Origin of the sequence: Dyadobacter flavalbus, from assembly GCF_006149045.1 — a bacterium.
GTDB lineage: Bacteria > Bacteroidota > Bacteroidia > Cytophagales > Spirosomataceae > Dyadobacter > Dyadobacter flavalbus.
In genome coordinates this window covers 173,015-230,685 of sequence record NZ_VBSN01000071.1, presented here as the reverse complement: position 1 = coordinate 230,685, position 57,671 = coordinate 173,015, and the positions used below count along the sequence as shown (strand labels likewise).

The 57,671-nt window shown below is 44.4% G+C and carries 52 protein-coding genes and 6 tRNA genes (2 of these 58 running past the window's edge); 32 read left to right on the top strand and 26 right to left on the bottom strand.

All coding sequences use genetic code 11. The annotated features are described in order from the left end of the window. Positions 1-575, bottom strand: partial view of a PAS domain-containing sensor histidine kinase gene (locus tag FEM33_RS24035; protein WP_139014513.1) — the 5' end (the start) only. 1,534 nt of this gene lie to the left of the window's left edge; only the first 575 of its 2,109 coding nucleotides appear in the window; its start codon is at positions 573-575; its stop codon lies off the left edge, out of view. A gap of 239 nt (positions 576-814) precedes the next feature. On the opposite strand from FEM33_RS24035, the gene FEM33_RS24030 reads away from it, so the two are divergent. After that, positions 815-3,502, top strand: coding sequence for a PAS domain-containing hybrid sensor histidine kinase/response regulator (locus FEM33_RS24030; protein WP_139014512.1), 2,688 nt, complete (start codon positions 815-817; stop codon positions 3,500-3,502). 58 nt (positions 3,503-3,560) lie between these two features. Here the strand turns inward: FEM33_RS24030 and FEM33_RS24025 are convergent, their stop codons facing one another. Together FEM33_RS24025 and FEM33_RS24020 are read right to left on the bottom strand one after the other, a co-directional pair. Next, on the bottom strand, positions 3,561-3,926 hold the full coding sequence (locus FEM33_RS24025) for a hypothetical protein (protein ID WP_201747833.1): 366 nt from the start codon (positions 3,924-3,926) through the stop codon (positions 3,561-3,563). Positions 3,927-4,226: 300 nt separating this feature from the next. Next, complete coding sequence (locus tag FEM33_RS24020; protein WP_139014511.1) at positions 4,227-4,697, bottom strand: response regulator; 471 nt, start codon at positions 4,695-4,697, stop codon at positions 4,227-4,229. A 165-nt stretch (positions 4,698-4,862) separates the two neighbouring features. On the opposite strand from FEM33_RS24020, the gene FEM33_RS24015 reads away from it, so the two are divergent. Both FEM33_RS24015 and FEM33_RS24010 read left to right on the top strand, forming a co-directional pair. Further along, positions 4,863-5,387, top strand: coding sequence for a DUF4142 domain-containing protein (locus FEM33_RS24015; protein WP_161597221.1), 525 nt, complete (start codon positions 4,863-4,865; stop codon positions 5,385-5,387). Positions 5,388-5,417: 30 nt separating this feature from the next. Further along, positions 5,418-5,810 (top strand): cupin domain-containing protein, encoded by a 393-nt coding sequence (locus FEM33_RS24010; RefSeq protein ID WP_139014509.1) that lies wholly within the window; start codon positions 5,418-5,420, stop codon positions 5,808-5,810. A gap of 78 nt (positions 5,811-5,888) precedes the next feature. Here the strand turns inward: FEM33_RS24010 and FEM33_RS24005 are convergent, their stop codons facing one another. From FEM33_RS24005 to FEM33_RS23995, 3 genes are all read right to left on the bottom strand, one after another. Continuing rightward, the gene (locus FEM33_RS24005; protein ID WP_139014508.1) at positions 5,889-6,848 is read right to left on the bottom strand and encodes an MBL fold metallo-hydrolase; all 960 of its coding nucleotides are present in this window, start codon (positions 6,846-6,848) and stop codon (positions 5,889-5,891) included. 123 nt (positions 6,849-6,971) lie between these two features. Then, a complete protein-coding gene (locus FEM33_RS24000; protein ID WP_139014507.1) occupies positions 6,972-7,406 on the bottom strand; it encodes a hypothetical protein in 435 nt (144 codons plus the stop codon). 312 nt (positions 7,407-7,718) lie between these two features. Then, on the bottom strand, positions 7,719-9,434 hold the full coding sequence (locus FEM33_RS23995) for an alpha-amylase family protein (RefSeq protein WP_139014506.1): 1,716 nt from the start codon (positions 9,432-9,434) through the stop codon (positions 7,719-7,721). A 511-nt stretch (positions 9,435-9,945) separates the two neighbouring features. On the opposite strand from FEM33_RS23995, the gene FEM33_RS23990 reads away from it, so the two are divergent. Then, the gene (locus FEM33_RS23990) at positions 9,946-11,577 is read left to right on the top strand and encodes an alpha-amylase family glycosyl hydrolase (RefSeq protein ID WP_139014505.1); all 1,632 of its coding nucleotides are present in this window, start codon (positions 9,946-9,948) and stop codon (positions 11,575-11,577) included. Positions 11,578-11,794: 217 nt separating this feature from the next. On the opposite strand, the gene FEM33_RS23985 is transcribed toward FEM33_RS23990, so the two are convergent. Continuing rightward, entirely contained in the window at positions 11,795-13,402 is a 1,608-nt protein-coding gene (locus tag FEM33_RS23985; RefSeq protein ID WP_139014504.1) for an FAD-dependent oxidoreductase, read from the bottom strand. Between the two features lie 256 nt (positions 13,403-13,658). On the opposite strand from FEM33_RS23985, the gene FEM33_RS23980 reads away from it, so the two are divergent. The 3 genes from FEM33_RS23980 (at position 13,659) to FEM33_RS23970 (ending at position 14,852) form a co-directional block, all read left to right on the top strand. Continuing rightward, the gene (locus tag FEM33_RS23980; protein WP_139014503.1) at positions 13,659-14,165 is read left to right on the top strand and encodes a CinA family protein; all 507 of its coding nucleotides are present in this window, start codon (positions 13,659-13,661) and stop codon (positions 14,163-14,165) included. Between the two features lie 30 nt (positions 14,166-14,195). Continuing rightward, positions 14,196-14,444: a hypothetical protein gene (locus tag FEM33_RS23975; protein WP_139014502.1), complete on the top strand. Its 249-nt coding sequence runs from the start codon at positions 14,196-14,198 to the stop codon at positions 14,442-14,444. Between the two features lie 105 nt (positions 14,445-14,549). After that, a complete protein-coding gene (locus FEM33_RS23970) occupies positions 14,550-14,852 on the top strand; it encodes a hypothetical protein (protein ID WP_139014501.1) in 303 nt (100 codons plus the stop codon). Positions 14,853-15,021: 169 nt separating this feature from the next. On the opposite strand, the gene FEM33_RS23965 is transcribed toward FEM33_RS23970, so the two are convergent. The 7 genes from FEM33_RS23965 to FEM33_RS23935 all read right to left on the bottom strand — a co-directional run bounded on the left by FEM33_RS23965 (position 15,022) and on the right by FEM33_RS23935 (position 20,319). Further along, positions 15,022-16,257, bottom strand: coding sequence for a PQQ-dependent sugar dehydrogenase (locus FEM33_RS23965; protein WP_139014500.1), 1,236 nt, complete (start codon positions 16,255-16,257; stop codon positions 15,022-15,024). A gap of 137 nt (positions 16,258-16,394) precedes the next feature. Next, entirely contained in the window at positions 16,395-16,859 is a 465-nt protein-coding gene (locus FEM33_RS23960) for a ferritin-like domain-containing protein (RefSeq protein WP_139014499.1), read from the bottom strand. Between the two features lie 142 nt (positions 16,860-17,001). Beyond that, positions 17,002-17,580, bottom strand: a complete 579-nt coding sequence (locus FEM33_RS23955) for a Crp/Fnr family transcriptional regulator (protein ID WP_139014498.1) — start codon at positions 17,578-17,580, stop codon at positions 17,002-17,004. Positions 17,581-17,598: 18 nt separating this feature from the next. Then, a complete protein-coding gene (locus tag FEM33_RS23950) occupies positions 17,599-17,904 on the bottom strand; it encodes a response regulator (protein WP_139014497.1) in 306 nt (101 codons plus the stop codon). A 52-nt stretch (positions 17,905-17,956) separates the two neighbouring features. After that, complete coding sequence (locus FEM33_RS23945; RefSeq protein ID WP_139014496.1) at positions 17,957-18,673, bottom strand: pirin family protein; 717 nt, start codon at positions 18,671-18,673, stop codon at positions 17,957-17,959. After that, positions 18,670-19,314, bottom strand: coding sequence for an alpha/beta hydrolase (locus tag FEM33_RS23940; protein WP_229214388.1), 645 nt, complete (start codon positions 19,312-19,314; stop codon positions 18,670-18,672). Before FEM33_RS23940 ends, FEM33_RS23945 begins: the two co-directional genes overlap by 4 nt. Before the next feature lie 66 nt (positions 19,315-19,380). Continuing rightward, complete coding sequence (locus FEM33_RS23935; protein ID WP_139014494.1) at positions 19,381-20,319, bottom strand: ring-cleaving dioxygenase; 939 nt, start codon at positions 20,317-20,319, stop codon at positions 19,381-19,383. A 270-nt stretch (positions 20,320-20,589) separates the two neighbouring features. Between FEM33_RS23935 and FEM33_RS23930 the strand changes: the two genes are divergently transcribed. Together FEM33_RS23930 and FEM33_RS23925 are read left to right on the top strand one after the other, a co-directional pair. Next, a complete protein-coding gene (locus tag FEM33_RS23930) occupies positions 20,590-21,255 on the top strand; it encodes an SMI1/KNR4 family protein (protein ID WP_139014493.1) in 666 nt (221 codons plus the stop codon). A gap of 25 nt (positions 21,256-21,280) precedes the next feature. After that, on the top strand, positions 21,281-22,324 hold the full coding sequence (locus tag FEM33_RS23925) for an SIMPL domain-containing protein (RefSeq protein ID WP_139014492.1): 1,044 nt from the start codon (positions 21,281-21,283) through the stop codon (positions 22,322-22,324). 35 nt (positions 22,325-22,359) lie between these two features. Here FEM33_RS23925 and FEM33_RS23920 read toward each other — a convergent pair whose 3' ends face one another. Beyond that, a complete protein-coding gene (locus tag FEM33_RS23920) occupies positions 22,360-22,758 on the bottom strand; it encodes a DUF2958 domain-containing protein (protein WP_139014491.1) in 399 nt (132 codons plus the stop codon). Between the two features lie 112 nt (positions 22,759-22,870). Here FEM33_RS23920 and FEM33_RS23915 point away from each other — a divergent pair, with 112 nt between their 5' ends. The 4 genes from FEM33_RS23915 (at position 22,871) to FEM33_RS23900 (ending at position 25,279) form a co-directional block, all read left to right on the top strand. After that, on the top strand, positions 22,871-23,413 hold the full coding sequence (locus FEM33_RS23915; protein WP_139014490.1) for a hypothetical protein: 543 nt from the start codon (positions 22,871-22,873) through the stop codon (positions 23,411-23,413). Positions 23,414-23,572: 159 nt separating this feature from the next. Further along, positions 23,573-24,496, top strand: coding sequence for a S1C family serine protease (locus FEM33_RS23910; protein WP_229214387.1), 924 nt, complete (start codon positions 23,573-23,575; stop codon positions 24,494-24,496). Positions 24,497-24,670: 174 nt separating this feature from the next. Next, positions 24,671-25,003, top strand: coding sequence for a bacillithiol system redox-active protein YtxJ (gene ytxJ / locus FEM33_RS23905; RefSeq protein ID WP_139014489.1), 333 nt, complete (start codon positions 24,671-24,673; stop codon positions 25,001-25,003). 93 nt (positions 25,004-25,096) lie between these two features. Then, positions 25,097-25,279 (top strand): hypothetical protein, encoded by a 183-nt coding sequence (locus FEM33_RS23900; protein WP_139014488.1) that lies wholly within the window; start codon positions 25,097-25,099, stop codon positions 25,277-25,279. Between the two features lie 58 nt (positions 25,280-25,337). On the opposite strand, the gene FEM33_RS23895 is transcribed toward FEM33_RS23900, so the two are convergent. The 3 genes from FEM33_RS23895 to FEM33_RS23885 all read right to left on the bottom strand — a co-directional run bounded on the left by FEM33_RS23895 (position 25,338) and on the right by FEM33_RS23885 (position 28,249). Next, positions 25,338-26,942 (bottom strand): aminotransferase class V-fold PLP-dependent enzyme, encoded by a 1,605-nt coding sequence (locus FEM33_RS23895; RefSeq protein WP_139014487.1) that lies wholly within the window; start codon positions 26,940-26,942, stop codon positions 25,338-25,340. A gap of 231 nt (positions 26,943-27,173) precedes the next feature. Next, on the bottom strand, positions 27,174-27,764 hold the full coding sequence (locus FEM33_RS23890; protein WP_139014486.1) for an HD domain-containing protein: 591 nt from the start codon (positions 27,762-27,764) through the stop codon (positions 27,174-27,176). 119 nt (positions 27,765-27,883) lie between these two features. Then, on the bottom strand, positions 27,884-28,249 hold the full coding sequence (locus FEM33_RS23885) for a DUF4406 domain-containing protein (protein WP_229214386.1): 366 nt from the start codon (positions 28,247-28,249) through the stop codon (positions 27,884-27,886). 142 nt (positions 28,250-28,391) lie between these two features. Between FEM33_RS23885 and FEM33_RS23880 the strand changes: the two genes are divergently transcribed. The 6 genes from FEM33_RS23880 (at position 28,392) to FEM33_RS23855 (ending at position 34,252) form a co-directional block, all read left to right on the top strand. Further along, entirely contained in the window at positions 28,392-29,150 is a 759-nt protein-coding gene (locus tag FEM33_RS23880; RefSeq protein WP_139014485.1) for a DeoR/GlpR family DNA-binding transcription regulator, read from the top strand. Between the two features lie 885 nt (positions 29,151-30,035). Continuing rightward, positions 30,036-30,443: a response regulator gene (locus FEM33_RS23875; RefSeq protein ID WP_139014484.1), complete on the top strand. Its 408-nt coding sequence runs from the start codon at positions 30,036-30,038 to the stop codon at positions 30,441-30,443. 136 nt (positions 30,444-30,579) lie between these two features. After that, the gene (gene kaiC / locus FEM33_RS23870; RefSeq protein WP_139014483.1) at positions 30,580-32,289 is read left to right on the top strand and encodes a circadian clock protein KaiC; all 1,710 of its coding nucleotides are present in this window, start codon (positions 30,580-30,582) and stop codon (positions 32,287-32,289) included. A 33-nt stretch (positions 32,290-32,322) separates the two neighbouring features. Further along, positions 32,323-32,622: a circadian clock KaiB family protein gene (locus tag FEM33_RS23865; RefSeq protein WP_139014482.1), complete on the top strand. Its 300-nt coding sequence runs from the start codon at positions 32,323-32,325 to the stop codon at positions 32,620-32,622. Continuing rightward, positions 32,619-32,939, top strand: coding sequence for a circadian clock KaiB family protein (locus FEM33_RS23860; RefSeq protein WP_139014481.1), 321 nt, complete (start codon positions 32,619-32,621; stop codon positions 32,937-32,939). The genes FEM33_RS23865 and FEM33_RS23860 overlap by 4 nt, the downstream gene beginning before the upstream one ends. Positions 32,940-32,941: 2 nt before the next feature. Next, entirely contained in the window at positions 32,942-34,252 is a 1,311-nt protein-coding gene (locus tag FEM33_RS23855; RefSeq protein WP_139014480.1) for a sensor histidine kinase, read from the top strand. Between the two features lie 99 nt (positions 34,253-34,351). Here FEM33_RS23855 and FEM33_RS23850 read toward each other — a convergent pair whose 3' ends face one another. Beyond that, positions 34,352-34,699, bottom strand: coding sequence for a response regulator (locus FEM33_RS23850; protein ID WP_139014479.1), 348 nt, complete (start codon positions 34,697-34,699; stop codon positions 34,352-34,354). Between the two features lie 911 nt (positions 34,700-35,610). On the opposite strand from FEM33_RS23850, the gene FEM33_RS26485 reads away from it, so the two are divergent. Beyond that, the gene (locus FEM33_RS26485; protein WP_161597220.1) at positions 35,611-35,781 is read left to right on the top strand and encodes a hypothetical protein; all 171 of its coding nucleotides are present in this window, start codon (positions 35,611-35,613) and stop codon (positions 35,779-35,781) included. Between the two features lies 1 nt (position 35,782). Here FEM33_RS26485 and FEM33_RS23845 read toward each other — a convergent pair. From FEM33_RS23845 to FEM33_RS23825, 5 genes are all read right to left on the bottom strand, one after another. Then, positions 35,783-35,871: transfer RNA gene (locus tag FEM33_RS23845), tRNA-Arg, on the bottom strand. Positions 35,872-35,929: 58 nt separating this feature from the next. After that, positions 35,930-36,018 (bottom strand) — tRNA-Arg (locus tag FEM33_RS23840). A gap of 58 nt (positions 36,019-36,076) precedes the next feature. Further along, positions 36,077-36,150, bottom strand: a tRNA-Arg gene (locus tag FEM33_RS23835). A 74-nt stretch (positions 36,151-36,224) separates the two neighbouring features. After that, a tRNA-Pro gene (locus FEM33_RS23830) sits at positions 36,225-36,298 on the bottom strand. Between the two features lie 73 nt (positions 36,299-36,371). Next, positions 36,372-36,458, bottom strand: a tRNA-Ser gene (locus tag FEM33_RS23825). Positions 36,459-36,587: 129 nt separating this feature from the next. Here FEM33_RS23825 and FEM33_RS23820 point away from each other — a divergent pair. The 12 genes from FEM33_RS23820 to FEM33_RS23765 all read left to right on the top strand — a co-directional run bounded on the left by FEM33_RS23820 (position 36,588) and on the right by FEM33_RS23765 (position 51,731). Beyond that, positions 36,588-37,550 (top strand): vWA domain-containing protein, encoded by a 963-nt coding sequence (locus FEM33_RS23820; RefSeq protein WP_139014478.1) that lies wholly within the window; start codon positions 36,588-36,590, stop codon positions 37,548-37,550. Positions 37,551-37,588: 38 nt separating this feature from the next. After that, positions 37,589-38,308: a tetratricopeptide repeat protein gene (locus FEM33_RS23815; protein WP_139014477.1), complete on the top strand. Its 720-nt coding sequence runs from the start codon at positions 37,589-37,591 to the stop codon at positions 38,306-38,308. Positions 38,309-38,323: 15 nt separating this feature from the next. Continuing rightward, positions 38,324-39,271 carry a phosphoribosylaminoimidazolesuccinocarboxamide synthase gene (locus tag FEM33_RS23810; RefSeq protein WP_139014476.1) on the top strand — a complete coding sequence of 316 codons (948 nt, stop codon included), beginning with the start codon at positions 38,324-38,326 and terminating at the stop codon, positions 39,269-39,271. A 90-nt stretch (positions 39,272-39,361) separates the two neighbouring features. After that, complete coding sequence (locus tag FEM33_RS23805; protein ID WP_139014475.1) at positions 39,362-39,784, top strand: STAS domain-containing protein; 423 nt, start codon at positions 39,362-39,364, stop codon at positions 39,782-39,784. Between the two features lie 379 nt (positions 39,785-40,163). Beyond that, on the top strand, positions 40,164-44,747 hold the full coding sequence (gene gltB / locus FEM33_RS23800; RefSeq protein ID WP_139014474.1) for a glutamate synthase large subunit: 4,584 nt from the start codon (positions 40,164-40,166) through the stop codon (positions 44,745-44,747). A 60-nt stretch (positions 44,748-44,807) separates the two neighbouring features. Beyond that, positions 44,808-46,316, top strand: coding sequence for a glutamate synthase subunit beta (locus FEM33_RS23795; protein ID WP_139014473.1), 1,509 nt, complete (start codon positions 44,808-44,810; stop codon positions 46,314-46,316). Positions 46,317-46,439: 123 nt separating this feature from the next. Beyond that, complete coding sequence (locus FEM33_RS23790; protein ID WP_139014472.1) at positions 46,440-47,063, top strand: polysaccharide deacetylase family protein; 624 nt, start codon at positions 46,440-46,442, stop codon at positions 47,061-47,063. Positions 47,064-47,110: 47 nt separating this feature from the next. After that, entirely contained in the window at positions 47,111-48,115 is a 1,005-nt protein-coding gene (locus FEM33_RS23785) for a glycosyltransferase (protein ID WP_139014471.1), read from the top strand. 116 nt (positions 48,116-48,231) lie between these two features. Beyond that, positions 48,232-48,993, top strand: coding sequence for a TatD family hydrolase (locus FEM33_RS23780; protein ID WP_139014470.1), 762 nt, complete (start codon positions 48,232-48,234; stop codon positions 48,991-48,993). Positions 48,994-49,023: 30 nt separating this feature from the next. After that, entirely contained in the window at positions 49,024-50,097 is a 1,074-nt protein-coding gene (locus FEM33_RS23775) for an asparaginase (protein WP_139014469.1), read from the top strand. 78 nt (positions 50,098-50,175) lie between these two features. Then, a tRNA-Ser gene (locus FEM33_RS23770) sits at positions 50,176-50,262 on the top strand. A 356-nt stretch (positions 50,263-50,618) separates the two neighbouring features. Next, on the top strand, positions 50,619-51,731 hold the full coding sequence (locus tag FEM33_RS23765; RefSeq protein WP_139014468.1) for an acyltransferase family protein: 1,113 nt from the start codon (positions 50,619-50,621) through the stop codon (positions 51,729-51,731). Between the two features lie 21 nt (positions 51,732-51,752). Here FEM33_RS23765 and FEM33_RS23760 read toward each other — a convergent pair whose 3' ends face one another. Next, positions 51,753-52,889 carry an alpha/beta hydrolase gene (locus FEM33_RS23760; protein ID WP_161597218.1) on the bottom strand — a complete coding sequence of 379 codons (1,137 nt, stop codon included), beginning with the start codon at positions 52,887-52,889 and terminating at the stop codon, positions 51,753-51,755. A gap of 327 nt (positions 52,890-53,216) precedes the next feature. Beyond that, a protein-coding gene (locus FEM33_RS23755; RefSeq protein WP_139014466.1) for a PAS domain S-box protein crosses the window boundary here: on the bottom strand, positions 53,217-57,671 show its 3' portion. 279 nt of this gene lie beyond the right edge of the window; only the last 4,455 of its 4,734 coding nucleotides appear in the window; its start codon lies off the right edge, out of view; it ends in the stop codon at positions 53,217-53,219.

The following is a 57,671-nucleotide window of genomic DNA, read 5'->3' as shown; positions in this document are numbered from 1 at the left end:
TCTTTTTCCAGACTTTCAGCAAAATTTATCTGATCATGGATATCCATGCCGCCGCCTACATACCCCAGAAAAACTCCGCTTTCGGTATACTGCGGAACGCCTCTGTCCGAAATCCAGCGATACTCACCGTCAAATCGGCGCAACCTGTAATTCATGCTGAATTCCTGACGTGCGTCAAAGTTTGTATTGTAAATCTGCAGGCAGCGTTCAAAATCTTCTTCATGGACACCTTCGGCCCAGCCAAAGCCGTTTTCCTGCTCCATCGTACGTCCGGTAAAATCAAGCCAGCCTTTGTTGAAAAAATAACATTGCTTGTCCGGGCTTGACAGCCAGATCAGTACTGGTGCTATATTGGCAATTACCTTGAATCTTTCCTCACTTTCCCGGATCCTTGCCTGCGTTTCATTCCAGCAATTTTTTTCATAAGCGGATGCCGCCTGAAATTCATTGCCGAGGCCTGTCGTCCGATGATCTTGTGCATGGTTTTCAGTATTCAGCATGGCTGCACGCATACCTGCTAGCTCGTTTTCCAGTTCCACAATCCGGTTTTGCAGTGTTTGATAACTTGCATTCATACTGAAAATAGTTATTCCCTAATGAAGATACATTTTATCAGCTAAAGTAACATTCCTGAATTAATTCCAAGAACTCCACCCGACATCCTTAAAGATTTCTCTGCCGTTTAAAAAGTAAACTTACATTTTGTAAAATAAATTTTATAAATATGTAGTATAATCAGAGAGTTTTTCCTAACTTATGTTATAAACCGCAACAAAATTATCTTAACCTACACAATTTATTTGACAAGAATATAATGAAATCCAGATTTACAATCGAATCTTTGGAAATGGCAATAACCGGAATAAACGCCGGATTATGGAGTTGGGATCTGGAAACCGATCAACAGTTCTGGTCTGATTACTTCATTAAAATGCTGGAATACAATCCGGATGAAGTGCAGCCCGGTTACAGGTATTTCACCGAGGTACTGATTCATCCTGATGATGTACTTACAGTTACCGAAGCCGTAAAGGCACAGCTTGAAAACAAAGTGCCGTACAAAGTTGAGGTCAGGCTAAAAACAAAAAACAGCGGATACAAATATTTTGAGTGCAGCGGCACAGCAAAATTTCAGGATGGAAAACCCGTGCATATGGTTGGCGTTGTCACCGACATCCATGAGCGGAGAATGCTGGAAGAAAAGATTATCAAAAACGATGCCCTGCTTAAAGAGGCAGGCAGGCTGGCAAAAATAGGTGTCTGGGAACTTGACATTGCAGACAGGAAACTTTCGTGGTCTTCCGAAATTTATGCTTTTCGTGAAATCAGTGAAACCGTAACGCCCCAGGTTGAATCCATCCTGAATTTATATAAACCATGGTCAAAGCCGATCATGGAAGAAGCGCTTGATAAAGCCTGCAGGTACGGTACCCCTTTTGATCTCGAGCTGGGCATGGAATCAGCAAAGGGCCGGGACATTTGGGTACGGACCATCGGAAATGCGATTTTCAAAGATGAAAGACCCGTCAAGCTTTATGGTGTAATGCAGGATATAACGGAGCAGAAACAGGCCGAGGAAAAACTAAGGGTTATTTTTCAGTACTCTACGGATGCACATCTGCTGCTGGATGAAAATGGTATTCTGGACTGCAACCAGGCGGCGGTCAATATGCTCCGTTGCAAGGATAAAAGCGAGCTGCTTTCCTTACATCCCGCTACCTTTTCACCTGAATATCAACCCGACGGAAAGAAATCGACAGACAAGTCCAGAGAAATGGACAAGCTGGCGTACGATACCGGACTTGCACGTTTTGAATGGATTCACAAAAAACGGGATGGCGAAGAGTTTCCGGTTGAAGTTACTTTAAGTCCGGTTCATATCAATAATGAAAAGGTCCTTCTCGTAGTCTGGCACGACATTACGCACCGGAAGCGTGCCGAAGAAGTGATCCGCAGGAATGAAGCCCTGCTTTCTGAAACACAGCAGCTTACGCACAGTGGCAGTTGGGAGGCAGATCTTGTTACCGGCCAGAATTACTGGTCCGACGAAGCATTCAGGATTTTTGGCCTGGAACCGCATAATGCCGGTCCGGAAACGGAATTGTTTTACAATATGATTCACCCCGAGGACCTGCCGCTTTACAAAGAGCATATCAAAAACGCCGTAAATCAGCTGAGCCCGGCAAGCTTTGATCTGCGGATCGTTATGCAGGATGGCAGGACCAAATACATACATGCAATCGGAAAGCCTTTTTGTGACAAATCAGGTAAGGTTGTGAAGCTTTACGGTGCTATCGTGGACATTGATGCACAGAAGAAAACGGAACAGGAACTGATCAAAGCCAAAGAAGCAGCAGAAATGGCAGCGGTGGCGAAGTCGCAGTTTTTGTCTACAATGAGCCATGAAATCCGCACTCCGATGAATGCTGTCATCGGCTTTATCCACTTGCTTTTGCAGCAGGACCCGAAACCCGAACAAATGCAGTACCTGAACATCATTAAGTTTTCAGCTGAAAACCTTTTGGTTCTGCTGAACGACATACTGGATTTCAGCAAGATAGAAGCGGGGAAAGTGGAGTTTGAGGAAGTTGATTTCAATATGCTTTCCATTCTGGAAAATATAAGGGCAGGAAGTCTGCAGCGTGCGCAGGAAAAAGGGATTCAGTTGAAACTGATGGTCGACAGCGACCTGAACATCAATCTTATCGGTGATCCTGTAAGGCTGGGACAAATCCTGACAAACCTGGTCAGCAACGCCATCAAATTCACTGATTCCGGAAAAGTCATTATATCGGCGTCCATTGCAAAACAACAGAAAAATACCTGTACCATTGATTTCAAGGTGGAAGATACCGGAATCGGGATTGCACCGGATAAACTGGAATCCATTTTTGATAGTTTTACACAGGGCTCCTCGGATACGACACGGAAATACGGCGGCTCCGGACTCGGGCTGACGATTACCAAAAGATTGCTGGAACTTCAGAACAGCACCATTAATGTACGCAGCGAAATTGCAAAAGGCTCCGAATTTTATTTCAGCCTGAATTTCCTGATCAGCCACAAACAGCAAAAGGTACAAACCGAAAAATTACTTACCAGCACCAATGACCTGAAAGGAACCAAACTGCTTATTGTGGAAGACAATATGATCAACATTTTTCTGATGAAGAATTTCATGAAGCAATGGCAAATTGACTTTCAGGTTGCGGAAAATGGACTGATCGCTTACGAAATGGTTCAAAAAGACGATTACGATATTGTGTTGATGGATCTCCAGATGCCTGAAATGGACGGTTATGAAGCTACGGCCAAAATACGTCAGCTTCCGGATAAAAAGTATGCAGAACTTCCCATTATTGCACTTACTGCTTCCGCCATGCTGGACATCAAGGATGTAGCTTTTCAGGTCGGCATGAACGATTTTGTAAGCAAGCCATTCAGCCCGAATGAACTTTACATGAAAATTGCTTCGAACAGGAAGAAGAGTAAAGACAATTAAAATGGAATGTTCCTGAACAGAAACTATGACTAAACGAAGACTTACTGATATTTTCTGTTCAGGTAACATGATCCATTTGCACAAAAATGACCCTTTTGTAATAATCCGGATCATATTTTACAACAACATGGCTTCCGTTGCGTAGCGAATCATATTTCGGATAAGGAAATGCTTCGGTTACTTCTGCTACAAAATCCGCTCCGTTTTCCGGCTGAATCTGTACCTGAACATGAAACTCCGGAAGATTGTTCAGGTATTCACCGGTGGGTTGTATATGCAGAACTTTCGCCTTAGCCTGTACACCTTCCTTCAATATTCTCCTTTTACGTTCTTCATGGATTTTTTTACGTAATGATGAAACAATCCAGAACACCACCATGCATAATAAAATAATACTTGCTCCAATTTCTCTGTTATTTTCCACGGCTGTATGATTATTGATTCTGCAACTGCTCAAATTAAGCAGGCATCCATCAAAATTACAGGATGCATTTATTCTCCGGCAAAGCAATTATCCAATGGAAAGCAACGATTCTGTTTTACATAAAAAAAGCAGTCAGATGTACAAAAAAGTATACTGAATTCATTCAGGCTTCTGATAAAACTGGAATAGAATAGATGATTTCGGGCAGCTGTAAAAAGCAAAAATGCAGAATGTAATCCGGAAAACAAATTACATTCTGCATGGAAATACTTATTCAAACAATTCTGCTTTTAACTGGATTCAGGACGTTACATTAAGTTCTGTATTCACGGATGGAAGCCGGTTGTAATCCAGCCAGTAATGGCAAATGGTTTCGAGCAGAAAACGAAGTTCTTCAAACTCCATCGGTTTCTCAATAAAGGAATTTGCACCAGCCGAATAGCATTTGTCAATATCGGATTCCTTACCACTGCTTGTCAGGATAATAACCGGAAGCGTACGCCATTTTGTAACATCGTTATCGGGTGTCTGCCTCAATAACTTCAAAAGATCATAACCGTCGATGGCAGGCATTTTCAGATCCAGAATTATCAATCCGGGCCTTCTGCCTTTGTATTCGGGCGAAGACTGGAGAATCAGAAATTCATATAATTCTTTTCCTCCCTGAAAAAAACGTACGTGATAATTAGGTAAAAACTTGTTGAAGATAGTGCGGATCAAAAGCCTGTGATCGGCTGAATCATCTACGACATAAACTTCTTTCTTGTCCATAAGGGGTTGATGTTTAGGGTATTTTAATTATCAGGTATTATTTATTCCATACTTTTTTAGCCAAAAATATTGTACCAATGTAACCTTGAATTTCATAATCTCAAACAGATGGCATGATTTTGGCTATATCGGCAGATGTTATTTAACAAACCAAATCAAATTAACATGAAAAATCTACAATATTATTTATTCATTGCAGGCTCCTGTCTTTTGACTGCCTTTACAACTTTGGACAAAACAGCGGTTCCCTTTCAGGATGAAGACAGAACGTTTGTAAAAGCAGCGGCAGAAGGCGGTTTACTCGAAGTAAAACTGGGAGAACTTGCCATGAAAAACGGCAGCTCCAAAGCAGTAAAGGATTATGGAAAAATGATGATCAACGATCATAGCAAGGTTAACAAGGAACTGATGAGTCTTGCCAGGAAAAAGCAAATGGAAGTTCCGACTACGCTGAGCCCGGAAAAACAGCAGAAATATGATAGCCTGGCCGCGGTAAAAGACAACACTTTTGATATGGTTTATATGAATATGATGATTCTCTCTCATGAACAAACCATCGGTATTTTTCAGAATGAATCGAGTGCCGGAACGGATGCGGATCTGAAAAAATGGGCGGAGTCCAAAGTTCCTGCCTTAAAGCACCATCTGGAAATGGCCGAGTCATTGTTTCAGACTGCGAACAAAAAATAACATCAAACCTCATAATAAATAACGAACTGTATGGATTTCAAATCAAATCAATCCACAGAGAACCGCCCGGAAGGAGACAGAATCCTGGATGCACCCTATGTTTTCACAGACATTCCCATGTATCTTGATCAACTGAAAACCGAAAGATCATGGTCGAAAAATGACCGTAATGCCATAACCGTTTACAAATCGGATAAAGTAACAATGGTACTTTCCGCATTGAAAGCGGATGCTGTTGTAAGCAACCATTCCATTGATGAAGGATTGAACGTTCAGGTTATATCGGGTGAGCTTAAAATTGAAACGGAAGGAAGAACTTTCTATGCAACGCCGGGCCAGATGATGACCTTTCATGCAGGAATTTCGCATGCGCTTACAGCAGTTTCAGATTCGGAAATCATGATTACTACGTACAAAGAATAAGCATCTGCGGTTTCAACAAAAAAGCGTTCATCCGAAAATCCGGATGAACGCTTTTTTGTTGGTATTGATGAATTGCTGTCAGCTTTTGTAATACTTTGATCGGGAATAAACAGCCCATCCCAAAGCGGTAAATGCTGCTGCTGCGCTTAATGCAAATAGTAACTTGTACGGTTCTGATTCCAGTTTTGGTACTACCACAACGCCTCTGCTGTCTGCTACTGCAGGTGATTGTACGTAACGGCCATGCTTTGGAACAGCAACATCCTGAAAATGATACGCAAGATCCATTAGCTGTTCCTGCATTTCTTTTCCCGACATCGGTTTTCCATGTCCGGTTGCCACTACTTCGGGTAAAAGCGATGCAAGCCTTTGTACAGAATCTTCTGCCTTGTACCAGTCATAGGTAAAATATTTTGGCGGACCGGAAATGACTTTGGTCTGCAGCATGACGCTGATCGCAGATTCCTGTTTGGTAGTTACAAATGCATCACCGGCAATCAGCACTTTATCCTTTTCTCTCCAGAAACTTACATGTCCCGGCGCATGGCCCGGCGTATGCAGGTATTTCCAGTCCGGTAAAAAAGGAATATCAGGTGTGATACCCGGAAAAGCCTCTACCCTGTTCTGAAGGTCCAATCCTGTTTTCGGGTACAGATCAGCCATGTATGACATCAATCCGCCGCCTACGGTGGGGTCCGGTGGCGGGTAAGCGGATTTTCCGGTTAGATATGGAAGTTCCAGATAATGCGCGTAAACCGGCACACTCCATTCTTCTGCCAGTTTCTTTAATGAACCGGTATGATCGAAATGACCATGTGTAAGGATAATAGCTGACGGACGTGCATTTTCTCCGAACAGTTCATTAACCATCAGCTTGATTTTGGGATAGGCAGTTTTTAAACCTGCATCGACAAGCACCCAGGTATTATCGGGTTTGTTCTGGATTACATAAACGTTGGTAAAAATATCAGTAAGCCCCCAAACGCCTTCTGCAACTTCAAAATAGGATTTGTTTTCCTGCGTCGGTACTTTTTCCATAAAATTTGGTTTAAGGTTGTTGGAAAATTATTCCATTCTCAGATAAAACTGTGCCAATTGAAATTGAATTGGTCTGGAAATGCAGACAAATGCATTTACTTTCAAACCGTCCCTTCAGGAATGTCAGGGAATAATTATTTCAAAAGCCGGTTCTCCATCTTCCATTTTCCAGACCAGTTGATCGTTATGCCATACTTTTTCAGCTATGATGTTGGTAGGATCGGTTCGGTATTGTGCTTTAAGTGTATCCAGAGCAGGTGAATCTCCAAGCTGCAGGAAAGTTTGCGTTTCATGAATTCCTATGCCGCCGTCCATCAAGACATTCAGATAGTAAAACTCTTTTGCAGGAAATTTCCATATTCTGTAACCTAACGGAGCATCCATATAGGAATTGAAGTATAACTTCTTTTCACCATTGACCAAATAGTAAATTTTAAATTTCTTGATCCCGTTGGCATTGGCAGGATCAAGAAGATCTTCCCCGGATTTGTTTTTAACGCTTATATTGATGGCTTGCATAACGACAACGCCGGTTTGGCGAAGATCTTCCGGTAACATTCTATTTTAAGTTTCCTTGCAATTGAAAAAAGCGAAACACAAAAATACAATGATACAATAGTTAACGGATCTGTTCATGGCTCTGGATTTTTAAGGATGAATATTCACGTTCATTTTCTTTGCGTAACTGAAATCAAATCCAAAGGATTGGAATCAATTAATCGAAGCTTTTGTCCATAAGACATCCTTAATCATTATTGGTTGCAACAAAACCATAAATGACAACTCATGACCATCCACAACAATCTTTCCAGCAACTAAACTATACAATAAATCAGCTACTTACAATCATTTCAAATTGTACTTTACACCCTACCGAATCACATGATCCACCCGGAACCATTTGTACCCGTACCCTTCCATGGAAAGACTGAATTTTCCGTTTGCAGCAGTCACATCGCCTTTTTCAGACATCAGATCGTATAATCTGGATGACTTGTCGGCGGAAAGAACTGCTTTTTGAGGTTGTGAGCTGAAATTATGCAGTATAACCAGCGACTTGCCTTCATATTCGTAACGGATCGCCAGAATCGATTCGGAGCCGCTTTCTACAAGTGAGTAGGTTCCCAGACCGATTTCAGGACATTCCTTTCGTAATTTTATAATACGGGTTGTCCAGTTCAGTAATGATTGCGGATCACGCGATTGCTGCGCTACATTCACTTTCTCATAACTGTAATCTCCTTTGTTGATCACCGGCCTGAAAGCTGTATCTGCCGTCGTAAAACCGGCATTTTTCTCGTTAGTCCATTGCATCGGCGTTCTTACCGACAATCTTTCTTTGAGCGAAAGATCATCTCCCATTCCTATTTCTTCACCGTAACGGATTACTGGCGCACCGGGCAGGGAAAACAGCAGACTGTTAGCCAGTTCCAGCTGCTTGCGGTTACCAAGCATCGGGGCGAGCCGGCGCCGAATGCCGCGGTCGTATAGCTGCATGCTGGTGTCGGGACCCATTCTTTTGTAAACCTGTTCGCGCTGTTTATCGGTAAGTCTGCCCAGATCGATTTCATCGTGATTACGGAGAAAATTGGCCCATTGCGAGGCTTTCGGAATGTCCTGCGTTTCCTTAATGGCTGTTACAAACGGTTTGAGATCGCCGCTTGCAAGCGCATAGAAAAGATGCTGATTGGAAAAGAAGTTAAACATCATATGAATTCCGTCTGCATTTTCTCCAAAGTAAAATTTACTCTGCTTGGGCTCCACATTGGCTTCTCCGAGAATGACAATATCTGATTTTCTCCATTGCGCAAACGTCCGCATATCTTTCAGCAACTTGAAATCAAGTTCCGGATTCTCACTTCCGATTTTACCGACTTCAATGATAAAAGGGACTGCATCCAGCCGGAAACCGTCAATGCCCTGATTGATCCAGTAACCGATTACGCGTTGCGATTCCTGTCTGACATCCGGATTGTTGTAGTTCAGATCAGGCTGAAAGTCGTAAAACCGGTGATAATAATATTCTTTTGCAGTGGAATCAAACGACCAGATCCCTTTTTGCACACCCGGAAAAACCATTCCTTTGTTCCAGTCTTTAGGAAGTTCCTTTGACCAAATATACCAGGAACGGTATTTGGAGTTCTTGTCCTTTCTGGCGCTCTGAAACCACGGATGCGTATCGGAAGTATGGTTGATGACAAGATCCATAATCACCCGGATTCCCCGTTTTTTGGCCTGAAACATAAACTCCGTAAAGTTGCCGCCGTTCCCGAATTTTCTGTCAATGCCGTAATAATCTGCAATGTCGTAACCGTCGTCCTCTCCCGGTGAAGGCTGGAAAGGTGCAAGCCAGATGGCATCCACGCCCAGTGTTTTCAGATAATCCAGTTTTTGAACAAGGCCGTCGAAATCGCCTCTTCCGTCTCCGTCGCTGTCTTTGAAAACACCAATTTCAAGATTGTAAATGACGCTGTTTTTAAACCAGAGGTTATCTTTAACGATGTCTTCCGAACCGGTTTTCTGTGCCTGGCATAAAGGAATTGTAAAGATGAGACATAATAAAGCATTTAAGGCGGGTTTGAGCATTGCGGAATCAGGTTTGTGTTTGGATGGAATAACAAAATCTGTAATACTTTACTCTTTTACAGTCGGAACGGATCACTAAAATAACGTGCCATGTACATACGTCGGTTTGCAATTTAGTGGGGATGGAACAATTGGTTAGTGTTGCTATGGGTAGTCATGGGTGGTCAGGAATTGTCATGGATTGTGAGGAGTTGTTGAGATCAGGTTGATATGGGTGGTCATGAATGGTTTGGAGTTGTTATGGATTGTGAGGAGTTGCTGTTGATGTTTATATATTGGGTTGTGAGTTAATTTCGGGTTTGTTGTTGTGCAGAATATTATTAGCTAATGTGTAAATTATTTGATGATGGGCTATTACAGTTTACTCCGGTTTTTTGAATGATTCAGGACTGCATATTTTACCAAAGCCCAGCATTAAGTATATAAAGCACTATGAATGAGTTACATACCAGCAACTTACTTTCAGGCTCGATTTTTATCGTTATTTTGAATTTTATAATAAACCCAAATTATGGAGCAGGCAACCACACAAATACCGACCCAATCCGAATACCTTTGGTGGCAGCAGGGAGTCATATATCAGATTTATCCGCGTTCATATCAGGATTCCAACGGCGACGGAATCGGCGATCTTAAAGGAATTATCAGCAGACTGGATTACCTGCAATGGCTGGGAATTGACTGCATATGGCTTTCACCCGTTTTTCTTTCCCCAATGGCCGATTTCGGCTACGATATATCGGATTACCGGGCCATTCATCCGATTTTTGGAACCATGGACGACTTTGATGAATTGCTCCGTGAAGTGCATGAAAGAAACATGAAATTACTGCTCGATCTTGTTCCTAACCATACTTCCGACCAGCATCCGTGGTTTCTGGAAAGCAAGTCTTCGCGGGATAATCCGAAGAGGGACTGGTACTTATGGCAGGACGCACGCGAAGATGGCTCGGTACCGAACAACTGGCTGAGCGTATTCGGAGGACAGGCATGGGAATGGGATGAAAATACAGGACAATATTACTACCATGCCTTCCTGAAAGAACAGCCCGACCTGAACTGGCGGAATCCGGAAGTGCAGGCTGCCATGCTGGATGTCATGCGGTTCTGGCTGGACAAAGGCGTGGACGGCTTTCGGGTGGATGTAATGTGGCACATGATCAAAGACCTGCAGTTGCGCGATAACCCTCCTGCTCCGGATTCAAAATTTGAAGCAAAAGATCTGATTTACGATCATTACATACCTGTTTATTCCACCGATCAGCCCGAAGTCCATGAGATTGTAAGGATGATGCGGAGCCTGACCGATGAATACGAAAACCGTGTACTGGTCGGGGAAATATATTTGCCAATCCACAAACTGGTTACTTATTACGGCATCGATAATAAAGGCACGCACTTGCCCTTCAATTTCCAGCTACTGACCCTTCCGTGGGACGCAGCACAGATTGCCACCGCCATTGACGAATACGAAGGTGCTTTACCTGCCGGCGGTTGGCCGAACTGGGTTTTGGGAAATCACGACAAACCGCGGATTTCCAGCCGCGTAGGACGGTCGCAGGCCAAAATTGCAGCATTGATGCTACTGACATTGCGCGGAACGCCAACCATTTATTACGGAGATGAAATCGGGATGCGGGACGTTCCCATTCCGATCAATGAAATTGTGGACCCGCAGGGTCTGAACATGCCGGAACTGAACGTAAGCCGTGATCCGGCACGGACGCCCATGCAATGGAGCGGCGAGATCAATGCAGGCTTTTCCATGCACAAGCCTTGGCTGCGGTTACCTTACAATTCGGCACGCGTGAATGTAGTTACACAAAAAGCCAATCCGTATTCCATTCTTTCTTTTTATCGTAAACTGCTCATTTTGCGAAAAGAGAATCCGGCACTGAATGTCGGAAAGTACACGCCGGTTTATTCTGATCAGCAGCTTATTTCCTACATCCGGGAAGATGAAAACAGCAGGTTCCTGATTATCCTTAATCTTACACACAGACCGGCTTACTTCAAACCGCGGCATGAATCTTACCGGGGACTTGTATTGCTGGGAACCGAAATTGAACGTACGGGCATGCAGGTCGGCGACATCATTACACTGAGCGGAGATGAAGGATTACTGATACGGCTAGCGGATTAGCTATTGGTTGGTATTGCTTTTAGCTATCGGCTCCTGGCTCTTGAAAGATTCTCAATGGAAAGAACCCATTTTACGCCGTGTATTTTCAATAGTAATGAATCCGGAACTATAAAAACATTGCAGTATTTCATCCGCTTCAACGCTTTATGAAATACCGCAATGTTCTGTTATCATGCCGGATCAGCTCAGATCTGCATTATTTTAAATCAGAAGATTATTAATCGACCGTAATTTTTTCAAGATTTTTTCTGGCCGGTCCTGTGAGTACATTTCCGTCTATGTCAAACCTTGCACCGTGACAGGGACAATCCCAGCTTTTTTCCGAATTGTTCCAGTCAACAATGCATTTTGCATGCGTACAAACCGGATTTAAAGCATGTACGGAACCAGCATTGTCTTTGTAAATAGCTACTTTTTTATCCTTGTATTCCACCACTGCCCCGCTCCCGTTTTCTATTTCGTTCAGCGACTTGATGTCATCAATGGAAAGCCGGTCGGCAATAAACTTATAAGCTACGTCTGCATTTTCTTTTACAATCTCGTTGAAGCCAGCCAATGGTTTTACACGCGCCGGATCAAACAAATCTGCAAATTCACTTTCCTTGCCCAGAATCATGTCACTGATTACTTTGGCCGAGATCGTACCCAGAATCATACCGTTGCCATTAAAGCCGGTTGCTGCATAAATTCCTTTGGCAGCCAGCGGCAACTCGCCGATATATGGCAGGCCGTCCGCAGAGACATAATACTGCGCCGACCATTTATAATCGACCGATTCCACATGATAATGTTCACGGACATAATTTTCAAGATCCCGGAATGACTTTTCCGGATCGTTGTGCCCGGATTTGTGATCATGGCCGCCTACGATCAGATATTTCTGTCCGTCAATAACATGCGTCCGGAAATAGTGATACGGTTCCTGCAAATCATAAATCAGCGCATCCGGATATTTTTCATCTCTCAGTTTTACTGCAATTACATAGCTTCTGTATGGCGCATTAAGAAAATGCTGGGGATTGATTCCGCCGATTGGAAGATGCGTGGCATAGATCACATTTTTGGCTGCAATGTCCTTTACATTCGTAATGGCATAATGGATTTCTTCCCGGGTTTCCACATCCTCAACACGCGTATTTTCCAGCACCGTACCGCCGAGTGCAACAAATTCCTTTTGCAAGCCGGTTATGTATTTCAGCGGATGAAACTGTGCCTGATTATCAAATACGACAGCTTTTTCATACGAAACCGGCGTTGGAACTTCCTGTGTTTCCTTTACCTTGACCCCCACTTTGAGTGCGCTCTGATACAAGCTGTCCAGTTCCTTGGCCTGTTTGCTGTCTTCCGCATAAACATAGCCCGGCTTCCATTCAAAATCACAATCAATTCTGTAAACCTGCACATGCTCATTGATAATGGCGACAGCCTCGTTGATAGCCGTTGCAAAAAGCTTTGCGGATGCCGCATCAAACGCTTTTTCCGTTTCGTCGTAGGTGGTATCTGCGAAAGTATTGATATGCGCAGTTGTTCCGCCCGTGGTACCAAAACCCACATTGTGCGCTTCGGCCACAATGCAGTTTAATCCTTGTTTCTGAAGGAGCAATGCCGTCGTAAGTCCGGTGATTCCCGCCCCGATGATCAGTGCGTCATAAACTCTGCCAAGGGAAAGATCCGGGTTCTGGCTGCTCAGTTCGGAATGGAATGATTGCCATAAGCTTTCATTTGCCCCGTCCCGGTTTGGTTTGAGATAATTCGGGTTTGTTATACCGCTCTGATCCGGATAATTCGGATTGCCGGTATTTGTATTTTGGTCATTATTCTCCATGTGCTTTGATTTTCTTGTTACCCTGCGTACAGGGATTAAAATCATACCAAACATCGGATGATAAAACAGAAGCGCAGATAATGCTCCGGATTTGGTTTGTAGAAAAAGCTCCACGAAAAACTCTTCTTCAGGTTCCGAAAGTATTTGACAATACAGGAATATATAACGGCCGGCCGTACAGCAGCGGATTCAGGCTGGCAAAGTTTTTTAATAGTTGGCAAGCAATATTTTTTTGGATAAAAAAACGATTTTATATATGCCTTCACAAATTGTAATGGATTGCAGCAAGTCTCTTGCAGAAAGAAAACTGACAGTCGCTTTTGCCGAAAGTGCAACGGCCGGAAGACTCGCCTCTGAATTCTCGCTTTGCCCCGATTCCGGCAAAGTACTGAAAGGCGGACTCGTGTGCTATGATGCCGACCTGAAAAAAAGCATCCTGCATGTTCCGGAAGATATTCTTAACAAATTCACACCCGAAAGCGCCGAGGTAACCAAGGAAATTGCCGGACGGCTGAAACCGCTTATTCCCGCCGACATTCATGTTGGTATTACCGGACTAACCACGCCGGGCGGAAGCGAATCGCCGGAAAAGCCGGTCGGGACTATTTTTTTGCATGCTTTCATAAAAGACAGATCCGTTGCTGTTCGTGAAGTATTCAAAGGGGAACCGGAAGAAATCGTGATGCAGGCCATTGACCGTGCCGCGGAACTGATCATGCAGGAAGTGGCTTACGAGCAGAAGATTCCGGAGAATGCGGAGTAAAAGAAAGGATTTCACTCTAACATGACGAAGATGAAGATAGGTGAAAAATTATTGAAAGAACTAAGTAAAAAGTACGAGCCGGACCGGATGGTCAGCAAAAAATTCGGCCGTTACGATATTGCATTCAAGACGGACGACGATGGCAACCCGATCCTGCTTTTTATCGGCAATGAGAACCCCGAAGGAAAGATCATCGGGCAGCGATTCGGAAGAGTCCTGATCAAAGACAAGGAAGGAAAGGTCATCAAAGACCATTGGGATAACCGGGGAAAAACCTGATGCATGCAGACCGGATGCTTTAAACGGCTATACTGGTATCATTTTTTCCTGTATACAACATTGAAAAACATCAATTGATTATTGAAATAGCAAACAGCACAAATTATGAAACAGCTAAAAACAACATTCGCTATATTAGGTTTTGCAAGTATGATCCTGTTTTCCTCCTGCTCCACTGAAAATAATGAAAATGAAGGAAGCGAAGGATCGGGCAGCAGAACAGAAGCCACGCCAAATGACAGCAGCGGTGCAGAAAGCACAAAAGCAATGGGCGTTGGTGAAGATAACCAGAATGACAGCCTTGGATATCCCTCCAATCAGGCCAACCTGAATCCGGATTCAACGCGTAGCAAGCATGATGACAGTGCTTCCACGGGCAATGTAAAAAGACTGGGAGATAAAAAATAAATCAAGTAACACAGCTAAAAGTCTCGTTAGCTTGAAGCTGCTCTTTTGAATCTTGGTTAATAAAAAATTATAGATTCCAGTAAATAAAAACCGGCGTTGAATATTCAACGCCGGTTTTTATTTTTTAACCTTTTACTTTTTACATCTTACTTTTTACATCATGTCAAAACTATTTGCTTACCCGATAAATTACGCCGTTGGTATCATCCGAAAATAGCAGGGAACCATCCGTATGCGTAGCCACCCCGACCAGACGGGCGAAATGTGCTTTGTTGCTGTTTACCAAAAACCCGGTGACGAAATCATCAAAGCGAACCGGCTTACCGTTTTCAAAATGCATACGTACAATCTTGTAACCTACCGGATTGCTTCTGTTCCAGGAACCTCTCATGGCTACGAATGCATCATTTTTGTATTCAGCAGGGAACATGGCTCCGTTATAGAATGCCATTTGCATGGGAGCCGAATGTGCCTGATAGGTCAGCGAAGGAAGCGTTGTTTTCTGGAGATACTGCTGATAAGTTGTATCGCCCTGCGGTCTGTCGGCCGGATTGTATTTTCCTTCTCCATAAATATAAGGCCAGCCGTAATCAGCACCCATTTTTAGCTGATTCACTTCTTCTTTCTGTTCATCGTCGCCCAGCCAGTCGATACCGTGATCCATTCCCCACATTTCGCCTGTTTCAGGATGCCATCCGAATCCGATTGTATTTCTCAATCCTTTTGCAAAAACCTTACGGCCGGAACCGTCTTCATTGGCAATCAGAATGGTGGCATTTTCACCGTTGGGCTCCGGACAGGCATTACAGGTACTACCCACGGTCAGGTACATTTTGCCATCCGGCCCGAATGCAATGGTTCGGTTGGGGTGCTGTCCGCCGTCAGGAAGATCGTCGATCAGTAACTTGGGCATACCAAGCGTACCGTTGGCATTCATATCGGCAACATACACTTCATTTACAGCTGCTATGTACATTTTGTTCTTGTAAATAGTCAGTCCGTGCGCCTGTTTGATGTTGGCAACTGTTTTTTTATCGTCCGCAACGCCGTCTTTGTTGGTATCCGTCAGCAGCATGACAATTCCTGCATCACGATCCGAAGCGTAAACAAAACCAGTGCTGCTCACAGCCAGAATCCTCGGCTTACCCAGACCTTCGGCAAATTTGGCGACTTTAAAACCGGATGCGACTTTAAGCTGATTAACATTGGCCGCATCCGCAGGAACCAGCGCTGGGCGGAACACGTAGCCTTCTACCTGTGTAGTGGTTGGCTCTTTATCTGTTTCGGGAATGAAAGCGTCCCAGAAGTCATCGTCATCGTCGCAGCTTGCAATGGCAAACCCGAGAGCGGATAACAATAAGGTACTTTTCAGAATGGTTTTTAGATGTCGGTAGTTAAATTTCATGATGATTGTTTGAGTATGAAACTGTTATTATTACTTTGACTAAACTTAAAATGTTGTGCCAACTGTGCGTGCGTGAGTTACTTGAAATAAAAAAGGGTTGGCAAATGCCAACCCCGTCCTAGTTTATCGATGAAATATCAATGAGCTACTTTTTCAGAATCACGAAGCCGTTTTATCGTATCGTGACCGCTTTTCAAAGTTGCTTTTTGTCTTGTAATAAGTGCTCTCAGTTCAGGTGTCAATACTTCTGACCGGAGTGCAGTTTCATATGCTTTCTGTGCAACGTCTTCTCCGAATTCCGAATTTTCAAGCGATGTCTTTCTGTCGTCACTGCTGAAAGCTGACTTGACATCCATCCATGCACGGTATATTTTACCTGAGAGCATGGTACCGCTTGCCGGCTCACCGCCCAGCGCACTTACTTCGCCCGTCAGTTCGGAAACATTTTGTCTGCTGTGTTCAGCAAGATTGCCATACAGCGCTTTTAGATCATAATCCGAATCTTCTGTTTCATCATATGCTTTTTTATAACCCTCAATACGGTCGTTATTTATCAGGATCAAATCGTTTAATACTTCGATTACTTCTGTTTTATCTAACATGACATTGATTGTTTCGTTATGTCATGAAATGTCAAACAACTGTTCCATTATAGAAAAAGCCGTATTCCGAACAGAAAACGGCTTTGTTTGTAGAGCTTTTTACTCGTATAAATGAATCAGAGCCGTAATCTGCTTTTGAAAATTACCTGGCGCTGAGTTTTTTTCTTACTTTACTGAGGAATTCGGGGGAAAATCCCAGATAGGATGCAATGTAGTGCTGGGCAACACGTTGGGGAATGGCCGGATACCGGTTCAGGAAATCGAGATACTTTTCAACTGCGGAAGTAGTTATGGTGCGGAAAAGCCGTTCCTGCAGCTGGGCAAGGTTCCGCTGCACCATCAGCCGGAACATGCGTTCAAAGCCCGGAACACGCGCCAGCAGGTTTTCCTTGTTTTCCGGCGTCAGTATGAGCAGTTCACAATCTTCCAGGGTTTCTATATACATCAGACTGGGCGTCTGGTTCTGAAAACTGGTGATGTCACTCACCCACCAGTCTTCAACGGCAAACTGCAATGTTACTTCCGCACCCGACGAATCAATATGATACGTACGGATGCAGCCTTTCAGAATATACGCTTCAAACTGGCAGACTTCGCCTTCCTGAAGTAAAAAGCTTTTTTTAGGAATCGTTTTAAACTGAAGCAATGAATTGAAATAAGAAAGATCCTGAGACTCAAACCGCATACACCTTAATGCATACTCATTGATTTTTTCAAACATAAGCTCCGTTTTAAACAATTATCCAGTTTGTAATGCGTGCCGGATTTCGGAATATAACAGTCCGCTTCCTCCCCCGTAGTGCCGTATGCATCCGATTTTCGGGTCAGCCGCACGGCAATGTTCCATGATCTGTCTTCCGGTTTCCTCATCCACGCCCACGCCCAAAAGTACTAAATCAAACTTGTTTTTTTCCATGGCTGCAAAAGCCTGTTCAGCAGAACCTGCACCAAAGCCCTTCCAGTTATCATGATTACCGATTAGCCGGAGTATCGTTTCCAGGATCTCTGCATGATCTGCAAGGACCAGAATATTTATTTCCTTCATGGTTGAAAGTTTCAGATGGATTAAGATTTAATAGCTGTTTTCCCGAAAAACCTTACCATTTTTCGGGCACTTCCATAATCAGCAGGCTTGCATCGCTTACAGCACGGAAAGAAACCGGAGATTCCGGCCATATTCCATACCCATCGCGTGTGTTCAGCAACTGGCCGTTTACTTCCACATCGCCGCTGATCACAAATACATACAAACCGTTTCCGGCCACTTTCAGGTTGTAATCTGTAACGGCACCACCGTCAAAGTCCCCAAGATGAAACCATGCATTCTGATTGATCCAGACGCCTTCATCGTCCGAATCGGGCGAAAGGATCTGAAGAAATCGGTTATGCCTGTCGCCGTCGCTGTAACTTTGCTGATCGTACCTCGGGGCAACATTCAGTTTATCAGGATAAAGCCATATCTGCAGGAAAGTAACGGGTTCATTTTCATTCTTGTTGAACTCCGTATGATAAATGCCCGTTCCCGCACTCATCGCCTGGATTTCTCCCGGCCGGATCACAGCAATATTTCCCATACTGTCCTGATGTTCAAGCGTTCCTTCCAGCGGAATGGATATGATTTCCATGTTGTCGTGCGGATGCCTGCCAAAACCCTTTCCGCCGTTGACGGTATCGTCGTTCAGCACGCGCAATGCACCGAACTGGATTCTGTCCGGATCGTAGTTTCCATGAAAACTGAACGTCTGGGCACTTTTAAGCCAGCCGTGATCCGCCGAAAAGCGCGATGCGGATTGATGCATAATGCTGTTTTTCATGATTTCAAAATCTGGTTGTTGACAAGTTCTATTTCTTCTGCCGAAATGGTATGCGGCCGGCCGGGATAAATGGCATAAGTTACAAATGCATTCAGCCTTTCGAGGGTTGCAATACTTTCCTTTACTCTCGAAACCGGAACATGCGGATCGGGATCGCCCGTTGAAATAAAAACCGGTGTTCCCGCGAAATCGCCTTTATAATTTTCTTCTGCAAGCTGCTGTCCGACGAGTCCGCCGGTAAGGGCAATAATGCCGCCGTACTGTTTTGCGTTTCTTGCGGTATATTCCAGCGTTAGACATGCGCCTTGTGAAAATCCTGCGAAGTAAATATTTTCGGCCGACATGCCGGATGCTTCAATTTCCGCCACAACTTCGCCGATCACGGCAAGTGCCGAATCCAGCGCGGGCTGATTTTGTGAAACCGGCGCCATGAAACTGTACGGATACCAGCTGTGACTGGAAGCGTTCGGCGCATAAATGGCCATGTTTTCCAGATTCAAGTGTCTTTTCAAAGAAATAATATCCTCCGCAGAAGCGCCCCGGCCATGCAGCATAACGATGGCTTTTTTGGCTTCACTCACCGGTTTTCCTGTGATGACTATATTTTTACTATGCGTGTACATAAAATCTTGATTTAACATTTTCAATGGCCCGGAAGCCGAAAACTGCACATTTCCGACTTCCGGACTACCTTTACTTTAATTCCCTTAACCCAGTTTGGGAAGTACTCTTTCGATCTGTGCACGGCGTGGCTCGTACTGTGGCGGAAGCATCAGGCCGGAACCCAGTTCTTCTACCGTTTCATCCGTAGCAAATCCGGGATTGTCGCTAGCAATTTCGAACAACACGCCGCCGGGCTCACGGAAATACAGGGAATAAAAATAATTCCTGTCAATTTTATCCGTAATCTGATGTCCGGCTTCCACTACTTTTTTACGGAACTGCATCAGAATGTCATCATTGGCAACGCGGAACGCTACGTGGTGAACAGATCCACCCGCAACATGCCCGGCTCTTTCTCCCGGTGCTTCCACCAGGTCTACAATGGCGGCCGTTTCAACGGCATCCGTAACAAACCGGAACCGGTTTACATGCTGTTCCACCAGACGGTATCCGAATATGTCCGTCAGGATTTTGGCCGTTTCTTCTATTTTGTTGCTGGTGATCGTAATATGATGAAATCCGCGGGTTGCGTTTTCAGCGGTAACTTCGTTTGTTTCCCATGGCGTACGGTTATCGGCCGTTTTCGGAACCGTCAGTTCAAATTTCAGTCCGTCCGGGTCCAGAAAAGTAATATACTGTTCACCGAATTTCTCTGAAACTTTATTGTAAGTTACATGATTGTCATCCAGTCTTTTCAGCCAGAAGTCAAGGCTTCCTTCCGGAACGGAATACCCGATTTCAGTCACCTGCCGGGTTCCTCTCCTGCCGGCAGGAATCTGGTTTCCCCATGGAAAAAAGGTCAGGATTGTTCCGGGCGTACCTTCCTTGTCGCCATAGTAAAAGTGATACGTGTTCGGGTCGTCAAAATTGACCGTTTTTTTCACCATCCTTAATCCTAATATACGGGTATAGAAATCGAAGTTTCTTTTGGCATCACCGGCGATGGCTGTGATGTGATGTATTCCGTTGATTGTGCTTTCCATGATCTTAAAAAGTTAAGTTGTTTGCTTTAACCGATACAAATGTACAGCCCCGGCCAGCCCCGAAGCATTGAACTAGGACAAGAAAGAAAGCTGGAAGAAAATATTTCAAATTTACCTTTTGCTCACGGACAGAAGCCGGAGAATAGTTGGATTTTGAACGGATGCAGAAAGAACCGTATGCTTGCAGAACGGTTATTAACATTTTCAAAAAGGAGGAAATAGCTGATTTACAATTCTACTTGTATCCATTACAATCATCCGGTTCAGTATATGTTCGAAAAAATTGCAAAAGCCGTTCATGCCTATAATCAGGTTTCCATTGATGCAGGCGAACCTTATTCCAACATTTGTCTGCTGGATAGGGAGCAGAAAAGCACCGAAGAGGAAGTTCTTGTGCTTGAAAACAGAATCGGCATAAAGTTGCCCGAAGTACTTAAAAACCTTTACACGGGATTCGGATCCATCAAAAACCGCAACTGGAACGAGAACAACTGCCTGGATATTTATTCCGTCAGCTATCTGATGGAAAGGCTTGATGATCCCGACAAGTGGGCCCGGACAGAAAGTCTGGGCATCATAGATATGATCAGGCTGAGCTGGGGAAATGACCGGTACGAACTGGATGAAGAATTAAGCCCGGCGATGAAAGCATACCTGAACAAGCATTACATCTGCTTCGGTCTGTACCGTACGGACGATAATCTGGAATCTGCCAATTACCTGTATTTCGATATGCACGGCCGGTTCGGTTCTGTATTTTATCATCAGGATAACTTTGAAGATCTGCTGCAGAATCATCTCCGCCCGATGCTGGAAGAAAGCCCTGCCACACACACGCTGGAAGAACTGCTGCTGGAAGCATTCGAAATCATTACGGAGCTGAAAATGGAAGAAGTAAGTGACGAACCGCTGGATAATTATTCCGGCAATGGATAATCAGCTTGCCATGCATTAAAATTAAATGTTAAAATTCAGCCTTTATGACAATGAACACGGAATGAAGAAACTGCTGCTGAGCATTTTGCTGGCGCTACACTTTTGCGTGTTTCAATTACATGCACAGGTTTCGGGGAACAACGATTACAATGCCGGATCGCGTGCACGTGCCAACAATCAGTACAACAGCCAGCAGGTATTGACTTACGCCGCGGCTAACCCGCTGGACAGACCAATTGTGCTGAATGATAAGGAGATTGTCGTTACGGTTAACGGGCTTTTCAACGTAATACCGGAAGATTTTGTGGCGACTTTCCATATTGTTCAAACGGCAGAGACAGCCGAAACGGCAGATCAGCTGCTTAATGAGCGCATTAAGAAGTTCAGGCAGAAATTTCTGGAAACCGGAGGTGACGCAACGAATTTCCATGTAGATATGATTTCGTTCGTTCCGAAGTATGAAGTGGAAACGGAAAACAAGCTTTTCAGCAAAACGTATAATGAAATTCCGGCTGGGTTTGAACTGCAGAAAAACATCAGTATCCGTTACAGGCATTCCGCCGTGTTGGACGAACTGATTACGGCTGCGGCAAGTGCGGAAATTTACGATCTTGTCAAAGTGGATTGCTCCGTTCAACAAACGCGAAGTCTGATCGACAGTCTGCGGCGACAATGCCTGCGTGAAATCAGGATCCGATCACAGTCTTTTGAAATAACCGGCTTAAAGATGGACACACTTAAGAAAACCATATCAGAAAACCTGATCACCGTTTACCCGCAAACCCGGTATTTCACGTATCAGGCGTATTCCCGGCCGTCACAGCATTTTGCTAGAAAGAAAACTGCTGCGCCAGCTTACAACGAAATGGCCAAAACAACGTCCAGCTATTATAGTCAGCTTGATTATGACCGTTATGATCTGATCATAAACCCGCTGGTTCTTGAACCTGTTATTCAGATTTCTTGCAGTGTTGCAGTCAAATATTTTCTGCATGCGGAAACAAAGCCAGCGAATGATTGCTTTTTGCTGACTCCTGCCGGAGAATTAAAAAAGTTCAACCTGAAATGAAGCACCGGATGCAATTCAACCGGATGGAAGACGACTTATTTATTGGAGCGTAATCTTGCTTCTGCATTTTTCAGCAAGGCTTCATCTTCGGTGATCCGTTTGTTGGATTTTGCAGCTTCGAGGTAAACGCTCATCGGATATTTGCCATCAAAGGAAAGATCTGCCTCAACCATAGGAACTTTCAACCTTGCATGTTTAATGCTTTCCAGATCAGCCAATGAAACATAACTCAGCTCAGGTTTGCCCTGACCCAGATCACAAAGGCCGAATGCAATGCTGTTGGCAGGATCCAGTTCTGATAAAAGCCAGATCGCCTTGCCGTACTTGGAGTGAAGTTTAACAACCGGAGCATGATCTTTCCCAAGTTCATTCTGAACTTCGAGGGCATTGTGGATCATGATTTCTACCAGATTTTGCGGTACTATTTTCAACATGGCCCAAAGATAAAGATTACAGATTTGAATTGAATACCCGCGTGCGGTTTAATATATGCAAGAACGTCCGCTTCCATTACAGTTGACGATTCTGTAAACAAACAGCTACGATATGTCAGAGCCGAGTTCATTTTATGCAAAAATTACGATTAAGCCGGAAAAGTACGAGCAATTTCTATGTTCCGGACCGGCGATTACAAAGTCACAATCAGGCTGGAAGGAATGGTGGCATTCCAAAACCATGTATAACAAACCTGAACTGACTGAAAATCTTCTTCATACCTATCATTATTCAAGTAACCAGGAAATCATTGATCATTGGCTGAAAGCCAGTCAGTCTTACAGCTTTTCAGAATACGACCGTGAAAATGAAACCTGGCATTTTGGTATCATATGGTTTACCAAAGATTATCTGGAAATGATTCCCGTATTGGGCGCAATAAGAGGGATTGCGGATTTTAAAGAAGATAATGAAAGTGATTTTGCTATTATTTACTCCTATTTCTGGGAACCGGATCACATGAATGCGTATCTGAAATTCCGTTCGGGGACTTCGGAATTTGTCGAAAAGGCAGATCCGGAAGATCTGAAACTTGCCCATTTGTACCTTACGAAAAAGTGGCATCAGTTTGCGGAAAACATATTGCTGGACTAAAACAGGATTTGTAAATAACTGCAGATGCAGTTTAAATACAGATTTGGTAAATTCAAATGTGACCTTTTGGCGCAACAGCTTCTGTAACACGCCAGATTGACGCGAAAATCCGGACTGGATATATTTTTGATCATGGAAAGTGTAATCAACATCACAGTTATGGATACATTTTCAAGCATGATTATCGGCGCAGTTGATCAGATCAAAAATGCCGTTGTTAAAATTGATATTTACAGATCGGCAAACGGAAAGTTTCGTCCTGCCGGTTCAGGCTCAGGCTTTATATTTTCCTCCGACGGGCTGATTTTCACAAACAGTCACGTTGTGGAAGGAGCCGATAAAATCATGGTAAGCCTGTTGAACGAAAACGAAATCGAAGCAACGTTAATCGGAAAAGACCCGGATACCGACCTTGCCATTCTCAAAATTTATGCACAAGGTTATTCCGTTGCCCGGCTTGGAGATGCCGGTCAGCTGCAGATCGGACAGTTTGTAATTGCAATCGGAAATCCGTATGGCTATCAGCACACGGTTACGACCGGCGTTGTAAGTGCCCTTGGCAGAACGCTGCAGACGCAGTCCGGAAGAATGGTCGATAACGTCATTCAGTCGGATGCCGCGTTGAATCCGGGAAACTCCGGCGGTCCCATGATCAATACGGATGGAGAAGTGATTGGCGTAAACACCGCTGTGATTCAGGGTGCCCAGGGGCTCAGCTTTTCGGTCAATATCAATACAGCCAAAGAAATTGCACGGCAGCTTATTCAGGACGGAAAGGTTTTCAAAGCATATCTTGGTCTTCAGTTGCAGGATGTACAAATCAACGAGAAAGTCAGGCAGCATTACAAATTACCGAACCGCAGCGGCATTTTCATTACCCGTATAGAACCGGATTCACCCGCATCCCGATCGCAGCTGCTGGAAGGTGACATTATTATTTCTTTCAACGACAAACCCGTCAGCAATTCCAATGAACTTTTTAAAGGACTTACAGACCGTCATATTCTTTCAGTTACCAACATTTCCGTCATCAGACATACCGAACTGCTGAATTTTATAATTGTACCAGCGGAAAAGAAATAACTGCCACTCCGGATAAAAACTGAGATGTTTTGGCATAATTTGTTTTGAACGATTTAAAATTCCGGCTAATGCAGGTTTGAAATTGTTTTAGTCACCGCAATGGAATGAAAAGCGGTAAAAGGATTGTTATCATGATTATTGCCAAAATTTTGTCAAGCTTTTATTGAAATTATTATGAACTGGATTACAATCAACAGCGAAGAAGAAGTGCAGAATATCTATAAATCAGATAATTACGCAATTATATATAAACACAGCCCACGCTGCATGACCAGCCTTATGGCGTACAGACAATTGAAATCGGATGTAAGTACCGTACCTGACGTTGAAATTCCTTTGTATATCGTTGATGTGATCAAGAACAGAAAAGAATCCATGGCGATAGCAAACAACTTCAACGTTGAGCATGAATCCCCGCAGATACTGGTTGTAAAAAACGGGCAGTGCTTGTACGATGCATCACACGAGGCAGTTTCATTAAAAGCTACACTGGAACACGTACACTGAATTTATATTTGATTTAATCCGAAAATTTATTCTGGATTATTTCCGGATAAATGGATTTATTCCATAAATTTGAGAAACTCAACTGGATGGAATATGGAAATGCTTTATTATACGATTGTATCTGAAGAAATGATTTGGATATGGTATTACGATTCGCTTGGAAACAAACATTTAAAAGAACTGCTTGCCAAAGAAGCACGAGATTTTGTAACTGCACTTGGAGATTATGAAAAAAATGTTGTAAAGCAGGTTCCGCTGATAACGGTATGTGCTTGAACCGTATCCTTCCATTATGAAAAAAGAGCAGGATTTCTGCTCTTTTTTCATGATTAAACTAGGTTGCTAGCGGCGGTCCGGAAGGGATCATGATCTTTTCCCTTTTCGACTTGAATTTGTATTTCTTTGCCGTAAACTTGGCCGTCATATATTCCCCCATATAAATAGAACCGGTCATGATGTCATCTTTAACCGTTCCGGAAAACATAAAAGTAATGGAATCGCCCGGCTGACGGTCTGTACTTCTGATCTTGAATTCATTGCCTTCTACAGTTCCCTGCAGGTCCCGGACGCTGAATTCACCTTTGTGCGAACCTTCCAGCCAGTTGCCGTCCTGCTCAATGATCAGTTTGTGCTTGCTTGTACTTGAGAAAAATTCAATATCTGCATCCCAGTGCCCTTTCAGCGAAACACCGGCTGCCGCCATTTCGGATTTTACCGGAGCCCTTTTTTGTGATAAAACCTCAAACAAACGATCCGAAACTACTTTTTCATCACCCGGCTGCATTTGTCCGGTTGTAATGGAAACAAAAGTTTCACCTTCACGGCTGCCACCGCCCAGTGCGATACGCGGCTTGGTACGACCGAAAAGCTCTGCAATTTCTTCACCTGTAATATTCAGTTTGGACGCATCCCAGCTGATGCGCAGCTGAGGCGTACGATTGGAAAGCTGCTTGGGTTCAACAACCGTTGTTTTTACAGACTCGATTCCGGATACCTTTCTGGAAATTACATCCAGCCACGAAAGCCATCTTTTCCATTCGCCGGCATGATCCCTTTTTGTCCATGCTTCCACAGCAGCTACCATTCCCATCGTTTCTTCTCTTCCGACCTTGTTATCGCGGCCCGGGCCATGATGCGGGGCGCTTGCCTGCCATGCCGACATCAGCAAATCCTTTCTTCCGAGCACAAGTCCGGCGCATTGAGGCCCGCATAATGCTTTTCCGCCGCTGTATACAACCACGTCGGCGCCCATTTTCAAATGCACGTTGGGAATGGTAAGATCTTCCGCCGCTGCATCAACCATAACCGGAATTTTCTTTTGCTTCGCAATTTTCGAAATGGCTTCCAGCGACATCGGGCCGCTCATGGAAGGTTCGCCGGCCATCAGGTATATCATAGCCGTACGTGAACTGATCGCATTACTCAGTTCTTCGATGGAACTGACCGTAATCAACTTTACACCGACATTCCGGAGAGCGTGATCATAAACGTTGCGCGAATAATCCGGAACGATCACTTCTGTTTTTTCAAATCCGGAAAGGTCCGGTATACGGATCAGCTTTTCCGGATTTCCGCCTGTTACGCAAGCTACGGTAACATGCTTCATGCCAGCGGCACATCCGGCAGAAACCAGGCCCCACTCCGCGCCTGTCAGTTCGGCAAGCCGCTTTCCGGCACCTAATGCAAGTTCATCGTATTGGACAAAAACCTGAGCTGCCGCATCCATGGCCGCACGTACTTCCGGTCTTTCTATAGATCCGCCGATAATGGTAAAAGTTCCTCTGCAGTTGATGATCGGTTCCACACCGATGGCCTGATAAATTTCCTTGCTTGCAGCAATTTCAGCACTTCTTGTTTCCGGGACAGCATTTTTGGGAAGAATTACACTTCCTGCCAGCGGTAAAAGCGATAAATCTTTAATGGCATCTCTACGTTTCATTATTAAATTAAGAGTTTAAGGAATTGGACTTGAATTCAGTTTGCGCATTCGGAAAAGCATGAAATATGGCAACCCGTACAGGAACACCAAACCGTTCTGGTTCCGGATAAAGTAGAAAGTTGAGGTTAAAATTTTGGATTATGCCAAAAATGCAGCTCATTATGCTGTAATAATGCAAATATTGAGACGAGTTTAATACTAAATGACTTCTAAACCAAATTAAAACACATATTATGGCTGCTTCCTGACCCCTTTAAGTTCCATGTCCAGTTGTTTCAAGCAGGCCTTCAGCGTGTAGCAGCAATCAATCAGCAGATGGATATTTCCCTGGCGCATCTGATTGAGAATGTCGATTTTTTCTCTTAAATAAACCCTTGCAAAACCGGGATCTCCGGCTACTATGGACGTTGCGTTATCCGTCAGATCCGCATATTTAACAGATTGCGCAAGTTTACTGATCCGCCCGAGCCTTATGGCTTCCTTGTGCTTTCTTTCTTTTCTGTTGAGTTCCGGGTAATTTTCCTTGACGTAAACATCGGTTAATTCAGTAACCCCAAGGATGATCGTTTCCGTCATGGAAGGGCCATACCCTATTTCTCTCAGCCTGGCTGCTAACAGTTTCTCGTCACAAAACGTATCTTCAAAAAGGTCATGGCAAAGCGCAATTTCGATAACGCCGGCATCTTTTACATAGAACGATGCGATGTCTGCAACCGAATAAACATGCGTCCAGTAAGGTGCCATGGAATATTTGCGCTTTTGCTCACCGTGACATTCTTTCACAAATTCAAGCAAGTTCTTTTGTTCTCCGCTGAGTGTCATTTCTTTTCTTTTTACCTATTGCTAACGTACAATATTATCCTGTTACTTCATGCTATTAAAGTAAGGCCGGAATTTCGGGCAATACAAAAAGAAGAGATTTTACCGCACAGAACAACTGTTCAGGCACATCCGGGAACTTCGGAAAGTTTGTAAAATATTTTCAGCCCCCGTTCCTTTGCGATGCGTACGTCTTCGTCGGCTCCTTTGGATTCGCCTTCAATCCGTAAAACGGCATCGCATTTCTGAAGAAGCCGTCCGGCCACCGGATATAGAATTTCATTATAAGGCGCATCGCCCGGCCGCTCGGAACCCGCAAGATGCAGCAGCGGCAATGCAAGCCACTCCCCGATTACCGGAAGATGGCCGGCACGGAAAAGATCCAGTGTAACGGATTCCAGGCGGGAAAGATTTTTTTGCATCAATTCCGGATCATCATTTGTACCTGAACGGTACGGCCCGGCCACGAGTATCATCAAACCTTGCATTTTGTTGGTTGTTTAAATTGTTAAATGGATTGAATACGATAATTTTTGCTTTAAGTAAAACGGCTTGCAGGAGTTAAACAATATTTTAATTGATCAACTTTGATCGTTTTTGATTATTTTTGATCAAATTTAAACATACATCATGAGTTTCCAAGAAAGAAAAAAGAAAATTGTGTCAGCGGTAAATGCTGCCGGAAGCCTTTCTGTCTTTGAGCTGTCTGAAAAGCTTTCCATGTCACCGGCCACAATCCGCCGCGATCTGAATGATATTTCCGAAGAAGGTTTGCTGATCCGAACACATGGCGGCGCAATGAAAATGGATAATCCGGTACTGACGAGTTTTGCGGACAAATCGGGAGCGAATGAAAATAACAAGGAAACAATCGGGAAAATGGCCGCAGATTTTGTTCAGGACGGAGACATTATCTTTCTCGACTGCGGCAGTACGGTTTTCAAAATGTGCCGGCATATCAAAAACCGGAACGGATTGAAGGTAATAACCAACTCCCTGCCGGTTCTGGCGGAATTGTTTGATGCTCCGGGCATCAGCATAAACCTTATCGGCGGAGAAATTGACAAACAGCGGCGGGCTGTACATGGCGAAAGGGCTGTTCAGCACATCGATCAGTATCAGGCAAACAAGGCATTTATTGGTGTGGACGGTATTTCCGCAGAAAAAGGGCTTACGGCACACAGCGAAGTGGAAGCAATGATCACATCCGCTTTTGTCAGAAATGCGGATGAAATATTGCTGCTTTGTGATTCCTCCAAGATCGGAAAAGACAGCTATTTCCGTTTTGGCAGCCTGGCTTTGATCCATAAACTCATTACCGACAAAGACCTCGGAAATCAAACCACTGCAGCGCTGAAAGAAAAAGGTCTGGACATTGTAAAAGGTTAGTTTTTCCTCTTATCGGAGCATAGGCAGGACGTTGCTGAAAAATATTTTTAAAAATATGTAACTGCTGTTTTAATATTTGCTACCAGATTGTACTTTTACAGAATCATTAGAATTGTTTCTACAATAAAGACGCTTATTACTCATTTAAAAGCGTGAAACTATTCTTCTTGAAATCAAAATAATATAATTAAATTTATACAATTTATTTTTCGGCATGCTTCTTGCATATTCCTAATGTATTTTTGTTATAGACGAATACATACTAGCAATTAGCCCAAAAATAATAGACTAAAAAATGGCAACTAACTATTACTTCCCAGGATTCGAATTCTGCGTAGACCAATTAAAAAAATTTATCCAGGCTTTCGAAGTATTTACTATTATGTTAACAAACGGCCATATTGTGCATTATCAACCCCAAAATGTGTCCGATTTCCGCAATTGGTTATTACAGCACGAGGTAGAAGACCTGAGACTGTCCTATATAAAAACCGTTTTCAATTAATTTTCCAATCTATTATTTAACGGTCGGATTGTGTAGAACAATCCTGTTTACCTGCATGATCCGGCGTTGATAATAAAGACCAAACAACTCCGGCCGTTCTCCCGAACGGTCGAAATTGTTGCATATGCTTTCCGCAGTCGAAAAGCATCATTCAATCTGCTCTACATTTTTTATCGCATTAGTACGCATTTTGCCAGCGCCCCTTTCTGCTCCGGCGACATTGGCAATCCGCTGCGTATATTTTTTCAGGGTAATTGTCATAACGCCTTTTGTATTTTCTATTACCTTTATTGCTGACTGATAATATGTGCCGGCAAACAGCTGTGCCTTGGCAGAAAATCAGGACAAGTTAAAACCAAGTAATCATTCCGCATCATCAAATGAAAAAAACCAATATTGTATATCTTGCAGACGATGATGAAGATGACCGGTTTTTTATAAGAGAAGCACTGGAATCCGCAGGTATGCAGATCGAGATTTTTGAAGCAGAAAACGGGATTGAACTTTTAAGCCTCATCCAGCAAAAACCTCAGTCGCCGGCATCGCTGATATTAATGGACATGAACATGCCCAAAATGAACGGGCTGGAAACCATTACAGCGATCCGATCAGACCCGAGCCTTTCCACCGTTCCGGTTGTAATGATCTCGACGTCATCCAACGTTTCTTTAATTGAAAAGGCCTATGAAGCAGGCGTAAACCTTTTCATTGCCAAGCCAAGCACATTCGAGGAGTTCAACAGCATGGGCTCGGAACTGGCTGCCCAGTTTCTGGAAACTTCTAATTGATCACAAAAAATACAGTACACAAAAAAAGGCAATTTCAGTTACAATAAACCACCCGGGTACACAATCTTCACGGAATGGTATTTATCTGAAATTTCGAACAAGCACTTCAACTTATCATCTCCGAAACAGCAATTTAATGATTATTGAACCCTCTGAATCAAAGCCTTTGTTACCGTCTTTACCCAAAGCATGTACCGGGATAAAAGGACTGGATGAAATTACTGGCGGCGGCTTGCCGCAAGGAAGGCCTACGCTTGTATGCGGATCTGCAGGATGCGGGAAAACGGTTTTTTCGATGGAATTTCTTGTTCATGGCGCCCTGCAATATAATGAACCGGGCGTTTTCATGGCATTTGAGGAAAAAACAGAAGAACTTACAGTCAATGTTGCATCGCTCGGATTTGATCTTCAAAAGCTGCAACAGGACAAGTTGATCCGGCTTGACCATGTTCATCTGGAGCGCAGCGAGATCGAAGAAACGGGCGAATACGATCTGGACGGCCTTTTCATCCGGCTTGGCCATGCCATTGACAGCATCGGCGCCAAGCGCGTTGTGCTGGATACAATCGAAAGTTTGTTTTCCGGCCTTACCAATCAGGCTATTTTACGGGCTGAACTCAGAAGATTGTTCGAATGGCTCAAGGAAAAAAAAGTAACAACGATTATCACCGGAGAAAAAGGAGAAGGCACGCTGACCAGGCAAGGTCTGGAAGAATATGTTTCTGACTGCGTTATTTTGCTGGATCACCGTGTTGAGAATAAAATTTCCACAAGACTTCTGCGGATTGTCAAATACCGCGGCTCTGTTCACGGAACAAATGAATATCCGTTTCTCATAGATGAGGACGGAATTTCAGTCGTGCCGGTTACTTCGCTCAGTTTATCACATGATGTATCGTCCGAGCGCATTCCTACGGGCGTTTCCGGACTCGACAGTATGCTTGGAGGCAAAGGCTTTTTCCGGAGAAGCAGCGTGCTTGTTTCCGGGACGGCCGGAACCGGGAAAACCAGCCTTGCGGGCAGTTTTGCAAACCAGACCTGCCTCAATGGCGAACGCTGCATTTATTTTGCCTTCGAAGAATCGCCAAGTCAGATTATCCGCAACATGATGTCTATTGGCATCGACATGCAAAATCACGTGGATAAAGGCTTGCTGAGGCTGTTTGCTTCACGTCCAACGATCAACGGACTGGAAATGCATTTGCTGTCGATAACCAAACAAGTTCTGGCTTTCAGACCAAGTGTTGTTATTCTGGACCCGATCACCAATCTGATATCCGTCGGATCTGTAAGTGAAGTAAAAAGCGTTCTGATACGGCTTATTGATTTTTTACAAGGTGCGGATATAACGGTTATGTTTACTGCGCTTGCCCTGAACGACAATATTTCCGAACAGACTGATGAAAGCATTTCTTCACTTGTGGACGCATGGCTGCTTGTCAGGGACATTGAATTTAACGGTGAACGCAACCGCGGGCTTTATGTAATGAAATCGCGCGGCATGAAGCACTCGAATCAGGTCCGCGAATTCGTGATTTCGAATACCGGACTGGATCTTGTGGACGTATATATGGGCCGGGGCGGCATTCTGACGGGCTCCGCAAGAGAAGAACAGCAGCTTGCCGAAAAAACTGAAAACGTAATCCGCAGCCACGCAGTTTCAAGAAAAGACAAGGAAATTGAAAGAAAGAAAATGGTACTTGAGTCCAAAATAGCCAGCCTCAGGGAAGAATTTGAATCCGTGCGGGATGAGCTGAACAAAACCTATATTGAAGAAGAACTGACGCGTGAAGTAATGGAACAGAACCGGCAGGAAATTCTCCAGAAACGCGGAGGACAGCAATAATATAAAATTTTAAGTGAGCCAATAACAAGCTGAATGGAAGACACCGGAGAAATATGGGAACTGAGATTATACATTGCGGGCAAAACAGCCAAGTCGGTTGCCGCACTGGGAAATCTGAAAAAATACTGTGAAGAATACCTGAAAGACAAGTATGTAATTGAAGTAATAGATTTGCTTGTGCACCCTCAGCTTGCCGAAGGCGATCAGATTCTGGCAATCCCGACGCTTGTCAAAAAAGTACCTGAGCCAATCCGTAAAATTATCGGCGACCTTTCCAACAAGGAAAAAGTGCTGGTTGGATTGAATATTCGCCCTGCAAAGAAACAGGAATGAGCAAGCACCCAGAATTTCCACAGCATGGCGATCATCCGGAAGACAACGACTTTTATGTCCTGCGCCTGTATGTAACGGGCGCGTCCATTAATTCACTGCGTGCCATTGTTAATATAAAAGAAATCTGTGACAAGTACATCCCGGAAAAGTATTCCCTGGAAATTATTGACGTTTACCAACAAAAATCCATTGCAGAACAAGAGCAGATCATTGCTTTGCCCTTGTTGATCAAACGCTTTCCTCTTCCGGAAAAACGTCTGATCGGAGATATGTCAGATACAATAAAGGTGCTTAGCGGCCTTGGAATTGCGATATAATCATGAACACTTCAAAGACCTACGAGCAGCTGTTAAAGGAAAACGAAGAACTTCTCTGGCAACTGGAAGAAGCAACGGACACCATCAACGCAATCCGTTCGGGACAGGTGGATGCGTTGGTTGTAAAGGATCCGGACGGTGAACACCAGCTTTTTACGCTGAAAACGGCGGATCAGTCTTACCGTGTGTTTATTGAGAAAATGAACGAAGGTGCCGTTACACTTAACCGGGACGGCATTATCCTGTACTGCAATTCCATGTTTGCGTCAATGATCCATATGCCGTTATCGAAAGTTGTCGGCATGTATTTTGAATCATTTATTCATTCGGATTTTAAGGATATATACAAGGATTTGTTTGAAAAAGGCTGGCTTGAAGACAACAAATCGGAACTTTGCCTAGACCGCGGAGGCGACCAGGTTCCGTGTCAGCTTTCTGTCACAACGCTGCAACTGGATGAAGGGCCTTCACTCAGCATTATTGTAACCGATCTGAGTTTTCAGAAGGAAATCCAGCAGCTTCTTAAACAGAACAACCAGAGGCTGGAAGAGATCAACAGTGAGCTGGAAACCAGCAACCACGATCTTCAGCAATTTGCATCCGTTGCTTCGCACGATCTTCAGGAACCCCTGCGCAAAATCCTGATTTTTTCAACCATGCTTCGGAACCGGCATATGGATGAACTTTCCGGAGACAGCCTGAACTACCTTGACAAGATCATTTCATCTTCACAGCGCATGAGAACCATGATTAACGACATTTTAAGTTACTCACGGCTTTCCACCAATGTCAGTTATTTTTCATTGACAAATCTTAAGGAAGTCGTCAATGAAGTAATTGAAGATTATGAAATTCTGATCAATGAAAAAAATGCCACGGTAATCATAAACGAACTTCCGGAAATTGAGGTAAACAGAGGCCAGATCAAGCAGGTTTTCCAGAATCTGATCAGCAATTCCATTAAGTTCTCCAAAGCCGGCCAGCCGCCCGTTATCCGGATCTCAGGCGAAGTTGTGCATAACCCGGAGCAGTTGCCTTCTTCTGAGAATAACGGTAAATTCTGTTCTGTTACCATTTCAGATAATGGCATCGGCTTTGACGATGCTTACAATGAAAGAATTTTTTTCCTGTTTGAACGACTGAATACAAAGGATAAATACGAAGGCTCAGGCATCGGACTTTCCATTACGAAAAAAATTATAGACAAACATAACGGTACCATTTCCGCAAAGAGCCGCGAAGGTGAAGGCGCAAGCTTTATTATTACTTTGCCTGTTTCCCAGCAGCAACCGCAGGAAAATGTTCGCTTTTGAGTAAATGATGCCTAATTTCAGTGCTGCATAAACTAAAAGCGGCAGAATCCTTTTTAAAGAATTCTGCCGCTTTTAGTTTATAAGACTTTGTAAAATGGATTAATTCGGTTTAATCAACTGGCGTAACTGATATTCATCCCAGGGTTTGTTAAGATAACTATGGAAATATCCTTTAACGGCAGCTACCTTGAATTCGTCGGTATAGGCGTTGCCGGTCAGCAAAACACGCTTGCTTTCAGGAAACCGGTCGGATACCAGTTTGAGGAATTCCAGACCAGTCATTTCAGGCATCTGATGATCTGTAAAGATAATATCAATTTTATTGTTGCTCAGAATCTGGAATCCTTCATCCGTAGTGCTTGCCACATAGACGTTTACATCCCTTCTGAAAGTCGCCTTAAAGGAATTCAGATTGTTAATTTCATGATCAATGTAGAGTACGTTCATTTTAATTGTTAAATCAAGTAGGTTATATGTAGTAATTCAGACGCAAAGTACAGTAAAGTTCATCCAAGTATGTTAACTGTGTGACAAGTTGGCTTAAATATGGTGCGAAGTACGATTTTCCGGATGTAAAAGCGCTTTATGCTGCTGCCGGAATGTACAGAAATTGTAATTTGTTGCATTGCGCAGTAAAAAATTTCATAATTTCTATAAAAAATCCTGCCATTCTTTTCTGCTTATTACAGTTCTCTGTGCTTCAACACGTACTGTAACGGTGCAGGATACTTTTTTAATCCCTTAATTGAAGCCCTATATAAGTTTTTTCAAACCGTTTAAGCAGCGAATTCTTTGATATGAAATTCAATTCCATCATCATATGTAACCGATGATATTTAAATATTACCTACCTCATATACAGCGTATTAACTTTATTATATAAGCATCAGGATCAAGAAAAAGTTCTGCTTTAACTTACAAAGTCAAATACAGCTGATTTATCCTTTTAATGTTACTGATCAAAGAAGCAGTTGTGGAAGAAAGAGAGACTCGCCTGGAAGCGGCAAAACATAAAAAAGGAGCCCTGAAACAAGGCCCCCTTTATCACTGTAACAATTAACCCTACAATTTAACAGCTCAGATGGAAATGATACTAAATAAGCTTCACAATCCACATCTAAATCCCTGACAATAAAGCTACAAAATATATCTTATTAGTTTGCAAATTTTTACAAACTTTTTCTACAAATTTTTTAGTGTAAATAAATCTGTAAAGATTCAAGTGCAGTAATGTGAAGAAAATTGAAATGAAAGCACTTCAGAAATAGCCTATTGCTTACAGGTTAGAAGAAATTGAAAGTTTTTTATAGTAACAAAAGAAGCAGCTTGCCGTTGGCAATGGCATTGTCAAACGCATTGTGAAAACGAAAAAAAAGCACTCACCAAATAATTGCCAAGTGCTTGATTTTGTAGTGATCCCAGATGCGAACCGGCTTGACTTGCTGCTTGAAAGCAGCTTGTCGTTCTACAATTTTACTGTCGAAAATGAAAAAGCACTGAGCAACGAAATGCCAAGTGCTTGGTTTTAAGTAATCCGGATGCGATTCGAACCGCGCCGGCGGACCGGCATGACCTACTGCTTAGAAAGCAGTTGCTCTATTCAGCTGAGCTACCGGACCATACCGTCAAAAATAAAAAAGCACCTAGCAAATTAATGCTAAGTGCTTGCTTTTCAAGTGATCCGGATGCGATTCGAACCGCGCCGGCGGACCGGCATGACCTACTGCTTAGAACGCAGTTGCTCTATCCAGTTGAGCTACCGGACCTTACCGTCAAAAATAAAAAAGCACCTAGCAAATTAATGCTAAGTGCTTGGTTCTCAAGTGATCCGGATGCGATTCGAACGCATGACCTACTGCTTAGAAGGCAGTTGCTCTATCCAGCTGAGCTACCAGACCGTACTCTTTAAAAAAATTTAGGCAGTCAGCAGTTCGCAGTCAATCTGCATACGGCCTACTGCCTAATCTTTTTGTCGGGGAGACAGGATTCGAACCTGCGACCCTCTGGTCCCAAACCAGATGCGCTACCGGGCTGCGCCACTCCCCGAAATTATTTTATCTTAACCGATCTTCTGTATTCGTCACTTCTTACCGGTTACTTTCCCTTTTTCGAATCGGTGTAGAGGAAGCGGGATTCGAACCCGCGGTACCCTTGCGAGTACGGCAGTTTAGCAAACTACTGGTTTCAGCCACTCACCCATCCCTCCTTCTTTCCGTTCTGGGTTGCAAATATAGAAGGTTGCCGTTCAGAAAAACAAACATTTTCTAAAAAAACTTTATCAGAACCTTAATTTGCCCTATTTTTGAAAAAGTTTAAAATACACAATACGTTCATTATGAACTGGAATTACCCGTTTGATACCACTGAAATTTTATTTATATTTTTTTTCATACTTGTCTACACCGCCTACATTATCCGCACGGTTCGCATTGCCCGGCAGTTACAAACCACTGCAAGAACACTGATCATAAAACTTTTTTTAAGAAGCATAACTTTCACTTTACTTATCATCAGTCTGCTCGGACCGTCGTTCGGGGAAACGGACCGCGACATTCAGGCCAAGGGAAAAGACATCTTTCTGGTTGTAGATCTTTCCAAATCCATGGATGCCGCCGACGTAACGCCTTCGAGGCTGGAAAAGGTCAAATTTGAGCTGAACCGGTTTGTCCAGAATGAAAAATCGAACCGCATCGGAATTATTATCTTTTCAAATGAAGCTTTTATCCATACCCCGCTGACATACGACAGCGGTGCGCTTGAACTTTTTATTCAATCCCTGCAAACAGACCTGCTTCCAAAAAGCGGCACCAACATCTGCGGTGCTGCCGAATTGGCATACAGCAAGCTGATGAACGCTGCCGATCCTGCCGGCCGTTCCAAAATGATGGTGCTGTTTACCGATGGCGAAAACAATGCAAGCTGCAGCGGCATGCTCTATAATAATCTTCGAAGGTTCGGGATCGGCGTTTACACCGTTGCCGTGGGAACCAAAATCGGGATAAGTATTCAGCAGAACGGAAAACCGTTGATGGATGAAAACGACCGGTTGGTAATCAGCAAAATGGATGAAACTTTCCTCAGAAACATGGCTGCGGCGGCCAAGGGCAATTATTATGACCTTAATAATGTTAAAAATGATATTCCGCTGCTGATCAACGATATAGACAAAGCAGAAGGAACACTTGTTGATTCCAGGACAATCACCGTTGTGAGTAACAAATATTACTATTTCCTGGGTGCCGCCCTGATTTTGCTCATGCTTGACGTCTTAATTACCATCGGAACTTTCCGACTGTAAAGATCAATTCCTATTTTTGCGCTTCAAAGTGAATCCGTATGACCGTTTTTATTCTTTATGTCCTGCTCTGGCTTTGGGATAACCGAACATTTGATTCCATTACGAAAGCCAATGAGCGGAAGCTGGATGCGGAGCAGGCATATAACAATGCCCGGTTTTCAGAATCGGCGAAACTGTATTATCAGATTACTTACGGCTCGCTGTTTTCGGAACCGGCTGCCAGATTGAACCTGGCGCATTCTTACTTTAAACTCGGAAATTACAAGCTTGCCCTGAAACATTATAGTTTGCTGCACGAAATTGGCAATAACACCATTGCATCCATTGCAAACAGTCAGATTGCACTTATAAAAGTGATTCAGAAAGATACGGCAAGTGCTTTGACCAGCCTGAAAACGGCATTGCTGCTGGAACCGGGAAATAGTCTGGCGAGGTCCAACTACATTATCCTAAAAAAGCATTTTTCAGGTTTTCAACGGCCCTCGGATGTCACTGCAAACCAGCAAAAACCGCAACAGCAAAGTACGGCCCGGCACAATTCACAGACGCCTCCGGAATCAAAACCCGAAAACCGGGAAGTTGCCGAAGATGTAAAAAAAGAAGAACTGCTGAAAAGCCTGAAAGCAATGAATATGTCGGAAGATCAGGCCAGAGCCATATTGGATGCAATGAAATCGAACGAATCGCAATATATTTACCAGCTCCGAAGAAAGCAGTACAACAAGAAGAACAGACAACAGCAAGAAATAGAATGGTAATTTTACTTTAAACCAATGAATAGCATACCAGAAACCAATTTTCAATTTCCAGGTCAGACAGGATTTTACAAGGGAAAAGTGCGTGATGTTTACTCATTTGAAAAGCGCCTTGTAATGGTTGCCACTGACCGCATTTCTGCATTTGATGTTATTCTTCCAAGAGCCATTCCGTATAAAGGTCAGGTTCTGAACCAGATCGCGGCTCACTTTCTGAATGCGACGTCAGATATCGTTCCGAACTGGCTGCTGGAAGTTCCGGATCCCAATGTGAGCATTGGACTGAAATGCCAGGCTTATCCTGTGGAAATGGTGGTGAGAGGCTATCTGGCCGGCCATGCATGGCGCGAATACGCCGCGGGAAAACGTTCGGTATGCGGCGTTTCACTTCCGGATGGTTTGAAAGAAAACGACCGATTGCCGCAACCCATTATAACGCCTACAACCAAAGCGCACGAAGGGCACGATGAAGATATTTCACGCGAACAAATTCTGGAACAGGGACTTGTAAGTGAAGATGAATACGAACAGCTGGAAAAATACACGCTTGCTTTGTTTGCAAGAGGAACGGAAATGGCTGCGGACCAGGGATTGATACTGGTGGATACCAAATATGAATTCGGGCAGCTCGACAATGTGGTTTACCTGATCGATGAAATCCATACACCGGATTCCTCGCGCTACTTTTACAAGGACATTTATGGGGAAAATCAGCAGAAAGGCCTTCCACAAAAACAGCTTAGCAAGGAATTTGTAAGAGAATGGTTGATTGAGAACGGTTTTCAGGGAAAAGAAGGACAGACTGTCCCCGAAATGACCGACGAGCGCATTCAGCTTATTTCGGACCGGTATATCGAGCTTTTCGAGAAAGTTACAGGAAACAGGTTTCAGAAAAATAACCTGGACAATCCGGTGAAGCGTATCGAGAATGCTATTTTGAAAACGATACGCAGCAATCAGGAATAATAAATGAGACAGATTTTCATCAATAACTCATAATCCAATAAACTGTTCCTATTTTTTTAAAACAATTGTTTTGACAAAACGAAAACGGCAATGAACTATAAACTGGAAAAAAAAGAACAATACGTTTACATAGATTTGGAAGAAGCTGCATTTGCCAAGGAAATTCCGGCGGCTTTTGAAGAAACGGCGCGCTCCATATTCCGGGAAGGATATCACAGCCTGATTATCAACATGCAGACTGTAAAATCAGTAGATGCAGCGGGAACGGCGGTATTGAAAAAAGTCAACCGCCTCTGCACCAATGACCTGGGACTGCTTGTGATTGTTACCCGTGACGATGACTTCATTGATCTGCTGGAAGGTCTCAAAATTCCTGACCTCAACATCATGACAACCAAAGAGGAGGCGATCGATGCCGTTTTTATGAATAATCTGGAAAATGAATTCGGCGCGGGGGATGACGATTATGACGATGAGGATTATCAAAGCGTCAGCGAATCCAAAGAGCCGTGAAAATATAATTGCAAATACATTTTTTTTGAATGCCTCATGCCTGAATGCGTGAGGCATTTTTGTTTTAACACTCAGGAATTCTGCAACTACTCTCTTTGTTAATGATATAGTTGACCGGGATTGTACAACTAACTGTTCAATCATTCATCCGACCTACTTTTAGCTTTATTACTATTTCCATATAAAATGTGATAAAAAACAAGCAAAATGGAATTTAAGAAAATTTTGCGTTTTCAATATTTCACCAAATATTTTTTATGATTATATTGCGTGGCTTTACCCTATTCATAACATAAAACGGGTTTCGCAATTTTTCTTAATCTCTTATTTATATAGATTCTATAAACGAATTTATCAATTACGCTACAATCTTCGATAAATGTCGCAAATGTCAGAACCAATGGTAGAAAATCAGGGAATGTACCGCCCGGAATTCGAGCATGATGCATGTGGAATAGGCTTCCGGGCTAACATTAAAGGCCGTAAGTCACACCAGATCGTGGCAGATGCCATTCACATGCTGGAAAGAATGGAACACCGCGGTGCGACCGGATTTGACCCCAATACCGGTGATGGTGCCGGAATTTTAATACAGATTCCCCACGAATATTTTGTTGAAGAATGTTCAAAGCTAGGTTTTCAGCTGCCTCCGGCCGGAGAATACGGTGTGGGAATGATATTCTTTCCTTCCGATGAGACAATCAGGGAAGAATGCCGGGACATACTGAACCGGAAAATTAAAAAACTTGGTTTACCGCTGCTTGGGTACAGAAAAGTCCCTACTTTAAACAATACGCTTGGCGAAGGTTCATTATCTGTCGAACCGCATGTGGAACAGGTTTTTATCAAGCGTCCCGATGACATTTCGGATGATCTCGGATTTGAAAGAAAACTGTATATACTTCGTCAGGTTTCCGCCAGACTCATCCGAGATACCGTGAAAGGCGGTGCGAAAAACTTTTACTATTCTTCGCTTTCCTGCCGTACGATCTCCTATAAAGGACAGCTTACCACTGCCCAGTTGAAATATTATTTCCCCGATCTTGAAAACGAATCGGTTGTTTCCGCGCTTGCTGTTGTACACTCGCGTTTTTCAACCAATACGTTTCCTTCGTGGGAACTTGCACAGCCGTTCCGATACATTGCGCATAACGGCGAGATCAACACGGTAAAAGGAAACGTAAACTGGATCCGTGCAGGGGAAAAGGCGTTTTCTTCCGAGTTTTTCAGCAAAGAGGAAATGGATATGATCCTTCCGATCTGCGACAGGAACCAGTCGGATTCCGCCAATCTGGACAACGCCATTGAACTGCTGCATCTTTCTGGCCGTTCGCTGCCGCATGTCATGATGATGCTGATCCCGGAAGCCTGGGACGGCAACGATCAGATGGAACCGCAACGCAAGGCTTTTTATGAATATCATGCTTCCATTATGGAACCGTGGGACGGGCCGGCTTCCATTTCTTTTACGGATGGAAAAATGGTGGGCGCCACGCTGGACCGCAACGGACTGCGCCCTTCGCGTTACTGGGTGCTGGATGACGATACGATTATCATGGCTTCGGAAGCAGGTGTTCTGGAAGTTGATCAGTCCAGAGTGGTTACAAAAGGCCGTTTGCAGCCCGGACGCATGTTTATCGTGGATCTGGAGCAAGGCCGCATTATTCCGGATGAAGAAGTTAAAGCATCGGTTTGTTCAGCACAGCCTTATCAGCAGTGGCTGGATGAAAACAAATTGCACGTGGATCAGCTTGACCATCCGATCCGTACTTACCGGGCTTATGACGAAGCGGCGCTGCTGAAACGTCAGGTTGCGTTTGGTTATACTTCCGAAGATCTGAGAATGATTCTGGGGCCTATGGCGCAAACCGGAACAGAAGCAATTGGTTCAATGGGAATCGATGTGCCGCTGGCCGTATTGTCTGAACAAAGTCAGCATTTGTCGGCTTACTTCAAACAGCTTTTTGCGCAGGTTACCAATCCGCCGATTGACTCCATTCGCGAACGGGCAATTATGTCGCTGATCTCGTTTGTGGGCAGTACGGAAAATATATTGACAGAGACGCCAAAACACTGTCGCCAGATTGCATTGCCTCATCCTGTACTGACCGTTCAGGAATTTGATAAACTGCGTTTTGTTGACAAGGATGGTTTTCAGGCCAAAACAATCAACACTTATTTCCGAGCCGATCAGGGCGGAAAAGCGCTGGAAAGAGCACTGGAAAGAATCTGCAGATATGCAACCGACGCGATTGAAGACGGATTTGAAATCCTGATCCTTTCCGACCGTGCCATTGATTCAGACCACGCGCCGATTCCGTCGCTGCTTGCAACTGCCACTATTCATCATCACCTGATCCGTGAAGGATTGAGGGGAAAAGTAGGCTTACTTGTAGAAGCCGGTGACGTTTGGGAAACGCATCATTTTGCAACTTTGATCGGTTACGGAGCTGCGGCGGTTTGCCCGTACATGGCTTTTGAAACAATTGCGTATATGAAGCGCAAAAACATGATCGAAGGCGAGTTTACGGATGAAAAACTGCATTACAATTATGTGAAAGCCGTTAATAAAGAACTGCTCAAGATCTTCTCCAAAATGGGAATTTCTACATTGCAGTCTTATCAGGGCGCCCAGATATTTGAATGCGTCGGATTGAACAAAGAGGTTGTTGACCGTTACTTTACGGGTACAATCTCGCGCATCAGCGGTATGGGAATTTCTGAAATTGCCAGAGAAATCCTTGTGCGTCACAAAGTTGCCTATCATTTGACAACGGATGAAAAGCCAAAGCTTGAAGTAGGCGGTTTCTATCAGTGGAAACAACGCGGGGAAGCACATATTTTCAACCCGCAGTCGGTTCACCTTTTACAACAATCGACCAAAACAAACAGCTACGAGCTTTTCAAGAAATATTCCAAACTGATTGACGATCAAAGCCACAAGGCGCTTACATTGCGCGGCTTGCTGCGTTTCAAAAAAGGCGCTCCGGTTCCTATTGAAGAAGTGGAACCGGTTGAAAGCATTTTCAAACGCTTTGCTACGGGTGCGATGTCCTTTGGGTCTATTTCGTGGGAAGCACATACTACGCTCGCCATTGCCATGAACCGGATCGGCGGCAAATCCAACTCGGGAGAAGGCGGTGAAGACGAACTGCGTTACAAACCGCTTGAAAACGGCGACAGCATGAATTCGCAGATCAAGCAGGTTGCTTCCGGACGATTTGGCGTAACAAGTCATTATCTGAGCAATGCAAGCGAACTGCAGATCAAAACGGCACAAGGCGCCAAGCCGGGTGAAGGCGGTCAGCTGCCCGGATTTAAAGTGGACGACTGGATCGGACGTACGCGTCACTCCACGCCGGGTGTAGGGCTGATTTCTCCCCCGCCCCACCACGATATTTATTCGATTGAGGATTTGGCCCAATTGATTTTTGACCTTAAAAATGCCAATCGTCAGGCACGTATCAGTGTCAAACTGGTTTCAGAAGCCGGTGTGGGTACGGTTGCTTCGGGTGTGGCCAAAGCACACGCGGATCATATCCTGATTTCCGGTTATGATGGCGGAACAGGCGCATCGCCTTTAAGCTCTATCCGCCATGCCGGATTGCCCTGGGAACTCGGACTGGCTGAAACGCATCAGACGCTTGTAAAAAACAAACTGCGCGGACGTGTTACCGTACAGGCCGACGGACAGCTGCGGACCGGACGCGACCTTGCCATTGCTGCGCTTCTGGGTGCCGAGGAATGGGGCGTTGCCACTGCGGCGCTTGTTGCAGCCGGTTGTATCATGATGCGCAAATGCCATTTGAATACCTGTCCGGTGGGTGTTGCAACGCAGCTGAAAGAACTGCGTGCATTATTTTCCGGAAAGCCTGAGCATGTTGTCAATATGTTCACCTTTATGGCAGAAGAACTGCGCGAGATTATGGCGCAGCTCGGATTCCGTACGGTAAACGAGATGGTTGGACAGGCACAATACCTTGAATTGCGCAATGATATCAAACACTGGAAATACAAGAACCTCAACTTCGATGCGATCCTTTACAAAGAAGGGGACCTTTCGGTGGCTCAGTTCAAGCAGGAAGAACAGAATCACGGCATTGACAGCATTATAGATCTGGACCTGATCAGGGCAGCCAAACCTGCACTGGAAAGCAAGGAAGAGATTTACAGCGAATTCCCGCTGAACAATCTGAACCGTTCGGTCGGTACGATGCTTTCCAATGAGATTTCCAAAATTTACGGCGGAGAAGGACTTCCGAAAGGAAAAATCCATTTCAAATTCAGAGGTACAGCCGGACAGAGCTTTGGCGCATTCAATACGGCCGGCCTTCGTATGGAACTGGAAGGCGATGCCAATGATTATTTCGGAAAAGGACTTTGCGGAGCAGAACTGATCGTGTATCCGGACCGGGATTCGAAATTCAAACCGGAAGAAAATATCATCATCGGAAACGTGGCCTTTTACGGTGCTACTTCTGGCGACGCTTACATCCGCGGAACAGCCGGCGAACGTTTTTGCGTTCGTAATTCTGGCGCAAAAGTAGTTGTGGAAGGTGTCGGCGATCATGGTCTGGAATATATGACCGGAGGACTTGCCATCATTCTTGGAGAAACCGGACGCAATTTTGCAGCGGGGATGTCGGGCGGCGTGGCTTACGTGCTGGACAAAGCCAATACTTTCCGTGAAAAAGTGAACATGGAAATGATTACGCTTGAACCTTTGAATGAAGAGGATAAAGGAATCCTGCGCGAATACCTTGACAAGCATTTCCAGTATACAACGAGCAACATTGCATTCCAGCTGATCCAGAACTGGGAACAATCGGTTAAGCAGTTTGTAAAAGTGCTTCCTTCCGATTTCAAAAAGGCCTTGGAAGGACGCGGCGTTACGCTTGCCCAGCAGATTGCAGACAAGAATGTTGTTTACAAAGACATCGTCGTGGATGTGGTGCATCAGTAATCACAGCCTGGATTTTTGATATTATTAACAAAGAATAACGATTTAACAAGCATATAAAGAATGGGAAAACCGACCGGATTTTTAGAGTTTGAAAGGGAGTTGCCGAAGAAAAGAAGCGTTGAAGAACGTCTTCACGATTACAGTGAAATTGAAAACGCACCCGACGACTCTAGTTCCAAACAGCAGGCAGCCCGTTGTATGGACTGCGGAATTCCTTTTTGCCATAACGGTTGTCCGTTAGGAAATATAATCCCGGAATTCAACGATGCCGTTTATGATGAAAACTGGGCACTTGCTTATGATATTTTATCATCTACGAACAATTTCCCGGAATTTACCGGACGCATATGCCCTGCTCCATGCGAGTCGTCGTGTGTACTGGGTATAAACAAGCCGCCGGTTGCCATTGAATACATTGAAAAGGCTATTATTGAAAAGGCATTTGAACTGAATCTTGTCAAGCCGAAAATGCCGAAAATACGTACCGGCAAAAAGATTGCAGTCGTTGGTTCGGGCCCTGCCGGACTTGCCGCAGCTTATCAGCTTAATCAGGCCGGACATACGGTTGTTCTGATGGAAAGAGCCGACAAAATCGGCGGGCTTGTCCGTTACGGAATTCCTGACTTCAAACTCGACAAGAAAGTAATTGACAGAAGGCTGGCAGTAATGCAGGAAGAAGGCGTTCAGTTCCGGACCAATGTGAATGTAGGCGTGGATGTGAAAGCGGATGAGCTGCTGGACGAATTTGATGCTGTGCTGCTTACGATGGGTTCTACAGTTCCGCGGGACGTGAAAATTGAAGGACGGAATTTGAAAGGCGTTCATTTTGCGATGGAATTCCTGAGCCAGCAAAACAAGCGCGTGGCAGGAATCAATCCTGAATATGACCACCGCGGCGCACCTTATGCAAACGGACAGATTATTGCCAAAGACAAGCATGTAGTGGTGATTGGCGGCGGCGATACGGGCTCAGACTGTGTCGGAACATCGGGCCGTCATGGTGCCGCTTCCGTTACTCAAATTGAACTGATGCCGATTCCGCCGAAAGAGCGCGATGCAAGTACGCCGTGGCCGAACTGGCCGATGATGCTGCGCACATCCACTTCGCATGAAGAAGGCTGCGACAGACATTGGTCTATCAATACAAAAGAATTTGTAGGTGACGAAAACGGCAATCTTAAAGAACTGAAAATTGTCGATCTGGACTGGCAGAAGGATCCTGCAACAGGCCGGATGCAAATGAAAGAAGTTCCGGGAAGCGAAAGGAATATTCCTTGTGACCTTGCGTTCCTTGCAGCAGGTTTCCTGCATCCGCAACAGGAAGGACTGCTTACGGATCTTGAACTGGAATTTGATGAGCGTGGAAATATCAAGACAAACGGCTATCAATCAAGCAGCAACGAAAAAGTTTTTGCTGCGGGCGATTGCCGCCGCGGACAATCACTGGTTGTCTGGGCCATTAGCGAAGGCCGCGAGGCAGCGCGGGCAATAGATGAGTATCTGATGGGACAATCTTTCCTGGAAGCCAAGTCAGTGTCCATATTCAATCCTTCATTTGCCCATGCTTAAGGAATAAACATTAAGCCAGCCTCTATATTATTTGTAAAAAAGAAGCTGCTCTGAATGGGCAGCTTCTTTCGTTTTATTTCTGTGTGTGCCGAACTTGGCTCCGCATTTAATTTATCCACCTGAATGTTTTTACATTATTCTCCTTTCTGGCTGAAAGCATTCTTTCCCGGCTTTGTCTGGCATGTGCCGGTAAAGGAAAAAAAGATTTTCCTCACTTTTGATGACGGCCCGATTCCCGGCGTTACGGAATTTGTACTGGAAACACTCGATACATATGATGCCAAATCTACTTTTTTCTGTATCGGAGACAATGTGCGCAAGTACCCGGAAATATTTCAGAAAGTACTGAAAAGCGGACATGCAGTCGGGAATCATACCTATAATCACCTGAATGGCTGGAAAACCGAAGATGAACTTTATCTGCAGAATATAGAGCAATGTGAACAGCAGCTTGCCGTCGGTACGGTTCTGTTCAGGCCGCCATACGGCCGGATCCGCAAAAGTCAGTCGCGAAAAGTGCTGAAAACACGTAAAATCATTATGTGGGATGTATTGAGCGGAGATTTTTCAGCTGAACTTTCACCTGAAATTTGTTTAAAAAAAACCATTCAGTATACACGGCCTGGCTCAATTGTTTTGTTCCACGACAGCATCAAAGCTTCGACCAACATGCAGTATGCACTTCCTGCTTTTCTGGAACATTTCAGCGCGCTGGGATACAGCTTTGAAGCATTGCCGATGCATTAACGGCAGTAGCACAAAGAAGGATCCATCTCAACAGAACCAAATGTTAAATGCCGAATACAGATCATATTATTCAAATAAGTGTTTTAGTTGCTGCCCGTAATGAAGAAAAAAATATAGAAAGGTGCCTGAAATCACTCCACGAGCTGGAATTCAGTAAAACAAATATCGAATTTATTATCGGAGATGATGATTCAGACGATCAAACTGCGGAAATTATCAAGCGTTATATTGCAGACAAACCAAACTTTATATACCAAAAAATTACAGAAACACTGCCCGGCCTGAAAGGAAAAGCCAACGTACTTGAACAGCTTGCGCACACGGCAAAAGGTCACTTTTTTTTCTTCTGTGATGCCGACATTGCCGTGCCGTCCACGTGGGTTAGAGCCATGCTCGCCCATTTCAGAAAAAAGACGGGCGTTGTAGTTGGCGTGACGCGCATGAAAAAAAGTCATTTGCTGGCCGATTTTATTTCGATGGAATGGCTTTATGTACTGAGTACGATCCGGCTGGCCGCCATCAAAAAAATTCCGATTACCGGAATGGGAAATAACATGGCCGTTACCCGGGAAGCCTATTTTGCAATCGGCGGCTATGCTGCAATCGGGTTTTCGGTCGTGGAAGACTATACGCTGTTTATGGCAATCGTTAGAAAAGGCTATGATTTTGACGTGGCATTTAACCGAAAAATCCTTAATATTTCGGAGCCGGTCAATACATGGAGCGAACTTCTTCGGCAGCGGAAAAGGTGGATACATGGCGTTATGGAGTCATTCTGGGCAACCAGACTGACGGTTGTTGTTTCGGCATGCCTCGTTCCGGCATTTCTGATACTGATGTTCTGGAATCCGGAACTGTCGCAAAAACTGCTTTTGGTACATTATATGCTGATTACCGGTGCAGCCCTTACAACCATCAGCATTTTAAAGCAAAAGGATCTGGTTGCAATTGCTGTTTTGTTCTGGTTTTATATGGTCAGTATCAGCGTGCTGATGCTGGTTATTTATCTTTTGCCCGGCAAAACAGTATGGAAAGGAAGGGAATACGAATAACAGTACTTCCGTTAACTTTAAAAGATATAATTGACTTAGTAACATCAGATTACATGAATTTTCCGACCCGTAAGACCGGGAACTTCATTGTGATAATTGGCCTATACAAATAAAAAATGATTGAAACGCACGCGCATATTTACAGCGACGATTACGCAGATGACAGAGAAGAAATGCTCGAACGGGCATGGGCCGCAGGGATACAGCAGATCTGGATGCCAAACTGTGACCATACAACCATTGACGGCATGATGGCACTTGCAGAAAGATTTACGGGCAAATGCCTGCCAATGATCGGCCTTCACCCTACTTACGTCAAAGACGATTTTGAAAAAGAACTTCTGATTGTTGAGGATTGGTTAAACAAAGCCAGCTTTATAGCAATCGGTGAAATCGGGATGGATCTTTTCTGGGACAAGACATTTCGGGAACAGCAGGAAAAAGCTTTTTTATATCAATGCGAACTGGCTGTCAAGCACAATCTCTGGATTGACATTCACAGCAGAAATGCCTTTTGGGAAACAGTGAAACTGATCGAAGATTTTGGAAACACTGCGTTAAAAGGAATTTTTCATTGTTTTACCGGAACGCTGGAAGAAGCGAACAAAGCCATTGAACTTGGTTTTAAAATCGGGATCGGCGGCGTGGCCACCTTCAAAAACAGCGGACTGGACAAAGTTATTCCTTTTGTGGATACGGAAAATATGGTGCTTGAAACCGACAGTCCGTATCTTGCACCAACGCCGTTACGCGGTAAAAGGAATGAAGTTGCGTATATAGACCTTGTTGCACAGCGCGTTGCAGATTTGAAACAGATTTCAAAATCCGAGCTGATCATGGCAACGGACAATACTGCAATGAATTTACTTAAAAAATAATGACCTGTTCCTACTGAATGTACTGCCGGAATGACTTATAATAAAATTCATATTGCAACAGCTTCGCCGGAACTTACCGTGGGTTCCGTGCTGGTTATCTATACGGGCGGCACGCTTGGAATGGTTTATGAAGTAAGGGAGAAACAGCTGGTACCGTTCCACTTTGACCAGATTATTGAAAGAGTTCCTGAAATAAACCGCCTGAACTTTGACATGACATTTCTGTCATTGAACGAACCGATTGATTCGTCCAACATGAACCCGGAAATCTGGATTGAACTCGCGACCATTATTGCCGACGAATACGCGCATTATGACAGCTTTGTGATTCTGCACGGAACCGATACAATGGCTTACACCGCCTCGGCGCTGAGTTATTTGCTGGAAGACCTGAACAAGCCCGTCATTCTGACCGGTGCGCAGCTTCCTATCGGAGTTGCAAGGTCGGACGCGCGAGAAAACGTGCTAACGGCGCTTGAACTTGCTTCGGCCAGAACCAGCGAAGGCTTGCCGGTTATTTCGGAAGTATGCATTTATTTTAATTCCATGCTGCTCCGCGGCAACCGTTCCAAAAAACAGGAAAGTTCAAACTTCAACGCCTTTCACTCCGAAAATTACCCTTATCTCGCCATTGCCGGTGTCCGGATCGAATACAACTGGCCGTATATAAAGCCTTTTGAGGTGGAAAAAACATTGCAGGTTCAAAAACGTCTGGATACAAATGTTGCTTTTCTGAAGATGTTTCCCGGGATCAATGCCCATGTTGTACATGCCATCCTGCATATAGAAGGCCTGAAAGGCGTGGTTCTGGAAACATACGGAGCGGGTAATGCCACGACGGATCAATGGTTTCTGGATGCAGTTTCGGAAGCTATTTCAAGAGGAATTGTCTTGTTCAATGTTTCTCAGTGCGACGGCGGGCGCGTGGCACAAGGACAATATCAGACAAGCAGGTTTTTAAAGCAAGTCGGAGTCGTAAGTGGCTCAGATATAACAGCAGAAGCAGCAATTACCAAAATGATGTATGTTTTCGGCCGGGAAAACGATCCTGTAAAGTGCGCCCGGCTGCTGGCCACTCCGCTTCGTGGTGAAATGAGCATTTAATTAAATATCTTGAATTGTAAGCATTCAGAATTTGCATGTAAATCTAAAAAAGCTATATTTGCACCCTTGTAACCACACAGAGAGGTGTCCGAGTGGTTGAAGGAGCTACCCTGGAAAGGTAGTATGTGGGTAACTGCATCGAGAGTTCGAATCTCTTCCTCTCTGCCTTATGCCCTTCCTGCTATCAGGAGGGGCATTTTTAATTTTCGGGACAAACCTTTTGGAACGAAATGGTGAAAGATCAACGCACACACTCAATTTATTAAAGTGCAATTCTGCGGACCAGAAAAGGCGACTTTTCAATAATCCTTCCAACCTTGCGGTCAGAATCATTGATTACTTACAATTCCTTCATGGCAAAACTTAGGGAATTTTAAAATTATGATATTATTCTAAAAAACAATGATTACAAATTTTCAGCGAATTTGTACTTAGGCCCAAATTAATGCATACCGGATGATCTATACTCAAATTTCCCCAAGCTTTAAACTTTTACTTACGTCAAATACTTCAGGCAATTCATGGGCATTATAAATTCAACAGAAAAAAAGCCCGTGAAAATAGAGGTAATTCAAGCTTTAAGAGGGATAGCAGCATTCATAATTATGGTTTATCATCTGAAACCAATCCTTATACCAAATGATCCATTTAAAAAAGAAATAGATTTTCTGTTTAATTCAGGCCCGGCCGGTGTTGATCTTTTTTTTATTATCAGCGGGTTTATAATGGTCCTTATTACCAGAAAACTGCCAGGTACTTTCCCTTCCACTCTGGAGTTTTTCATCAAAAGGATAATCAGGATATGGCCGTTGTATATTTTTGCAACCATTTATTATCTGATCATCACTTACCGGTTCTCACTGGATCAGATACCCGTTTTAAAAGCAATTGACAGCCTGTTGTTTATTCCACTGGAAAACACCGATCCGCCATATTGGGGATACCCGTCTTTATCGGTTGGATGGAGTCTGAATTATGAAATTTATTTTTATATATTAACTGCGCTTTCGCTTTCTTTTGGGAAGTACCGCTGGTATTTCTTTTCCTTTATGATCATTACAACTTTGATTGTAATCCCTGTATTATATGGCACCCTGACGCTGGACCCTACTCAAAATCAGCTTTATAAATATCCCTATCTGAACCTGATCACCAATCCGGTTATCTGGAATTTTGTATATGGAATTCTGATAGGATTACTTTACAATTCCGAGTTATTTTCAGCTCATTTAAGCAATCTGTTTTCTTCAGTACACTTGTTGTTTATCATTGTCATGCTGGCAATTTGGCAATACTTATCCGGTTTCTTTGCCGGGCATGGTCCTGATGAATGGGGTTTTTCAATGGCAGTGTTATTTACAGCACTGCTCTTTTACAGCCGGAACAAAGCAAAAGCTTACCCTTATTGGCTGGTCTATCTGGGCGAAATTTCTTTTTCCATTTACCTCTGGCATCTTCCGGTATATGAAACCATAAAATACTGTTTTGGTAAACTTGCTTACCCGGCTTACAGCAGCGGCATTACGGCATTGCTATTGAGCGTATCAGCTACACTTTTCGTGTCTCACCTTTCCTACAAGTATCTGGAACAAAAATCACATTTATACTTATTGAAAGCGATGAATATAAAATAATCAGCTAAACTTTTGTTTTATCTACAGGCTTTGATCCGATACAACTTTGTATCTTTCATTGATAACCTGCCTTTTATTTCTACTCCAGATCCGGCCTATAAACTGAATGTAACGATCAATTACATAAGTCTCCGAATAATTCAGATTATGTCCCTGTTCAGGCTCAAAATTTAATTCAAAAGGGATTTTCAAATCTTTTAATTTTTCCGAGGTTGTCTTTGCACCACATATGGCAGGATACAAAGGGCAAAAGAATATGTTGCCTTTTTCATAAGGCAGTATATTGTCTCCCGATCTTTGAAAAAACAGTGTTGGTCGGGCATTTGCCTTGGTTATGTATGTACTGTTTAACAAGCCAAAACCTGTATTGGTCAACAATGCCCGTATGTTAACTCTGGAAGAGATGTCACAGGGATCCAATTTACCCAGCAACTTTACAATTCCCGGTTCAAGCGCTTCAAAATCGGATTCGTTCATGTACACCATTGCCGCAATGGCAATCGCACCGGCACTACTTCCTGCCAGAAAAATCTGAGATTCATCAATGCCAAACTCTTTTGATCTTTGCAGAAAATAGCCGAGCGCGGCATAGCCATCCTGCACGGATCGATAAATGGCCATGATAATTTCCTGTTTATTGCTTCCGCAGATATTACTCTCCTGTCCTCCGTTAAAGCCAAGTCTGTAATTGATTGATGCAGCTGCAAATCCTCTTTGAGCAAAAGCATGTGCCTTTCCCAGTTCATTATCCATTGAACCGTAAAGAAAAGCTCCTTCATGCATAAACATAATAAAGGGTCTTCTTTTTAAGGTGTCGTTATGTATAGCGGTAAATGTATAATTCAGGTTTATTGACTGGCCGATGTAATTGTTGGCTGTACGGTAAATGCCTTTCACGTCCTGAATACGATCAATCGGTATAATACTTTCTTGTTTAAACCTTTTTGACTCAGAAAATAATTTATCTTTTATCCGGATTAAGGCAGTGTCAGAAATAGCCGGATCACTTAATATGGAATTACAATCCAGAAGTTTGAAGGTATCAACTGAAATATCCGGATTATCAATCGGATTCAGATCCCGGCGGGAAGAGCAGCCGGTCAGCACATAAAAACTGATCCATATCATCGAATAGATACAGCCTATTCGAAGCCGCATTGCTTTTACAGTCATAAACAGGCAGGACAAAATGAACTCGTATGTTGCTGAACCAGGTTTATACATTTTTCTTTTCAAAGGTTGAATTTACTCTAGGCTGCTTCTGTGACAAAAATTAACCTTTCGTCAACGTATATTCCAAACGTCTTGGTAAACATAATAAGTGTTGTACAGCCAAATTTTGATTAATTCTGAATTACTGTTTTACTTAACAGCTTCAACTTGTTACTATTACTTTTCAAATGTAGACTGATCTCCGGAACTCCTCCGTCAAATGTTACTGAGACATAAAGCCCAACCGGTGAAGACGCTGCCTTGCTTCCAGGCTCAGACACTGCGGCTCCAAGTTGGCAGGCGGACTATAAAGGTGCTGCCTTTGCCTGTACCCTCACTTTGGGCCTGTACTTCTCCGTCGTGCATCTGTACCAGCCGCTGGACTAATGTTAGGCCCATACCCAGTCCTCCGCGGGAACGGGCCAGCGAATTGTCTACCTGCACAAACATTCCGAAAATGGCCGAAAGCTGGTCACTGGCCAGGCCAATGCCATTATCTCGCACCTGGAGGATCGCTTCCCTGTCGTTGTTCTGCAGGCTTATCCAGACTTCTCCCTTTTCGCCGGTATAGCGGACACCGTTGGTCAACAGGTTTGTCACCACCTGATTAAGCCGGGTAGGATCACCATCCATTCCAATAACGGCTGCGGGCAGATCAACATGAAGCGTCTTTCCGTGCTGAAGAAATACCGGTTGCATATGCTCTACCGCCTGGCGTACAATTTCCACCAGATCCACACGCTCTTTTCTGAGCTCGATTTTACCACGGGTTATGCGGCTTACATCCAGCAAATCGTCCACCATCCGGACCAGATGGTCGGTTTGCCGGTTCATCATGACCAAAGTCGAACCGGTAATCTCATTGGGCGTGGATAATGCCAGGATGTTAAGCCCTGTACGGATGGTGGACATGGGATTGCGTAGTTCATGGGCCAGCATAGCCAGAAACTCGTCTTTTCGGCGGTCGGCTTCCTGCAGCGCCTGCTGCGCCTTTTTACTGGCAGTGATGTCAATCACGAACTCTACAATTTCATTTTCGCTGAGCCGTTTGCCGGCAAACTGGCCCCACCATCTGGAACCGTCCGGACGAATATATTCTTTCTCATAAGGTGCGCTCTTTCCGGTCGTGATCAGTTCGTTCATGGCATTCAGGCTTACTTCCAGGAATTCAGGCGGGGTTAATTCGTCCCATTGGACTTTTCCACTCACCAGATCATCACAGCTTATACCGCTTATTTGTTCAAAAGCGGTGTTTGCATCATGGATGATGCCATGGAGGTCAAAGAAAATCATACCCACAGTTTCAATGGAAATGGCTTTCTGCAACCGTTCCTGAGATCTTTTAAGCGCAACTTCCACCTCTTTGCGGTCATTGATATCAAACATGACCCCACTCATTTGGGTTGGTTTGCCCACTTGCTGTGCCGTGATCCGACCGTAGCCACTCATCCAGCGTATCACACCATCGTCGCGCACGATTCGGAACTCGGCATCAAACAAGCCTTGCTCTTCAATGGCACGGACCAGTTCGGCCTTAACCCATTGCTGATCCTCCGGATGAAGCCGGCTCAGAAAGGCATCTGTATAGAGAGGCTCGGTTTGCACGGGCATACCCAGCAACCGGAAGTGCTGCTCGTTCCAGAACACCTGATCGTTCAGCAGGCTCCATTCCCAGGTAGCCATGTCAACGGCTTCCATAGCCAGACGTGTGTGTTCCTCACTCTTGCGCAGTGCTTCTTCGGCACGTTTACGATCTGTAATATCTATAACCAGGGAAACGCCCATCCTGTCATCTTCCAGGGTAGCACCCGCAAAAATCCCCCATCGCAACGCTCCGCTTGAGTGATAAAACTGTTTTTCGTAGGGTTTGATGGTACCTGTTTTCCTGAATTCATCAATGGCTTGCCAGGTCCGTGGCAGCCACTCTTCGGGTGTGTATACATTCCAGCGGACTTTCTGCGAATTTAACTCCTCCCGGTCAACACCAAGCATCGTCAGAAAGGCATCGTTTGCTTCCACAATGGCCCCGTAAATATCAAAGAAAGCTACGGCTACCAGTCCGCTGTCGCTCAGCCGTCTGAATTTCGCTTCGGATTTGCGTAAGGCTTCTTCGGCCTGGGCCCGTTCCAGTCTAAGCCAAACGCGGCTGGAAACTTCCTTCAACAGATCGACTTCGTAGGGATGCCATATACCGGGCGTGCTGCGGGTTACACCGAGGTCAAACACCCACCGGCCGTTGTGCAAATAGGGCGTGTTGATCAGTGAACGGACGTTGATTGCTTCAAATGCCGCTACTTGACTGGCGGAGCGGGTACCATCATCCACATCGTTCACAATCATGGAACGCCCCGAAGCCAGCAGCCGGTATTCTTCCTCGGTATGAAAATCGGCCAGATTGTATGTCCCTGTCATGCCGGGAAGTCCTGCCGGACGACTGTCGTAAAGGATGGTGAATTGCCAGGCCTCGGGGTCAATCCGTACAAATGTGCAGTGTGACAAATTCAGGTGTTCGGTAATGCGCCGTGCTGCCATGTCCATGATTTCGTCGACCGAACTGAGTGGTGCAAAATCACTCATCAAACTCGTCAGAAAAGCCAGGCTGGATTCCCGTTGTTTACGTTCGGTAATGTTCTGGAAAACTACTGCCAGTGCCGGGCTGTTGCCAATGCGGGAGGCATTTACCTGATACCACCGGCCGGTTCCTTTATGATAATCTTCAAAATGGGTGCACTCCCCGGTTTTTACCACTCTATCATAGGTTTCCATCCATTGAGGCTCCGCAGCAGTCACCGTTCTGAATGTTTTACCGGATACATTTTTCAAACCTGTCTGGTGTTCGAAAGCAGGGTTGACTTCTGCAAAGCGGAAATCAATGGCTTTGCCTTCTTCATCGTAAAGCAGTTCAAGAATGCAGAATCCTTCGGCAATGGAATTAAAGATCAGCTGGAATTTATCCGTTGCTTTCCGGGCCACTTCTTCCTTCAGGCGAAGGATTTCTTCCTCTGCTTTTTTGCGTTCGGTTACGTCAAGTGCTGTTGCCACCAAGCCGTCGTCTAGCTTTACTGCCATCAGGTGAAACCAACGGTCGGTGCCTTTCAGATTCAGTTGAACTTCGGTGTTCAATTCGTTACCCGTTTCTACAACATCGCAGTACAGTTTGAACACAAGGGAATTTTCTATGCCCGGGTATGCTTCCGAAAAACGCTGTCCTCTCCGGTCTTCCATGGCATATTTGCGCGCTTTCCGGTTTTCCAGCTGAAATTCGAAGTCAACAATGTTTCCTGCTGCATTCCGCACGGCTTTGTGGAAGGCAATCGGATTCAACGAAACGTCGAACACAGTCTGCACGAGGTCTTTGCTGGCTTTCAGCTGCTGCTCGGACTGTTTGCGGCTCGTCACGTCTTCGATGGTTACCAGCACCATGCCTTTCATTGGTACGGCAATCACACGGAACCAGTGGTGCATTCCTTCACCTTCGTACCAAAGTTCAAAATCCAGGCTCTGTCCATGCTCAAGCACGATCTTCAACTGGTCGAACAGCCCGTTTAGTCTGGCGGTAGGGAAAGTTTGGGTCAGTAATTGTCCCATTGGATTGATCCCCGCTGTTTTTTCGGTAAAGGCATTGACAAAGACAATCCTGAAATCATCCAGCTTAGTGTTTTTATACACAGGCTTATAGGCGGTAATTGCATTGGGTGAACTATCAAGGATGGTTTGCAGCAGATCTTTGGCTTCTGTCAGCTGCTGCTGTGCCTGCTGGCGTTCGGTAATATCCTGAACCAGTCCAATCAATTTGACGGCAGTTCCGGTCTGGTCGCATATTACCCTGCCGTGGGCTTCCAGAGTACGCAGGTCACCGTCTTTATGATAAATCCTCCGGTGGTAAAAATAAGGTTGTTTGCTGGCAATGGCCTGATTCAGAATGTTTCTCACCTGCTCGATGTCATCCGGGTACGACCGGCTGTCTATCCAGGCCAGCGAAGGGATAATCGCGCCGGGTGCTTCCCCGAAAAGCCGGTACATACCCTCTGAAAAATGGAATTTGTCCTGCAACAGGTCGGCTTCATAGCTACCCGTATGGGCCACTTCTTCGGTGGACCGCAGCAACGCATTGTTTTTTTCGAGTTCCGCTATCTTTTCGCCAAGGTTGAACTCGCTCTGCTGCAGGGCCAGTTGGGCTTGCTTTTCCTTGGTAATATTGCGGGTGGTCATGGCCACTCCATCATCAGATTTGACCAGCGCCTGATAAAACCAGCCACTGAACTGTTCATGCTCGTAGTACTGCTCACCTTCATAAGGCAGGCCGGTCTGGGTTACCCGTACCATGTGATCAAAAATGCCGGTCGGGACGACACCCGGGTTTTGTTTCAGGAGGCTTTTGCCAATTACATCCCCATTCTGCTCAACGGCTTTCCTGTTGTTTATCAACCAGACAAAATCGACAATTCGGCCAGCCTCATCGCGCACTGCGCTGAAGACCTGAATCACATCCAGAGAACTGTCAAGTGTTGCCTGGACAAGGCGCTGGTTGAGCTCAGGCCCAGTCATAAAGCCTGATTCCTGCTGCCCGGGCTGTGGCTGCCCGGCATGCCGGATGCATTGATCTTCCTGCTTTTTCTCATGAATACCGATAACAGCGCCCAGCCACTTCTTTACAGATCCATCGGCATTGAAAAGTGGACTTGCCTTCACAACCGCCCGTTGCCAGCCACCACCGGGACGCGTAAG

What these genes read in the sequence shown, in the direction of transcription:
- FEM33_RS23995 (WP_139014506.1), bottom strand. Translation starts at nt 9,434, where the DNA reads ATGCTCAAACCCGCCTTAAATGCTTTATTATGTCTCATCTTTACAATT.
- FEM33_RS23965 (WP_139014500.1), bottom strand. Translation starts at nt 16,257, where the DNA reads ATGAAATTTAACTACCGACATCTAAAAACCATTCTGAAAAGTACCTTA.
- FEM33_RS23795 (WP_139014473.1), top strand. Translation starts at nt 44,808, where the DNA reads ATGGGAAAACCGACCGGATTTTTAGAGTTTGAAAGGGAGTTGCCGAAG.
- ytxJ (WP_139014489.1), top strand. Translation starts at nt 24,671, where the DNA reads ATGAACTGGATTACAATCAACAGCGAAGAAGAAGTGCAGAATATCTAT.
- FEM33_RS23890 (WP_139014486.1), bottom strand. Translation starts at nt 27,764, where the DNA reads ATGACACTCAGCGGAGAACAAAAGAACTTGCTTGAATTTGTGAAAGAA.
- FEM33_RS23820 (WP_139014478.1), top strand. Translation starts at nt 36,588, where the DNA reads ATGAACTGGAATTACCCGTTTGATACCACTGAAATTTTATTTATATTT.
- FEM33_RS23960 (WP_139014499.1), bottom strand. Translation starts at nt 16,859, where the DNA reads ATGTTAGATAAAACAGAAGTAATCGAAGTATTAAACGATTTGATCCTG.
- FEM33_RS23785 (WP_139014471.1), top strand. Translation starts at nt 47,111, where the DNA reads ATGCCGAATACAGATCATATTATTCAAATAAGTGTTTTAGTTGCTGCC.
- FEM33_RS23940 (WP_229214388.1), bottom strand. Translation starts at nt 19,314, where the DNA reads ATGTTAAATCAAGATTTTATGTACACGCATAGTAAAAATATAGTCATC.
- FEM33_RS24020 (WP_139014511.1), bottom strand. Translation starts at nt 4,697, where the DNA reads ATGGACAAGAAAGAAGTTTATGTCGTAGATGATTCAGCCGATCACAGG.
- FEM33_RS23920 (WP_139014491.1), bottom strand. Translation starts at nt 22,758, where the DNA reads ATGTTGAAAATAGTACCGCAAAATCTGGTAGAAATCATGATCCACAAT.
- FEM33_RS23930 (WP_139014493.1), top strand. Translation starts at nt 20,590, where the DNA reads ATGTTCGAAAAAATTGCAAAAGCCGTTCATGCCTATAATCAGGTTTCC.
- FEM33_RS23815 (WP_139014477.1), top strand. Translation starts at nt 37,589, where the DNA reads ATGACCGTTTTTATTCTTTATGTCCTGCTCTGGCTTTGGGATAACCGA.
- FEM33_RS23910 (WP_229214387.1), top strand. Translation starts at nt 23,573, where the DNA reads ATGGATACATTTTCAAGCATGATTATCGGCGCAGTTGATCAGATCAAA.
- FEM33_RS23775 (WP_139014469.1), top strand. Translation starts at nt 49,024, where the DNA reads ATGACTTATAATAAAATTCATATTGCAACAGCTTCGCCGGAACTTACC.
- FEM33_RS23805 (WP_139014475.1), top strand. Translation starts at nt 39,362, where the DNA reads ATGAACTATAAACTGGAAAAAAAAGAACAATACGTTTACATAGATTTG.
- FEM33_RS23850 (WP_139014479.1), bottom strand. Translation starts at nt 34,699, where the DNA reads ATGAACGTACTCTACATTGATCATGAAATTAACAATCTGAATTCCTTT.
- FEM33_RS23780 (WP_139014470.1), top strand. Translation starts at nt 48,232, where the DNA reads ATGATTGAAACGCACGCGCATATTTACAGCGACGATTACGCAGATGAC.
- FEM33_RS23950 (WP_139014497.1), bottom strand. Translation starts at nt 17,904, where the DNA reads ATGAAGGAAATAAATATTCTGGTCCTTGCAGATCATGCAGAGATCCTG.
- FEM33_RS23810 (WP_139014476.1), top strand. Translation starts at nt 38,324, where the DNA reads ATGAATAGCATACCAGAAACCAATTTTCAATTTCCAGGTCAGACAGGA.
- FEM33_RS24005 (WP_139014508.1), bottom strand. Translation starts at nt 6,848, where the DNA reads ATGGAAAAAGTACCGACGCAGGAAAACAAATCCTATTTTGAAGTTGCA.
- FEM33_RS23885 (WP_229214386.1), bottom strand. Translation starts at nt 28,249, where the DNA reads ATGCAAGGTTTGATGATACTCGTGGCCGGGCCGTACCGTTCAGGTACA.
- FEM33_RS23895 (WP_139014487.1), bottom strand. Translation starts at nt 26,942, where the DNA reads ATGAAACGTAGAGATGCCATTAAAGATTTATCGCTTTTACCGCTGGCA.
- FEM33_RS23990 (WP_139014505.1), top strand. Translation starts at nt 9,946, where the DNA reads ATGGAGCAGGCAACCACACAAATACCGACCCAATCCGAATACCTTTGG.
- FEM33_RS23860 (WP_139014481.1), top strand. Translation starts at nt 32,619, where the DNA reads ATGAGCAAGCACCCAGAATTTCCACAGCATGGCGATCATCCGGAAGAC.
- FEM33_RS23980 (WP_139014503.1), top strand. Translation starts at nt 13,659, where the DNA reads ATGCCTTCACAAATTGTAATGGATTGCAGCAAGTCTCTTGCAGAAAGA.
- FEM33_RS23975 (WP_139014502.1), top strand. Translation starts at nt 14,196, where the DNA reads ATGAAGATAGGTGAAAAATTATTGAAAGAACTAAGTAAAAAGTACGAG.
- FEM33_RS23790 (WP_139014472.1), top strand. Translation starts at nt 46,440, where the DNA reads ATGTTTTTACATTATTCTCCTTTCTGGCTGAAAGCATTCTTTCCCGGC.
- FEM33_RS24000 (WP_139014507.1), bottom strand. Translation starts at nt 7,406, where the DNA reads ATGTTACCGGAAGATCTTCGCCAAACCGGCGTTGTCGTTATGCAAGCC.
- FEM33_RS23900 (WP_139014488.1), top strand. Translation starts at nt 25,097, where the DNA reads ATGGAAATGCTTTATTATACGATTGTATCTGAAGAAATGATTTGGATA.
- FEM33_RS23875 (WP_139014484.1), top strand. Translation starts at nt 30,036, where the DNA reads ATGAAAAAAACCAATATTGTATATCTTGCAGACGATGATGAAGATGAC.
- FEM33_RS23985 (WP_139014504.1), bottom strand. Translation starts at nt 13,402, where the DNA reads ATGGAGAATAATGACCAAAATACAAATACCGGCAATCCGAATTATCCG.
- FEM33_RS23855 (WP_139014480.1), top strand. Translation starts at nt 32,942, where the DNA reads ATGAACACTTCAAAGACCTACGAGCAGCTGTTAAAGGAAAACGAAGAA.
- FEM33_RS24015 (WP_161597221.1), top strand. Translation starts at nt 4,863, where the DNA reads ATGAAAAATCTACAATATTATTTATTCATTGCAGGCTCCTGTCTTTTG.
- gltB (WP_139014474.1), top strand. Translation starts at nt 40,164, where the DNA reads ATGTCGCAAATGTCAGAACCAATGGTAGAAAATCAGGGAATGTACCGC.
- FEM33_RS23955 (WP_139014498.1), bottom strand. Translation starts at nt 17,580, where the DNA reads ATGTTTGAAAAAATCAATGAGTATGCATTAAGGTGTATGCGGTTTGAG.
- FEM33_RS23865 (WP_139014482.1), top strand. Translation starts at nt 32,323, where the DNA reads ATGGAAGACACCGGAGAAATATGGGAACTGAGATTATACATTGCGGGC.
- FEM33_RS23760 (WP_161597218.1), bottom strand. Translation starts at nt 52,889, where the DNA reads ATGCGGCTTCGAATAGGCTGTATCTATTCGATGATATGGATCAGTTTT.
- kaiC (WP_139014483.1), top strand. Translation starts at nt 30,580, where the DNA reads ATGATTATTGAACCCTCTGAATCAAAGCCTTTGTTACCGTCTTTACCC.
- FEM33_RS23935 (WP_139014494.1), bottom strand. Translation starts at nt 20,319, where the DNA reads ATGGAAAGCACAATCAACGGAATACATCACATCACAGCCATCGCCGGT.
- FEM33_RS23880 (WP_139014485.1), top strand. Translation starts at nt 28,392, where the DNA reads ATGAGTTTCCAAGAAAGAAAAAAGAAAATTGTGTCAGCGGTAAATGCT.
- FEM33_RS24030 (WP_139014512.1), top strand. Translation starts at nt 815, where the DNA reads ATGAAATCCAGATTTACAATCGAATCTTTGGAAATGGCAATAACCGGA.
- FEM33_RS23970 (WP_139014501.1), top strand. Translation starts at nt 14,550, where the DNA reads ATGAAACAGCTAAAAACAACATTCGCTATATTAGGTTTTGCAAGTATG.
- FEM33_RS23945 (WP_139014496.1), bottom strand. Translation starts at nt 18,673, where the DNA reads ATGAAAAACAGCATTATGCATCAATCCGCATCGCGCTTTTCGGCGGAT.
- FEM33_RS23765 (WP_139014468.1), top strand. Translation starts at nt 50,619, where the DNA reads ATGGGCATTATAAATTCAACAGAAAAAAAGCCCGTGAAAATAGAGGTA.
- FEM33_RS23915 (WP_139014490.1), top strand. Translation starts at nt 22,871, where the DNA reads ATGTCAGAGCCGAGTTCATTTTATGCAAAAATTACGATTAAGCCGGAA.
- FEM33_RS24010 (WP_139014509.1), top strand. Translation starts at nt 5,418, where the DNA reads ATGGATTTCAAATCAAATCAATCCACAGAGAACCGCCCGGAAGGAGAC.
- FEM33_RS23925 (WP_139014492.1), top strand. Translation starts at nt 21,281, where the DNA reads ATGTTAAAATTCAGCCTTTATGACAATGAACACGGAATGAAGAAACTG.